This window comes from Paenibacillus sp. J22FR5 (assembly GCF_059691975.1).
The window spans coordinates 1-57293 of the sequence record NZ_JCAUAN010000027.1; the positions used below are offsets into that span (position 1 = coordinate 1).

Below are 57293 nucleotides of genomic sequence, written 5' to 3' on the forward strand. Positions count from 1 at the left end.
CAAATTTAGCGCACATCTAACCGATAGAAGCGGTTGACCACCTCTATTTGGCCCAAAGGTAGCTAATTCATCCAACTAAGAGTGGTCAACCACTCTTAACTGTCAGTGGGAGGCGCAAATTTAGCGCACATCTAACCGATAGAAGCGGTTGACCACCTCTATTTGGCCCAAAGGTAGCTAATTCATCCAACTAAGAGTGGTCAACCACTCTTAACTGTCAGTGGGAAGCGCAAATTTAGCGCACATCTAACCGATAGAAGCGGTTGACCACCTCTATTTGGCCCAAAGGTAGCTAATTCATCCAACTAAGAGTGGTCAACCACTCTTAACCCCACATAAAAAGGGAGTCCCTAAAGTAGAAGTTGGTACTTTGGGGACTTCCTCTTGCATACCACGCTTAAGAAACAAGCTTGCGGCCATTCGGGCGAAGTGCCCATGAGGCCATGACAAGTGCTAGAAACACCAGTGCTTGTGCAGCGACAGCCAGGCTATCGCCGTTCAAAATGTGCGAAGCCGCAGCTCCCGTGAGCTCGAAGAAAAAGCCGGCGTATGCCCATTCTTTCAATCGCGGAAAGCGTGGGATCAGGATTGCGATGACCGCCATCAGCTTCCAGAAGCCTAGAATCGTTAAGACATACTCCGGGTAGCCAAGCCCATTCAAGGTGTCAATCTGCTGCTCACCATGGGTGATGAAGAAGAATCCGCCAATCACGAAGCTTGCAGGTCCTAGGATGGTGGTTACCCAGTAGGCGATTAGTTTATTGCGTTCTTTACGATAAGACATTATTCAGCGTCCCCTCAAATCAGAATAGTGGTCAAATAATCCTTATTCTACCATAAGTATCACCAAAAAGAGAACACCAGTACGTAAAATTCGGAGACTATGTTACCCTACCATTTTCAGCCAATGCTCAGATAGCTCTCATCGAACCTTCAGTTTACACTCAGATGGGTTTCAGGTAAGGGGTCTATACTTGGTTTTGTAAGGAACACACAAATCCAAAGATGAGGTGGAATAACAATTATGAAAAAAATCAGCAAAAAAATTCTAGCAGGTTCTCTAGTAGCATCTTTTGTCATCGGAGTTGGCTTAGTTGGAGCCCTACATAATGAAGCATTCGCAGATACAGCAACAGGCACGTCCACAACCACAACAGCCCCTAAAGCAGATAAGGCAGGTAAAGGCTTCGGCGATCGTGGCCGTGGTCAAATGGGGGATCGTGGTGGCTTCCGAGGCGGTAATGTCATTAAAGAAACAGCAACGATTCTAGGTGTTGAAGAAAGTGCTGTACAGGATGCGCTCAAGGCTGATAAAACATTAGCAGCTTTTGCAGTTGAAAAAGGCTTAACGAAGGAAGATTATTTGCAAAAGTTAATCGCAGCAGAGACAGCTTCCGTAACCGCTGATGTTACTTCAGGTAAACTAACGCAAGAGAAGGCGGATGAAATCATTAAAGGTCTGAGCGACCAATTAACGAAGCAAATTGACGGAACAGGCTTCAAGGGCGGTTTCCCAGGCGGAGGTAAAGGCGGTCCTGGAGGCTTCGGTGGCGGGCATTTCGGCAATCCAGAGGTACTTACTACCATTCTGGGGATCACACAAGATGAGCTGAGAACAGAACTAGAGTCTGGCAAATCCATCGTGGATATCGCGACAGCGAAAGGCATCAGTGAAGATGATCTGATCAGCAAAATCAAAGACGGCATGACCGATTCCATCAAGAAGTCCGTAGAGGAAAAAGGCACGGCTCATCTGCGTCCTGAAGGTGCGCAAGGTCGTCCGGATCGCAACGCAGCCAAAGATTCAGCAACAGCAACACCAGCCCCGACAGCTACAAACTAATGGGATGTTATGAAGAGCTGCTCGCTATGCGAGCGGCTTTTTGTGCTTGAGGTGGAAGGTTCAATGAAAAGTGGCTCGTCCAAATTTTCAGCAAACACTCAGCTTTCGTTCAACCTATTTTCAGCGCACACTCAGACAGGTTTCAGTCGCCACGAGTAGACTACATCTTGTGAAGATTGTACGACCTAGGCATGGAATGACTAGGATACCGGGAGAGGGGTTATGACGGATGAAAGAAGGCAGGAAGAAGAGGTGGCTCATAGTAGCCTTGGCGGCCATCCTTTGTGGGGCGGGTACATACTACTATGTACATAATAATGCGAAGCCAGCTGCAGCGGCAACACAACAAACGACGATGAAAGTGACTAAGGGAGCCATATCCTCAACGGTATCGGGTACCTCTCAATTGGACGCTAAGGATAAGCAAAATATTGTGATTCCAATGGATGGAATCATCAAAACAATGAATTTAACCCAGAATCAAGCGGTCAAAAAAGGCGATGTGCTCGTCGAGCTTTCTGTTCCGTCAACCGAAACGAATCTGAAAGAAGCGCAAGTGAGCTTGGGGCAGCTGGAGAGTGATCTAGCGGAGCTGCAGGCTGAACAAGGAAATATGAGCGTATCCTCTCCAATGTCGGGCAAAATTTCTTTGAATGCTAATTTTGACGTCGGCAGTCAAGTGAATAAAACGACGAAGATCGGTACGATTTCAGATACAACGCAGTTTAAGGTGAAGCTGCCATTTTCACTGCAAGAAGCTGTGCAATTGAAAAAAGGTGATCCCGTGGAGCTGAGCGTGGATGGTTACTTGCTATCGAAGGTTGGAGCTGTGGATACGATCGGTCACGAAATTAGCGCGGACGCGAATGGAAATAAAGTGGTATTGGTCGATGTACTCGTCGATAATGACGGCACGCTTTCGGCAGGTTTGAAGGTCAAAGGCAGCATCGGCAGCGGAAATACCAAGGTGGAGTCTTCTGAACAGGCTGCGCTTGCCTATGTGCGTACGGCTTCTATTTTCTCCGAAGCTAGCGGTACGGTGAAAACGCTGAAATTCAAAGATGGCGATACGATTAAACAAGGCGATCTGATTGTCACTCTTTTTAATGACGATACGCAAAAGAATATCATCTCGAAACAATCCGCGATTGAAAGTCAAAAGATTCGCGTAAGCGATGCGCAGCAGAAGGTGGATCAATTGACGATCAAAGCACCTTTTGATGGCGTGTTCTCGGCGGATTTTGCCAATAGTAAAAGCAATGTATTACGGAATTACCCAGTTGGCGCGCAAATCAATGCGAACACAACACTTGGTGCGGTTGCAAGCTTAAGCACGATGCAGCTCGCGATTGCGGTGGATGAGCTCGATTTGACAAGTGTGAAGGTGGGGCAAAAGGTTAACGTGAAGGTAGATGCGATTGCGCGCAAAACCTTCACAGGTGAGGTGACCTCCGTATCCAATGTTGGGACAACGACAAATGGGGTTACGACCTATGATGCGGTTGTAGCGATTCCGAATACAGATCAGAATGATTTGAAATATGCCATGACGGCCACGGCTGAAATCCTCATACAAGATAAGAAGGATATTCTCGTTCTTCCGATTCAAGTGGTGACCACAACAAGAGGTAAGTCGACAGTTACGGTGAAGAAAGCCGATGGCACGACGGAAGAGCGTGAACTGCAGGTAGGTATCCGTAGCAAAACGCAAATTGAAGTGCTTGACGGGGTAAAAGAAGGCGATGAGGTTGTGATGCCGGTGCGTAAAGCGACAACCACGACGAATCAACAACAGCAAGGCTTCCCTGGTGGAGCTGGAGGATTCCCAGGTGGTACTGGAGGATTTGGCGGCAATACAGGTGGTACAGGCGGAGCTGGCGGCTTTACGGGTGGAGGAAATGCTAACGGCGGCGGAACGCGTCAAAACTAAGCTAGCCTCTCGGAAAGGAGCTAATGGGATGAATATCATTGAGCTAAATGCGATCACGAAGAGCTATACCCGTGGTGCTGAAGAATTGCAAATTTTGCGCGGCATTACCTTGCATATTGCAGAAGGCGATTTTGTCGCCATTATTGGTCCCAGTGGATCGGGCAAATCGACGTTAATGAATACAATTGGGCTGCTCGACAGCCCTACGACAGGTACGTATACACTGGACGGCGTGGCTACTGAGAAAATGTCAGACAACGGACTTGCTCAGCTGCGCAATCGGAAGATCGGTTTTATTTTTCAACAGTTTAACCTCTTGCCAAGGCTGACAGCGACTGAAAACGTCGAGCTCCCGATGATTTATGCAGGTATTCCAGCCAAACAGCGGAGAGAACAAGCTAAGCGCATGCTGGAGAAGCTGGGTATGGGTGAGCGTGGACATCACAAGCCGAGTGAGCTTTCGGGTGGGCAGCAGCAGCGGGTTGCGATTGCGCGAGCGTTGGCCATTTCACCGTCGCTGATTCTAGCGGATGAACCGACGGGTGCGCTGGATTCGAAGACGGGCATCGAAGTGCTCGAGTTGATCAAAGAGTTAAATCAGCAGGGCAATACGATCGTTCTGATCACGCATGATCATCACATTGCCGATAATGCGAAGCGTGTCGTTGCGCTGCGCGACGGTGAAATCGTCAGCGACACTCGCAACGATTCATGGTCGGTTGAAGTGCCTAAGCTAGAGGAGGCGCATTCATGAGAATTTGGGAGCTTTTCCAAATGGCGATGAGCACCATTCGTTCCAATCCGCTTCGAACCGTGCTGACCATGCTGGGCGTAATTATTGGTGTTGCCTCCGTCATCACGCTTGTGTCGATTGGTCAAGGAACGTCCAAAGCCATCGAAAAGCAATATGAAGGGCTAGGGACGAATCTCCTGACCGTCAATTTGCAGGGGAACGGACGCGCCACGCAGTTGAATTACGATGAGTTAATGACGCTTGAGGGGACGGCGGGCATCTCCACGATTGCGCCAACGATGACCCAGAACAGCTCCATTAAATTCGATCGTACAACCGAAAGCTACAATGTGATTGGAACGAATGACCGTTATTTGGATTTGCAAAAAGGGAAGATGGCTAGCGGGCGTTTCCTCGCTCAGGCGGATCTGGATTTCCGCAATCACGTTGCGGTCATCGGTAGTGATGTCGCTACCAAGTTTTTCGGTAAGGATGATCCGATCGACGAAGAAATTAACGTGAAGGGCTACATGTACACGATTATCGGTGTTCTTCAAACGAAGGGCTCCAATACGAGCGGAACCTCGTTGGACAGCTCGGTGTTCGTACCGTTGCCAACGATGAGCAGGGATTTCAAACTAGGTAACATTCGGACCGCCTATGTGGAAGCATCTTCTGGTGATCTCGTCAGTCGTGCACAATTAGCCTTGGAAGCTTACTTATATCAGAAGTTTAAAAGTACGACTGGCTACAATATTTTGAACTCATCCGAACTCATTAGCGCAAGACAAACGGCTTCCAGCACGCTGACCAATCAATTGGTTGCTGTTGCAGCAATTTCCCTGCTCGTAGGCGGGATCGGGATTATGAATATCATGCTCGTGACCGTAAGTGAGCGAACGAGGGAGATCGGGATTCGGAAGTCGATTGGGGCGAAGCGAAGAAATATTTTGCTGCAATTCCTAGTCGAAGCTACCTTGATTAGCGGGATGGGCGGTTTGATCGGTTTACTTGTAGGGGTCGGCTTATCACTCGCATGGCCATACATTAATCCGAGTCAACAGACGAGCCTATCTCTCAATATTGGACTTTATGCTTTTCTTTTCTCAGCACTCGTTGGCGTTATTTTCGGCCTATACCCGGCTAATAAAGCATCGAAATTAAAACCTATCGACGCGCTGCGTTTCGATTAGGCAACAGGAGGTTTGTACTATGATTCGTAAACTAACATCGATCCCGCTTAAACAGACAAGTCTAGCTGTACTGCTGACAGGAAGCTTGATGGCTGCCTCATGGGCAGCTCCGGCTCCCGCCGCACATGCCGCATCAGAGGGCGTTTTTATCTCGAAGGATTCTTATTTTATGCTTAATAAAGCAGCATTGTCGTCTTCTTCCCTGCAGTTCTCCGTATTATTCCATAATGGGGAAAATCAGACGCTTGATTTTAACAAGTATGGCGTACGCGTGACGGATGGTGCTGGACACAGCTACACGGCCAATTTAAGTGAGAAAAAGAGCGGCATCGTAAATGGCGGGGAAGAGCAAAGCTTCCGCTTCTATGCAAACCTGCCGGCTGGTGAATCCGCTGCTGATCTCAAAGTGGATGTATTCCGTTGGGATTACAATAAATCGGATTTCATGAATCATCTAGGTGAGCTGCCGATTGCCTCGGTGATCCAAGAAGGGCAGCTTGAAGCGCCAGAAGAGATCATTAACTTGCGCACGCTAGACAGCACACTCGCGAACGATGCTTCTCTTGCTTTTCAATTAGGTCAGAGCGTACGTGTTACGGAGAATGGCAAATGGTACATGTACACGCAAGTTGCTGCTAAGAACTTAGGTTCAAGCAGCGTGAAGGTACCTGCAGGACTGCTCGTTAGACTTGTGGATGCAAATGGTTTGAAATACACCTCGACGGTTGCGAGTGGGGCGGATACGTCTATTTTGCCTAACCAATCCGATACGTTGACGCTCAAAACACTTATTTCTAAAGGCATGCCAACAAGCGGGCTGTCGCTGGAATATTATTACTTAAACCAAAGTGAGGATGTTTCACTGGGGACCTTGAATATGAACTCGTCGCTGAGTACGGTAGCTTTGGGCGTGAAACAGAGCTATGCTGGCCAGCAGGATGGCGAGAAGGTAACGGTGAAGGCTAGTTCGTCTACGTATGCGATACAAGCGGATGGTGTCCATGTTCAAACCGTGGTTACATTGAGCAATGATGGCGACGTGGTCGCTCCTGTTCCTTCCTTGTTGGCATCCTACCAATTCGGCGACTCAGGCTCATCGGTATCGTCGACAGATAACAGCACGCGAAGCGGCTTTCTAGCTCCGAAGGAAACAGCGACGTATTACTTTAACGCGACATTGCCAACGGGGATTGATCCGAATGCGGCACAGCTGGTGCTGTGGCAGAAAGCAGCGGCTAGTACGGGCAGCACAGCGGGAAGCGGGACGTCCGCTGGTACAGGGAGCAGCACGGCAACGACAACGACAGGGCAACAGCCTGTGGCTGTGTTCCTGTTGAAAGGTGCAAGCGAAGCGAAAAACGGTTTCACCACAGCGGTGAACTATGAGATGGGCAGCAAGCTCGTATTCAGCAATAGTTCTGTCGTTAATGCGAATCTCGATGTATCGCTTGTTGAGTTACATGCGCATGAGAACGATGATCTTGGCTACAAAACCGCGATTGCGAAATACAAAATCACGAACAACGGCACGAGCACACTCGCGCTGCCTGAACTGCAGAACGAGCTCATCGATGGTAAAGGCAACGCCTATACAGGCTCTCGTCAAAGCGCGGCTGCGACACAAATCACACCAGGCAGCTCCTACGTTGTAAGCTATTCCTACTTGCTGCCGAACAAAGAAGTGACAGATGATGATTCCTTCGCACTGAATGTGTACGATGATAAATCCGTTTCCGAAGGTAACGTATCCATCGGGACGTTCAAAGTAGCCTTGCAGAAAGAAGATGAAGGAGATACCATTTCCATCTATCCATTCTCCCTCAAAATCAATGACAGCACGGTTAGCTGGAGTTATAGCGGCGGGACTTACTCGTATATCCTCCGTTTGGATATGGATATTTCACACGAGGATCAAGTCATTATCGATTCTAATTTCTCCAAAATTCAATTCGAACTGGTCGATTCTTTCGGCCGCATCGTTGGGACCCAAGATGCTGCATTGACGGGTACTGGCAAATTAACGAGCGGTAGCCAAAAAATCAGCATCTCCGGCTTGAAAAACGAACAAATTGACTCCGGCATGGTCGTCAATATGTACGAGGTTATTAACACACCGAATGGAACGGCGAAGCGCCTTTTGAAGCAATTTAAATAAAATAGTGTCTGCCCAAACCTGGCTTGTGGCCTGAGTTTGGGCAGTTTTTTGTCATTAGGGGCGGGAAGTAGGGCAAAGGGCCCCCACACTTTCAACATACCCATGGTTAAACTTATAAAGACCGTCCCGCAATCGCCCTAGATCAGAAGACGAGATTCAAGCCTTAAATTATATTGCACGGTCCACGTTCAGAAACGCTAAATGAAGCGATAGAAGAGAAATCCCGTATCACAATTCTTGATCAAGATAAGATAAGAGGCACCGATCTAAACTAGGGTCTGTGCCTCTTTTTTATGAGGTGAGGGAGTTGCTTACTTCACATCATACCCCTTAGCGATGGATGGCTCGATCCATCGCTTTTCTGTATGCTCGCGGCGCAGTATGACGACGCGCTCTGGGTAGACGTCGACGATCAGACTTTGGCTGAGCGATTGGGTTTCGGGCTCATTTTTGGCGCTCCATACCTGACGGATGGAGGCGCTTGAAGCGGCAAGAAACTTCAGCTGCTTCACTTGGTTGGTCGTTTCAATGTTCCAGTGGGTGTGCCCACTGAACAGGATGACGTTCGGGTGCGCGTCGAGCAGCGCACGCAGTTCCTGGTGCTGGACGACGCCCAGCTCCAGATCGGTGCCATCCAGCGTCCCTGGCAGCGGCTGGTGGAGGAACACAAACACGGGCTTGCTGGCATCCGCCGAGCCCGCGGCCGTGAGCCGCTCGCGCAGCCAGCTGAGCTGCGCGGGAGAGAGGAACGCATCCTCATTGATGGATGCGTCAACGTCTCGGTACGCTTCCCCGCTAAGGAAGAGGAAGCGGTAACCCTCTACGACAAGCTCGTGATACGGCTTGTCATAACCCCACACGCGGTCGAATAATGCGACCGCTTTGCTACTTGACCAGGATGGATTCATCTTCGTGTAATCCATCACGCCATCCGGCTTGCGCCACACGCCGTAGTAGTCATGGTTGCCCATGGTCGCCTGCACAGGGGCATGGGGTTGTCGGCTGAGCAGCGCCATCAAGCTGCGATAATCGCCCTCACTGCCATCCGTGAGGTCACCGTTCAAGACAAGCAGCTTACTTTCGGGGCGCAGCTCATGGTGATCCGCTAGTGCTTGTCGCAGAAGCAGCAGGGAGGCCGAGTCCGACGAGACGATATGAAGGTCGCTCATGACCGAGAAGGAAAACAGCGGCGCGGCTGTTTGCGACTCCGTACTTACAGCAGCAAGCTGTGAGGTGCGATTTTTCTTTATTTTTTCTCCTTGCTCTAGTCCCAGTCCTTGCCCTTTTCCTTCTCCTTGCCCTAGTTCCAGCCCCTGCTCTTGCCCGTCCTTCCCAAAAGCAAGATCCCCAACAGGGCTAACCACCGCCAACCCCAACAAAACCACTAAACTACTCCGTATGAGAAATAGAAACATAGTGAACCTACCTTCCTATAAAGTGCTCTTGATGCCTGTAGTCTAATTAGTTACACACGCAACGTCCTTCCTCTACTGGTATTCCCCTCTAAAAAGGCAATTATTTAACTGCCCAATTATTGTAATTCACTTGACATTGAAGTTATTTGGTTATATGGTTAATTACATTAGTAACTAACCAATGTAGTGACGAAAGCGGTGGTGATAATTGTGGGATTTATGATGGACGATAGCCGCCCGATTTTTGTGCAAATCGCAGAGCAGATTGAAGATGACATTATCGAATCACGCATGCCGGAAGAATCGCAGGTTCCTTCTACGAATCAATTTGCAGCTTTTTATGGGATCAATCCGGCAACAGCGGCGAAGGGTGTTAATCTGCTGGTGGACCAAGGGATTTTATACAAGAAGCGTGGAATTGGCATGTTTGTAGCGGAGGGAGCGAGGATTAAGCTGATGGAGAAGCGTAAAGAACTCTTTTATGAGCAATATGTCGTGACGATGGTGAGAGAAGCTGAGAAGCTGGGCATAACGGTAGAACAACTGACTGAAATGGTGCGGAGAGGGGAGAAAGCCTAATGACGAACATTGTGGAAGTGAAGGGACTTACGAAGTCCTATGGCAAAGTGACAGCCGTGAATCATGTAAGCTTTAAGATAGAAGCGAACAAAATTTATGGCTTACTTGGCAGAAACGGGGCAGGCAAAACGACCATCATGCATATGATCTCCGCACAGCAGTTCGCAACTAGTGGTGAGTTGAAAGTGTTTGGCGAGGAGCCATTTGAGAATAGTCGCGTGCTGAATCAGATTTGTTTTATCAAAGAGAGTCAGAAATATCCGGATACCTTTCGAATTATCGATGTGCTAGAGGTTGCAAAAACCTTGTATCCGACCTGGGATGATGCGTTTGCCTATGCATTAATTGAAGATTTCCGGCTTCCGATCAAAAGAAAACTTAAAAAGCTATCCAGAGGCATGCTGTCCTCGGTGGGCATTGTTGTAGGGCTCGCTAGCCGCGCGCCATTGACGATTTTCGATGAGCCGTATCTCGGTTTGGACGCGGTAGCGCGAGTACTTTTCTACGATCGACTCCTAGAGGATTACGCGGAGCACCCGCGAACAGTCATCCTTTCCACCCATCTGATCGATGAAGTGAGCCGCTTGCTGGAGCACGTGCTTGTGATCGACAATGGTAAATTGCTATTAAATGAAGATGCGGATGCGCTTCGCGGCCGTGCATGTACCGTTTCTGGTCTGAAATCAGCTGTGGATGCCTTCACGCGGGGTAAAGTAGTGTTGGATCGAACAGCCATTGGATCTGCTGCCACTGCAACAATCATCGGCGAGCTGGGCGTACAAGAACGGAAATATGCCGAAGAATTAGGACTCGAATTCGCTCCCGTATCCATTCAGCAGCTCATCGTTCATCTGACACGCACACAAGTGGCGGGAAAGGGGTCTGAATCTGTATGAACCGAGTCAACCAAGTGGTGAAGCTTCAACTCATTAATAAAAAGCTATGGTTTACGATTCCATGGGTCATTCTTGGTGTTAATTTTTTGATAAACTATGTGATTGCGCTATCGCTTAACACGGAAGAGTCCATGAATACTGGCTCCATTACATCCATTTACATCTACACCTTTGTTGCAGGAACGTTGACGCTTAAAGAAACATTCCCATTCGCCATAGGACTAAGCATTCGGAGGAAAGACTATTTCATTGGCACTGCGCTTACCGTTCTCTTTGTTAATATCATTTCTTCTCTAGGTTTGGGTCTGCTATCTGCGATTGAGGAAGCGTCGAATGGGTGGGGGGTGAGCCTGCATCTCTTTAAAATCGGGATTTTTAGCGATGTGTCGTTCTTGGGGATGCTGGGTATCCATTTTAGTATCTTAATTCACCTTTACTTCCTAGGCTTTGCGATTTCGAGCTTATATCGTCGTTGGGGCAGTATTGCGATGTATACCTTCTTTACCGTGTCTTTGGTGATGGGGACTGTCGCTTCGTATGCCATGACTCATTTTGGGAAATGGACCGATCTCGGCAATTGGCTTGCTGATCATTATTTAGAGTTGTTCTGGTGGATGATTCCATTAGTCGTGATTTATTCGATCATCTCGTACGGATTGCTGCGCAGAGCGGCTGTATAAGTTAACAAAAACGAGCCCCAGAAGATAATTTCTGAGGGCTCGTTTTTTCTATCTTTCATTGAATTAAGCCGTGATTTTCGCCAAGTATTCATCCAATTGGTTGAACGTTCCGCCGAAGCCTTGTTCCATGGAACCTTTCATCGATGCGAAGAAATTCAATTCTTCTTCTGTGGCGTTGATAGGACCACCACGCATAGTAAGAATCGTCTTCCCATCTTCTTCTGTAAACGTTAGGTTATTCATAATTTCCATTGGGAAGATGGGGCTAAATGGTGCGCGAATGACGTTAGCCTCTGCATCCGAGAAGGAGTTTACGAATACCAGCTTCTCAGGTGAAATTACTTCGTGGTAAACGAATTTGCCCCACATTTCAAAGCCTTCTGGAGATTTCATCGCGTAGTGGAAGACACCGCCTGGGCGAACATCCAAGGATACAACCGTCAGCTCCATGCCTGTTGGTCCCCACCATGCTGCTAAGTGTTCAGGTGCCGTCCATGCTTGGAAAACAAGCTCACGCGGGGCGTTAAAGATGCGTGTAATCACCAATTCGGTACCCTCTGTATTCGTGCCAATTTGATTTATTGTGTTTTCTTGTGTCATAGCTATTTCCTCCATCAGTTTAAAATAGTGTACATAAACTTATCTACCAGTTGGTTTGTCTTTGTTGTCTTTCGCTTGCATCGACTCCAGATAAGCCTCCAACCGATCAAATCGGGTTTCCCACAGGCGCCTGAAGGAACCCAGCCAAGTGTCAATAGCTTGAAGGGACTGCGGCCGCAGCTTGTAAACCCTTCGGTTGGCTATCGGTTGTACCTCTACGAGTCCTGCCTCGCTAAGTACACGCAGATGCTTGGAAACTTGCGGTTGGCTGAGGCCAAGCTGTTCAACGATTTCCCCTACGGTCAGGGGACCGTTTCGCAAGAGCTCAACCATGTGTAAGCGGTGTGGCTCGGCAAGAGCACTGAATATCGTATTCATGTACACAATATACCTCGAACGGAATATTCCTGTCAAGGAATATTCAAATGGAAAAAATAACATGGATCAGACCATGTTGGACAGTTTCTATTTGCTTTTGATTCCATCCATAGGTTATGTATCCTAGACAGAATGAGACGGAAATATGCAGGCTAAACTGCTCTTAATTCTCTCGTATTTGCCTACTTCTCTACCATTATTTTGATAGGCAATGTATAGAAATACAATTTTATGCCGAGTCTAGTAGCTATAACTCTATTAATTTTTCGAGGAGGAACTATAGCTATGATGTTTCGTAAAATATGTATTTCGACCTTATCCCTTACCCTGTTGCTTGGATTGTGGTTCATGCAAACGAAGGCATATTCCTATCCGACGAGTGATGAAGATGGGGACATGTCACCTGTCTATGTGGCTTCTACGAATGGAAGCACGGATAAACCAACAGAAGATACGCTTCCCGCTGAAGTGGAGAAGGCCACGACAGCATACCAAGTAAGCAGCGGAGATACCCTTTTCAAAATAGCAAGAAGCTTCGATATCGCTGTTGATGACCTTATATCTGCTAATCATATTTCAAATCCGAATCAATTGACGATCGGACAAAATCTGACCATCCCCATCGTAGCGACTGGAGCTTCATCCTCGGAGGGGCAGCCGAAAATTATCAAAAAAGTAATCAACACAACGCTAACTGCGTATACCGCAGGCTTCGAGTCAACAGGGAAAAAAGCCTCTCACCCCACATACGGCATTACTTATAGCGGCATCAAAGCCAAAGAAGGACGTACGATCGCGGTAGATCCAGCGGTCATTCCATTAGGATCAACGGTGTTTATCGAGGGTATTGGCATTCGGAAAGCGGAAGATATCGGATCAGCGATTCGCGGTTCTCGAATTGATGTCTTCATGAATGATTTGGGCCAAGCACAGGAGTTTGGTGTGAAAAAGAATGTGAAGGTGTATCTGCTAGATAAAGAAAATGCGTGAAAACTACGATAATCGCAAGAAAGACCGACGTCATTGACGTCGGTCTTTCTTGTAGTTTACCGCATAGCCCTTTCACACAAAGGAACCATCAAGTCTTTTCAGGCGTAAGCGTATGCTGATCCAACCAGCCTACTAAATCAGCTAGGAAACGCTCTCGCCCTAGGTCATCAAATGGACGATGACGCATCGTCTCATAAACGTGGCTTTTTTTATCTTGTGAACCGACTACGTGTAGAAATTGTTGCAGCTTTTCCGGGGGAGTCATGTTATCTTCTAGGCCATATTGCAGGAGGAGCGGGAGTTGTAAAGCGTGTGCTCGATTCATGATTCGCGGAACGGCTTGACTTAACCCAAGTCCTAAGCCTGGCGTTACCGTACTATGACGCAACGGATCTGAATTCAATTTCGCAATCATGTCAGGATCTTGTGTTAATCCATCGGTGCTGCCTGATTTTTGAATGGTGAGCTGTGGTCTCAGTTTCCCCATTAGCTTAATGAGCCATTTTTCAAAGGTTGTCATTTCATACGAAATAGCAGGGGCAACCAAAACGAGGCCGTGAATCCCAGAGCCCTGACTGAGTACGTAGTCCGCACTAATCACGCCACCAAGACTGTGGCCGAGGATAAAGATAGGCAACTGAGGAGTCTCAGATCTGACGAGCTCTGTAAACGCATGCAAATCTCCTATGTACTCATCCCATGTACGAATGAACCCGCGAATACCTGGGCTTCTTCCATGACCGCGCGAATCAGCGGAATAAACAATATAACCGCCATGTACCAGTGCTTCACACAAATTAACTAATCCACCACTATGGTCTCCATGGCCATGGACAGCAATAATAGCGCCTTTGGCTGGTTCTTCTGACGGAGTAGCTCTTCTATAGAAAAGTTCAACCCCGCCAACCCCGTGAAATGTTCCCTCAATAACATTCATAAGAGAAGCCTCCTTATTAAGCTATTCTTCATTTTACCATAATACGTAAATCACAATCTCGAAAATTTCAGCCAAATTAGCAATGAGAAGCCTATCTATCATAGGTCGTAGACCCACCCCGACTAAGGTCTAGGAGCAAATACCGTCCACGGTCCGTTTTGGAAAGCTGTGATTTTACCTAGAATAAAGACATGAACAAGACAACAGCAAAACAAAGAAAGGCGGTGACGAAACGATGAAAAGAAATACTGGGTTTGCCGCTCTGCTAATCGCATTCGGCGCACTGATTTTATTCAATAAGCTAGGCTTTCACTTGGGTCACTTTGTAGGCTCGGTGATGGGATACGTAATTCCTCTGATTATGGTTGGACTGGGTTACGTGGGCATTAAGAACGGTAACAAATTAGGATGGATCATTGCGGGAATCGGGATCATCATTCTAGTAAGTAAGCTAGCAGGTTGGATCATTATCTTACTTGCGATCGGATTGATTGGATATGGTGTTTCGATGTTGAAAGGAAGAACGGCGTAACATAACGGCAGTAATCGAATACAGAGTGTGAAAAAAGGTGGAGTGAAGATGAGCCTATTTAGGCGGATGAGAGATATAACCGTGGCAACTTTGAATGAGCATTTAGAGAAGTCAGAAGATCCGGTACGCTTGATTGACCAATACTTAGCGGCTGGGCGTGAGCAGCTGCAGCAGTCCGAAAGGCTGTATCAGCAATGCATCAGTCACGCAGCATCACTTCGGCAGCAATATTTAACGGCACTTGAAACGAAAGAGAAGCGCGAGCATCAAGCGCTGCTAGCCTTGAAGGCCGGCGAAGAGCACATGGCAAGAATCGTGCTGCAAGAGAAGCTGCAGGCGGAAGAGAAAAGCGTGCAATATCATGAGCTTTATGAGCAAGCGAAGCAGTCCATCCTTGAGCTGGATGAGGAGCTGCAGCAGCTGAAAGCCGATTACAAAGAAGTCGCAGACAAACGCAGCTACTACTTGGCTCGAATGGAGTCCGCACGCTTGCAGCAGCGTATGCACGCTCGCAGCAGTGTCACACAAGATGGGGCACCGCGGATGTTTGGTCGATTGGAAGAGCGCGTATCCGATATGGAGCTGCATGCCAGAACACTTCGCGATGTCCGCCGAATGGGCCGCGAAAGCTACTACAGCGGGGGCAACCCAGCCGTAGATGCGGAAATGGAAGCACTTCGCAATAGACTGAAACAGGAGGGAACACAGGATCATGAACAAACTATATCGCTCACGAAGAGATAAGAAACTAACGGGCCTATGCGGGGGACTAGCAGAAGCCATGAATGTAGATGTCACACTATTACGTTTACTAGTCGTGATCACCACGTTTTTCACCGGAGGGACCGTCATTTTCATCTACTTTGTAGCGGCGATTGTTATTCCGAAGGAACCTGGGTTTGATCAGCCCCCATTTGATCCCTATGCAAGCTCATATGGTCCTCAAAACTATTCAGGGGGAGCATGGAATCATCATAAATCCCATAACCACCGCCAGGCTCCACAGCCGACTAGCAAGTATGCCTCATATGAAGCTAGCCAACCAACGAACAACATCGATGAGATGATGAAAGACATTGAGAAGAAAGCATTGCAAAGAGAAGTAGATGAACTAAGAGCCAAAGTCGCTCGCTTCGAAAAACAAACATTGGATAGTAAAAAAGGAGACGTGTAAACCATGGGTGTATTTACAAGAATGAAGGATATGACGAAAGCATCAATTCACGAGGTATTAGATAAAATTGAGGATCCGATCGTGATGTTGAATCAATATCTGCGCGATATGGAGCAAGAGATTGCCCAAGCAGAAGTAACGGTTGCACGCCAAATCGCAAGTGAGCGGAAGATGAAGCAGCGCTTAGAGGAATCCGTTCGTCTAGTAGCTGATCGTGAAGCCAAAGCTTCCGCAGCAATCAAAAACGGTCAAGAAGCGATTGCTCGTGGGGCTGTTGAAGAAAAGCTGTACCATGAAGATAAAATTGTGGAGTACACAGATCTGCACGCTGCAGCGAAAGCACATGCCGATGAATTGACGGTGCAATTGCACGAAATGAAAGACGAATTCTACAAAATGCGCAACAAACGCAACGAGCTTGTGTCCCGCGCTCAATTGGCCAAAGCTAAGAAACAAATGGCACAAGTGTCCTACAACGGTGTGATCGAAAGCGGCAACGCGTCCCGTGGCTTCCAACGGATGGAAGAGAAGATCATCCAACTCGAAGTTGAAGCGGAAATCGCTCGCAAACCTTACGTACCCGCAGGTTCTGTAGGGAGCTACGCGCCGATCGACACAGCGAAGCAAGCCAAAGTGGATGAGCAATTGAACCTGCTCAAAGAGAAATTGAACGGCCAAGCTGCTGAATAGCAGCTGGAAGATGTGCGGAGCCCCTCGTTGTGAGGGGCTTTTTGGTGTTGTTGGGGGTTGGGGAGGGTAAGGCAAGGGGAGTTCACGGAGAGGGCGCCAAGGCTTATCGGCTACTCCCGGGCTCAATCGAACCCTAGCCCAACCCCACTTGTACCTGCATCCGTACCACCAACCCCAGCCCAAGCCCAAGCCCAAGCCCAAGCCCAACCCTGTCCCCTCAATCCCTTGTCCATTGGATAAATCCAATGGAATGCTCTTAAAACTAGCCAAGTTTTGAATTTGATTGGAATCCAGTCAAATCGAGATTTTTGGGCCTTTTTGGGCCGATTGAGGTCCCACAACTGGATAAATCCAATCTAGAAGCGATTTTTTCACAAAATTAGTTAAAAACACTGTATTTATCCAATATGCGCGTGCAGAGATGACCTATTCGAACCTAACATGACCAAGAAACGAACCTTTCCTGTATCTGTAAGCGTGTTTTACATCACTATAGAGCAAGGTTTGCGCTTTCACTCATCTGTAGTGATGATTTTCATCCTTACAGCAATGTATCCGCAGACACGAGTTTTTTCCGCACCTCTCCCCAAATCAGAAGATTTTCAACGTTTTTGAAGAGATTTATCGACTCTCAATTCAGCTTCTGGCAGGTAGAATGAACTCATGAAGCGAGGGACATGACGAACTGGGGTACGAGGTGAGATAGATGATGAATGAAGAAGTTTTGCTACGGATGGAAGGGATTGAAAAGCATTTTCCCGGCGTGCACGCTCTGCATCAGTGCCGGTTGGCGTTAGCCGCTGGTGAGGTTCATGCGCTAGTCGGTGAGAATGGGGCGGGCAAATCGACGTTGATGAAAATTGCCACGGGTGTGTACCAGAAAGATGAGGGACGCATCCTGGTGAAGGGCAAGGAAGTGAGCATCTCCAATACGCGGACAGCGCAGCTTCTCGGCATCTCGATGATTCACCAAGAGTTGAATCTGATGCCGGATTTGACGATTGCTCAAAATATTTTCATCGGCCGCGAGCCGAGACACAGTATCAAGCTTTTCGTCGATGATCGCAAGCTGAATGAGCAAGCGCAGCACCTCTTGGATCAAATGAACCTACAGTTAGATCCGCGAACGAAAGTAGCGGACCTGACGGTTGCCAAGCAGCAGATGGTGGAGATCGCGAAGGCGCTATCCTTTCAATCTGAGGTGTTGATCATGGATGAACCGACAGCTGCCCTCACGCACGCCGAGATCGAAGAGCTGTTCCGGATCATCACGCAGCTCCGCAGCCGAGGTGTAGGGATTGTCTACATCTCACACCGGATGGAGGAACTGAAGCGCATTAGTGACCGCATCACGGTGATGCGTGATGGCCGCTATATCGATACGGTGCAGACGCAGACGACATCCATCGATCAGATCATCGCCATGATGGTAGGACGTGAGCTTTACGTCAGCCCAAATCAACAAACGACGACCACCTCGCAGACCAAGGTGCTGGAGGTTTCCAAACTAAACCGCGGCTCAGCGGTGAAGGACGTTTCCTTCCATCTGGCCAAAGGAGAAATCCTCGGCTTCGCTGGTCTCATGGGAGCGGGGCGCACGGAGGTGGCGCGGGCGATTTTCGGCGCAGACGCGATCGACTCAGGCGACATCCGCATCCACGGACGGCAAGTTCAGATCAACGCCCCGCATGACGCAGTGAAGCATGGCATCGGATATTTATCCGAGGATCGCAAGCGCTACGGGCTCATGGTGGAGATGGATGTGAAAATGAACATCGCCCTGGCCTCTTATAAGAAGGCGCGGAAGCTTGGTTGGATGCAAGATGGCGTTATAGGCCAGACAGCGCAGCATTATGTGGAAGCGCTTCAAATCAAGACGCCAACGATCCATCAGCAGGTGAAATTCCTGTCCGGCGGTAACCAACAGAAAGTCGTTATCGGCAAATGGCTGCTGCGAGACTGCGATATTCTCATTTTCGATGAACCGACAAGAGGCATCGATGTGGGAGCCAAAACCGAGATTTACAAGCTGCTCGATGATCTCGCGGCGCAAGGGAAATCGATCATTATGATCTCCTCGGAGCTGCCAGAAATATTACGTATGAGCCATCGCATCATGGTCATGTGCGAGGGACGCATAACAGGTGAACTCACACAACAAGAAGCTACACAGGAAGCTATTATGAAATTCGCCACAATGCGGATTAGTTAGGAGGAGCCCCATGTCAATATGGCTTGCACAGAAGAAAATCGTACCCACCTTGTCTAAACAAAGCGGGGCTGCACAGAAGCTGCTGGCATTCGCCAGCTTAATTATGCTCGTTCTCATTTTTTCCATCTCGTCTAGTAACTTTTTTCAATTCGATAATCTCATTGCCATTATGCTCTCGACCGCTGTTATCGGAGTTCTAGCCTTGGGCTCGACCTTCGTCATCATTACCTCTGGGATTGACTTGGCCGTTGGAACGGTCATGACCTTCTCCTCCGTGATGGCTGGTGTGATCATTACCACGTGGCAGCTACCGATGCCGCTCGGCATTGTCGGAGGCATTCTTACCGGAGCTGTCTGTGGACTCATCAGTGGATTGCTCGTAGCCAAAATGAAAATCCCGCCTTTCATCGCAACGCTCGCCATGATGATGGTGACGAAGGGCTTATCGCTTGTGATATCTGGAACGAAGCCGATTTATTTTAATGACACACCCGCATTCGCCCAGATTTCGATGGGTTCACTGATCAGCGATATCCTGCCAGGCGTTGAGATCCCGAACGCAATTCTTGTCTTCTTCGGGGCGGCGATTATCGCCAGTATCATCCTCACCAAAACGATTATCGGTCGTTATAACTTTGCCCTTGGCAGCAATGAAGAGTCCACGAGGCTTTCCGGTGTTAACGTCGACTATTGGAAAATCGTCATTTATACACTGACAGGTGTGTTTAGTGGGATTGCCGGCATCATGATGGCCTCTCGACTCAACTCGGCACAACCTGCGCTTGGATCTGGATATGAGCTGGAAGCCATCGCGGCCGTGGTCATTGGGGGGACGTCCCTCAGCGGGGGTAAGGGTTCCATCCTTGGAACCGTCATTGGTGCCTTGATCATGAGTGTATTGACGAATGGACTTCGTATTTTATCCGTGAAGCAAGAGTGGCAGACGGTCATTGTCGGGATTGTGATTGTGTTAGCGGTTTACGCAGATATGATGCGCCGCAGCAAGAAATAACCTTGGTATTCACTCCATCAGGAGTCCTATACAACCAAATTGAGAAGCAAGGGGCGAGGTACAGTGCATAAACGGACTAAGAAATTTGCTGTAGCATCATCTTTGGTATTACTTTCAGCCATTTTATTGAGCGCTTGCGGTTCCACGACGAAAACAGCTACACCAACAGCGGGATCAACCACAGCAGTAAAGTCAGATAAAATTTATATTCCGGTCATCTCCAAGGGCTTCCAACATCAGTTCTGGCAAGCTGTGAAACAAGGTGCTGAGAAAGCCGCTAAGGAGTTTAACGTCGAAATAACGTTCGAAGGTCCTGAGACGGAAACACAGGTTGATAAGCAAATTGAGATGCTGCAAGCGGCACTGGGCAAAAAGCCGCAGGCCATCGCATTCGCTGCCCTTGACAGTAAAGCGGCGACGCCGCTGCTTGAGAAGGCCAAAGCAAGCAAAATCCCTGTCATCGGCTTCGACTCCGGTGTAGATAGCGACATTCCGGTGACAACAGCTGCCACCGATAATAAAGCAGCCGCTGCGCTCGCCGCTGACAAGATGGCTGCACTCATCGGTAACGAAGGCGAAATCGCCCTCGTCGTGCATGACCAAACGAGCCGCACAGGGATCGACCGTCGAGATGGTTTCACCAATCAGATCAAAGCAAAATATCCGAATATCAAAATCGTTGACACGCAATACGGCGGTGGCGATCAGCTCAAATCAACAGATTTAGCCAAAGCGATCATACAAGCGCACCCGAATATCAAAGGCTTCTTCGGCGCTAACGAAGGTTCAGCTATCGGTGTTCTGAATGCCGTGACAGAGCTTAAGAAAGATAAAATCGTTGTCATCGGCTACGATTCCGGTAAGCAACAAATGGAAGCGATCCGCAGCGGCAAAATGGCTGGCGCGATTACGCAAGATCCAATCGGCATCGGCTACTGGTCCGTGAAAGCGGCTGTGCAAGCGATTAAAGGCGAAACTGTTGCCAAAAATATCGATACAGGCTTCCACTGGTACGACAAAACGAACATTGATGCAGCGGATATTAAACCACTCCTATACGAATGATATTGAAGAGGCTGCGCCCCCCACGGGCAGCCTCTATTGTCAGTTTCTGGGCCTGCTTGTACAATACACATAGAGCCTAATAGAGCCTAATTCGATTTCGCCAGAGGTGAACGCACATGTACACAATCATCATGATTGATGACGAGGATGAAGTCAGAGAAGGCATTAAGAGGAAGACGAACTGGGAAGCATGCGGCTTCCAGCTTGTAGGCGATTACGATAATGGCCGAGACGCATATGAGGCGGTTGAACGGCTGCAGCCGGATGTCGTCATCACCGACATTAACATGCCGTTCATGGACGGACTTCAGCTCACAGAGCGGATTGTCGCCAAGTATCGCACCATCAAAGTCGTCATTGTAACCGGTTACGAGGATTTTGAGTACGCGAAGCAAGCGATCAAGCTGAAGGTAAAAGACTATTTGCTGAAGCCGATCAATAGCGCAGAATTCACCGAATTCCTGCAGAAGCTATGCTCCGAGCTGGATGAGGAACGTAAGCAACGGGAGGATATCACGTTCCTCCGCCGCCAGTTCCAAGAGAGCATGCCGCTGCTGCGAGAACGATTTCTGGAGCGTTTGGTCACGTCGGGTATGAGAAAAGACGAGATCGAGCGGAAGCTGCCGATGTTTGGTCTGCATTTGAACGGATCTGGTTCCGGGCATACCGTACTAGCACTAGATATTGACGATTTTCAAAGGGAACTGTACAGCGATCAAGTGGCGGAAGAAGAGCTGCTGCGATTTGCGGCTTATAATATTTTGCATGAAATTGTGGAGAAGGAACATGGCGGTACGGTCTTTCGAACCCGGGATGATAAGCTTGTCGGACTCGTTTCGGGAGACCAGGATCAGGTGGAAGTCATCTGCCAAACGCTGGCCGAACAAGCGAGATATAGCATTGAGAAATATTTAGGCATGACGGTCACGGTAGGCATTAGCCGCATGTGCGCGGGACTGCAGGAGCTGCCGAAGGCTTTTCAAGAAGCCGTAACGGCGCTGGATTATCGCTTTCTGCTTGGCAATAACCGCATCATCGCTATCGGGGATATGGAGTTTGGAAGCAGCTTGGACAATAGCAGCTATGTACGGATGGAGAAGAGACTGATCTCAGCGATCAAAACAGGGGACAAGGCCGTCATTTCCCAAACCCTGCACGATTGGATTGACGATTTGAAGAAATCGGCGTGTCCGATGGAGACCTGCTATGGCAAGCTGAGCAAATTGCTCGTCGCCCTGATGAATGTTGGGGTGGAGACGGGGCTGGATGAAGGAGACGTGCTGGGCGACCATTCGTTCATGGAACTCTACACACGCAAAACATTAGATGATGTACGGCATTGGCTAGAGACAATTTGTTTAGCCTTCGTAGATCGGCTGGCAGAGAAACGTACACATGTGTCGCAAGCGCAGCTGGAGTCGGCTGTTGCCTATATCCACGAACATTATGCCGATGAGCAGCTTTCGCTGCAACAGGTGTGCAATCATATTTATATGAGCATGAGTTACTTCAGCGCTTTATTCAAGCCGCATACGGGAGAGACCTTCATTGAGTATGTGACCCGTTACCGCTTGGATAAAGCCAAAGAGATGCTAGCTACCACACAGCTCAAAACATATGAGCTCGCTGCCAAGGTAGGTTACGGTGATCCGCAATATTTTAGTGTTATTTTCAAAAGACATACAGGGATGACGCCGAAGGAGTTCAGAGCCGCCAACAAGGCTGGGCTGAGCCTATGAGAAGTCTACTCCATGCCTTCCAATTCAAAAGCATTCATACAAAGTTCGCGCTAGCTTTTTCCTGTCTAATTTTATGTACAACAGTCATTCTCAGCTACAGCGCATATCGACTCTCGACGGTTGCTGTAACGGATGCCTCGCTGACCTATACGAATCAGTTGATCGAGCAAGTGAATAAGAATATCCAAACCTATATCGGCAATATGGAGAGTATTTCTACCCTTTCATTGAGTAACACAGATCTGAAGCAATATCTCTCTTTGAAAAATCCGCAGGAAGCCGAAGCGCAGCAGTTGGAGCACCAGATCAGCAGCTATTTCAGCACAATTGTTGCATCGCGAAATGATATCGCTTCCATTGTGTTCATTGGCTCGAATGGCGCTGTTGTATCGGATCGGGTATCGCCCCAATTCAAACCGTATGCCGAGCTTATTTCCCAAGAATGGTACACGAAAGCGAGCAGGAGCAAGGGGGATATCGTGATTTCCTCCTCGCATGTGCAGCACCTGTATAAAGATGAATATAAATGGGTCGTTTCCATATCGAAACAGATGCCGAACCCACAACCTGGCGCGGCAAGCGGTGTGCTGCTCGTGGACCTGAACTTTAACCTCATTAATGATTTATGCAATCAAATTCAGTTGGGGCAGCGTGGGTACGTGTTCATACTCGATCAAAGTGGCGATCTCATTTATCATCCACAGCAGCAGCTGCTGTATTCCGGCTTGAAATCCGAGGATATCCGCGCATTGATGCAAGCCAAAGACAGCACTTTCGAGACGGTGGCGACGGATGAAAATAAGATCTACACCGTGCGTACCACGAATTTTGGGTGGAAAATTATTGGCGTGACTTACGCTGGTGACCTCAGCGGGAACAAAAAAGACATGCAGCTGACCTCCGCCATGTGGGGAGGTATTGCGCTTATCATTGCGCTGGCCATTTCAATTTGGCTGTCGATTACGTTGACCAAACCGATCAAGCAGCTGGAAGTGCATATGAAGCAGGTGGAGAAGGGGAACTTCGATATCCGTGTCGATGTGGAAGGTGCGAACGAGATTAGTAAGCTGTCACGGACGTTTAATCTGATGATTAGCAAAATCAAAGAGCTCATGAACCAGACGGTGCTGGATCAGGAGGTCAAACGGATTAGTGAACTCAAAGCGCTGCAGGCGCAAATTCAGCCTCATTTTTTATATAACACGTTGGATTCAATTATCTGGATGGCCGAGATGGGGAAAGTCGACGATGTCGTGACGATGACCTCTGCCTTGTCCAAACTGCTGCGTTCGAGTATTAGCAAAGGGGAGGAGCTCATTCCCATCTCCGTGGAATTGGCTCATATCGAAAACTATTTAACGATCCAAAACATCCGTTATCGCAATAAATTTACGTACGACATCGAGGTGGAAGCGGATCTATTGGAGGATCGTATTTTGAAAATCGTCCTGCAGCCGCTGGTCGAAAATGCGATTTATCATGGCATGAAGCATTTGCCAGAAAGCGGGCATATCCGCATAACGGGGCGGAAGCGGGACGGTGTTATCGAGCTGAAGGTGATAGATAACGGTGTTGGGATGAGCGAGGAGCAGCTGAAGGCTTTGAAGCTGAAGACCCATCAGCCGCAATCAGGCAAAGGCTTCGGTTTGCATAATGTGAATCATCGCATTCAGCTGTATTTTGGAGAATTGTATGGCTTGCATTTCGAAAGTGAGCTGGAAGAAGGTACAACCGTCAGCATTACGATTCCCGAATTGCCGCCTATTCCGGATCATAGTGAAGACTAGAATCGAGGTGTTCTTTTGAAAATTAGAGTGGGTGCTGTTGTGATTACGCTTGCTGTCGCCGTTATTCTGACCTCGGGATATCTAATCGTCGCTAAGAATTTTGGCGCGAAGAACGAATCGATCATTTTGATTCCCAAAACGATTGATCCGCATGTGGAATTTTGGCAGGTACTGAATCAAGGCGTACTTACAGCGGCGAAAGAGTATAATGCAGATATTAAGATCATGGGAACGGGATCTGAATCGCAAATCGATGGGCAGATTAAGCTTGTGGAACAAGCGATAGCTGAGAAGCCGAAGGCGATCATTCTGGCGGCAACGGACTACAACAGGCTCGTTCCTGTTTCTAGACATGTCATCGATGCGGGCATCACGCTGATCACGGTTGATTCCGGTTTAGAAGGCGGCGTTTCAACCAGCTTAATTGCGACAGATAACTACGCGGCTGGGCGCAAAGCGGTGGAAACGATGAGAGGTTATGTGCAAGGGCCAGCAACCTACGCAATCGTGAGCTTTGTGAAAACCTCGACCACCCAGCTGGATCGCGAAAACGGGGTGCGGGATAGTTTAAAGAGTGATGCTTCCGTTAAGCTGCTAGATTCGTTGTATAGTAACGGATCTGAGGATAAGGCGTATGAGCAAACGAAGGAGCTACTAAGGGAGCATTCGGACATCAAGGGGATTTTTGGGCTGAATGAGGTATCTACAATTGGTGCCGCTAGAGCGCTGAAGGAGCTGGATCCCGACCGAACTATTAAACTTGTGGGGTTTGACAGCTCGATGAATGAAATCTCCTTCCTGGAGGCGGGGATTTTGCAAGGGACAGTCGTGCAGAAGCCTTTTAACATGGGTTATCTAGCCGTCAAAACAGCCCTTCAAGCTCACCGCGGCGAAGCGGTCAAACGTATGATGGATACGGGTTCAGAGGTGATCACCAAAGAGAATATGTATACGAACGAGAATCAGAAGCTGCTGTTTCCTTTTGTCGGGAAGTAGAACGCGGATTTTGTTATAATTTCGAGATATTTAGACAAACATCCCTGCACTTCTGCAAAATTTCCCAGGGAATAGTAAGCGTATTGTCGAAAGTTAAACGCATTAATGATACATGGTAAGGGAAACGGAGGTTACCTATGCCTGATGTGGTACAAATCGGACCGCTGCAATTGCAGGGGCATGGTGTGGCGTTCTTATTGGCGTGTGTGCTTGGATTCTGGCTGATCCGGCGAGCGATTCATCGATTGAATCACGACGATCAAGTGGAGCCAACAACCAACCGTGCTGTAAAAGGAATGGATGATCTGATTCTTAATAGTGCCCTAATCGCGTTTTTCACTTGGCGTTTGGGCAGTCTCCTGACACAGCCTTCGCTGTTGTGGCAGAGCCCGATGAAGCTGCTCCTGACTGCAGGCTCCAATATGGAGATCGTGTTAGGAATCGTATTGGCTTACATCTACCTCTCCTACCAAGTACGTAAGCATGGCATCGCATGGCGGCTACTACTTGATATTTTCACCATCGGCGCAGCAACGGCTGTGTTCTTGTATGCGGCCCTGACGCCTACCTTCGGACTACCAACCACATTGCCATGGGGCATTGGTGTAGAAGGAACGGTGTCGCGGTTTCATCCGGATCACGCGTATCTAGCGATTCTTCTTGTACCTTTACTGGCGTGGCAGCAAGGGGGGACAGCTCGTTCAACAATAGTTCTAGGATCAGGTAAGCTGCTGAAATATACCTTGATCTATGGCGGCGCAGCCGGGATGGTAGCCAGCTTTTTTGCTTTGGCTGAGCCAACCGCGGTGTACCTCAGTCCTGGACAGTTACTGAATCTACTCCTGATGATTACTGGAATGATCCTTCCTATTTTGTCACATACTACGGGCAGAAGGGAGCTGATGGATATGAGTCAGAACGATTCCAAAACGCAAATCCAGCAAGAACAGCAAAACGAAGAACGCGCCAAAACACCCGCCGGTAAAGAGGGCTATGTCGATAAGAAACTGGACGGTCCCAACCGCCCATCCACATGAGTCAGGATCATAAGAAGTCGACCAAGTCAGCCCAGGATCAGAGCGAGCTTGATCCTTATGAAATTGATTTTCTGCCACAGTTTGAGGAGGGACGAGGTCCGCGAGCTCCATTTGTGAATGAGTATGGGGTCACGATCGGCGATCATGATTATGAATCCGACAACTCGCCTCTGGAGCAATGGACGTCAGATACCAACCCCGAGGTCATGGCGGGTGATCAGTGGGTTCATCCCTTTAAGGATGTTGGATTCCAAAGTGCTGAGAATCGAGAGCTATTTGAAGAGGGCATAGTACCGCAAAGCAGCATCTTTACCCATCCTGATAAAAATGTTGCCTATGAGCCGGGAGAAGCTACGACCAGCAAAAAGGACGATGAAGCGGAAGCCTAACAGCTTTCGCTTTATTTCTATGTCATGCGGTGGCACATTGGACTTTGCTTTCACTACCAACGGATGTATAATATAAGTTGTAGTCATTACGTTTTAAGAGTAACTATCAAATCCTAAGGGGTGGCACATATGGCAATGTCTTTTGATTCATACATGAAAGATATGGTTAAACCGATGAGAGAAGATTTGACTCGTCTGGGTATCACGGAGCTTCTGACTCCAGAGCAAGTTGAGGAAGCGATCGAAAAATCCAAGGATGGCACGATGCTGCTTGTCGTGAACTCCGTTTGTGGCTGTGCTGCTGGTCAATGTCGTCCAGGTGTAGCGAAAGCCCTACAGAACGAAACCGTTCCAACTTACACGTACACGGTGTTTGCTGGTCAAGAGAAGGATGCTACGGCTAAAGCGCGTGAATTCCTAGCGCCATACCCGCCATCATCCCCATCCATCGCGTTGTTCAAGAATGGTGAGCTAGCTCACTTCATTCAACGTCACCAAATCGAAGATCGTTCCGCAGACATGATCGCTGGCGATTTGATTGGTGCTTTTGAACAATATTGCAAATAATATAAGTTAGGAACCATAGAGGAGCCCTACTTGCCGATGAGCAGGTGGGCTTTTTCTTTTGGCGCCGCTAACGAAAGTTACACTTTGAAATTTGCAGGCTGAAAGTCTATACTAAATCTTAAAGAAGGCATCATTCCAAAATTTAGATAAAAGGTGGAGAGTTGCATGAGTTTGCAAACAGAAATCATCGCGAAACTTGGCGTAAAACCCGAAATTGATATTGATGAAGAGATCCGGACGCGTGTGGATTTTCTGAAAAATTACGTGCTCGGCGCACACGCAAACGGCCTGCTGATCGCAATCAGCGGCGGTATTGACAGCGCGGTGGCGGCAGGACTTTGTAAGCAAGCAACGGACGAACTGACAGTGGAAAAGGGCAAAGAATACAAAACCGTTGGCGTATTTCAGCCTTATGGTCAGCAAGTTGACATCGAGGATAGCTATGCTGTGGCCAAGGCCTTCGATTTGAAATATCAAATCGAGAACAACATCGAAGAGTCCGTCGATGAGATTGCCATCGAAGTCGAGTACGGCCTCAAGCATATCGGCGTTCACCAGCATGTGAGCCGCGGCGGCAAAGGCAACATCAAGGCACGTACACGCATGGTCATGCAGTATGCTTTGGCTTTTGAACTGGGCTTGATCGTCGTAGGTACGGATCATGCGTCCGAAGCGATCACCGGCTTCTTCACGAAGTACGGCGACGGTGCGGTTGACATTACGCCGCTGAGCACGCTGAACAAGCGTCAAGTGCGTTCGCTTGCGGCGAAGATCGGCGTTCCGCAAAGCGTGCTGGATAAAGCCCCAACAGCCGGTCTTTGGGACGGCCAAACCGACGAGAACGAGCTTGGCATCACGTACGGTGACAACAGCGACTATCTCGAAGGCAAGCAAATCGATCCAGCTGTCCAAGAGAAGCTGGAGAAGCAGTACTTGAAGACCGAGCATAAACGGATTCCGATTCCGGGCGTTTAGGAGGTTTATTAGTCGCAAAACGTCAAACGCAGCCATTTGGCCTGCTTTACGTGCGAATAAGAGCGGTCAAGCGCTCTTATTTTGGCCCAAACGGGAGGAAAGCCCGAAATAGAGGTGGTCAACCACTTCTATTTACGTCAAACCAAGCCGTTCGGCCTGCTTTATGTGCGAATAAGAGCGGTCAAGCGCTCTTATTTTGGCCCAAATAGGAGGAAAGCCCGAAATAGAGGTGGTCAACCACTTCTATTTACGTCAAACGCAGCCGTTTGGCCTGCTTTACGTGCGAATAAGAGCGGTCAAGCGCTCTTATATCGGCCCCATTTCATTGAAAATAAAGTTTTAGACTGGGGTTGCTGAATAAAATTGGTATATTTTCTGATTTCACTAGCCGCAATTCTTGTAATTTACGCATTAGGGGCTTTTCTGATCAAGACGTTTGTAAAGGACGAAAATAAGAGAAAAAAGTGGTTAAAGGCTTGGAACGTATTTGGATGGATCATAGCTCTATTAAGTTAAATTTGAATTCGCAATACTGCATGTAAGCGTAATGGGTGCATCGTCAGTCCAATACTATTTTTCCTTCTTTCACCCTCTCACTTCACATACAAAAAAGACCTGAGGCAATCGCCTCAGGTCTTTCCTGCATCATGCTGCTATGGCATACGCGCTCCGCGGGAGCTTTCCAGAAGAGCGTACCATTCTTCGCGGGTCATGCTGCCCGAGATGCGAACCGCGTCTTCACAAGCGACGATACGCTGGGTGGAGGAAGTTCCGATGACCGGCTGGATACGGGCCGGATGCTTCATGAGCCAGCCCAATACGATGGCTTCTGGCGTTGTTTCTTTCTCCGTGGCTAGCTTCTGAACAAGAGAAGCCGTTTTCTTGATGGTGTCAGGTGCATCCTCAATATCGCTGCCTGAGAACTTACCTTTGGCCAGTGGACCCCATGCCTGAATTTGAATGTCGTTCATTTGGCAATGCTCGAGGATACCGTCGGCAAAATTGACACTTGTTCCGGCTTTTTGATTCACCAGAATGCCTTGCTCAACCCAATCCAAGCGTGCCAAGCTCATCTCCAATTGGTTCACGACAAGTGGCTCTGGAAGTGAGTTTTGAATGAAACGCATTTGCGCGGAGGTCATGTTGGATACGCCGAAATGGCGCACCTTACCAGCAGATCGCAGTGTATTGAAAGCTTCCGCGATTTCTTCAGGCTCCATGAGCGGATCCGGACGATGCAGCAGCAAAATGTCGATGTGCTCAACTCCAAGACGACCGAGAATACCATCGACGGAGCTTAGGATGTGACTTTTGCTAAAATCAAAACGCTGCGGATTCAGATCATCTTGAAAGCGAATCCCACATTTCGATTGCAAAATGATTTGGTCGCGCAAATCAGGTCTATTCTTGAGGACCTGCCCGAAAACGGTCTCGGAATTGCCTCTTTTATAAATATCAGCATGATCGAACATCGTAATTCCAATCGATAATGCGGCTTCTACAGCTTTTTCAGCGGTGATGTAATCTTCTTTTGTTAATGGATTTCCGGCCCAATCTCCGCCTAATCCCATACATCCGAAGACAATTCGGCTGTTCGAAATACCGCGTCTTTCCAGTGGCATGATTTTCACTATGTTGGCCTCCTAGCTATAATTTCTATGCCTAGTATAACTCCTGTGAAGGATTGACATAAGAGCTGAAAATAGTGTTACTTACTTACCTAGACGTAAGCTGTGGACCTTATGTACGTCCTTTCCCTTGACCTTGGCCGAGGAATCGGTTAAATTGTACGCAAAGCGTTATCGATAGCAGAAATGAGGTCAGTTTAGCTATGATCATTGGGGTCGGAACGGATTTAATAGAGATTGCGCGTATAGGCAAAATGCTAGAGGGATCTTCAGGCGATCGGTTTCTGGAGCGGATTTTGACACCGGAGGAGCGGGAGTTGGCCCAAAAGCGCCGTGGACGGCTCGCTGAGTTTGTTTCTGGCCGTTTTGCTGCGAAAGAAGCGATCGTGAAAGCGATTGGCTGCGGCATTGGCAAACAAATCGGTTTTCAAGATGTAGAGGTGTTGCCGGATGCGCTAGGCAAGCCGATTTGCCGTGTAAAAGAGGAGGCCCTGCTGCGAGCAGGACTTCAAGGCAGTCACCGCATCCATATCAGCATTACGCATACGGAATCAATGGCTGCGGCTTATGCCATTGTGGAGCAGTTGTGAGTATGAGTTGTATCATAAAGAAAAGGTGCCTTGTGAGGGGCACCTTTATTTCTAGTTAAATGAGCTCACGTACTTGAGTGTGATCTGTGGGAAGTTGTATGTTGTACAGCATTTTGAGCGCAAAATTTCAATTTTTAGGGTGCATGTTGCACTATGTACAACAAAATGCATCGCAGTTACCCTTAAAAGTGCATTTCTGGGCTTTAATGTTGTACGTTCTGCAACATAGACACCCAAAGAGCAGGAAAACAGGCTAAAATGTTGCACAAGCTGCAACTTAGCTCCGTGGGCGGGAAACGGGAGGCCTACCTCCCCCAAACCCGCAGCATATACCCACTCACGAGCAAGCTGATGCCGCCCATTCCCTCGAGGATCACACCTGAATACCCCAAATACCACACGCCCATAACCGCGGTCAACGCGAAAAGCCACAGCCCCAAATAAATTAGGGATCTGCCAAGCAACAGTCCGACCTGAACGAATCCGATGGCGAGCAGAAATGCCCGCAAAATAGGTGTAAACAGCGGATTCACCGCACCAATCGCCTCTAATAAAGCAACTGCTGCAATGAGCAACGCCCCTGGCAGCACAAGAAACATAGGATGCCCCCAGCCACTGCGTACGGAAACATCATTTGCCCTCGTATCCCCAGGGCTAAATAACTTCCGCATCCCCCAAATCTGGATCAAACTTGCGATCACCGCAGTGACGAAAGCCGCTTGCTTCAACCAGTCCAAATCACGCCAGTAGACGGCAAAATCAATGACAGCGCTGAACACCCATTCGGCGCCCCAAATGAAAAGCAACGCAATGAATCCTTGAGCTTCTCGCAGCCAAGCTTTTCTTTTATTTTCTAATTGTTGTTGTTTGTCCTGAGTCAAATCTGCTTGCTTCGACGTTTGCATACATTCACCTCTAGTTTTATGTTCCATACTTCTCGTATAATGGTACCATATCCATTCATCCATTATAACTTGAACGTGCCCCATAGAGAAGGAGAGCTCATGTACAGCGAAGAACAAAAGGTTTATTTTTCCAAGAATCTCTTGGATTGGTACCAGACACATAAACGTGATTTACCATGGCGAAGAAGTAAAAACCCTTATTATATATGGATTTCCGAAGTGATGCTGCAGCAAACACGCGTGGATACGGTGATTCCGTATTTTCATCGATTCGTTGATCAATTTCCAACTGTGGAGGCATTAGCAACGGCACCGGAAGAAAATGTGCTCAAAGCGTGGGAAGGACTTGGCTACTACTCTCGTGCGAGGAATCTGCAATCAGCCGTCAGAGAAGTTCACGAACGTTACGACGGCATTGTCCCGCAAAATAAAGAGGAAATCTCCGCGCTCAAAGGCGTCGGTCCCTACACATCAGGGGCGATTCTGAGTATCGCCTACAACAAGCCAGAGCCGGCGGTCGACGGCAATGTGATGCGCGTGCTTTCGCGCTATTTTCTCATTGAAGAAGATATTATGAAGCCGTCGACACGGACAATCATGGAGAAGCTGGCTCGCGAGCTCATTTTGGAAGGAACGGCAAGTGATTTTAACCAAGCGCTCATGGAGCTGGGAGCCATGGTGTGTACGCCAAGGTCACCGCACTGCTTAACGTGTCCCGTGATGGCACACTGTTCCGCACGTAAAGCTGGCATGGAAGAAGCCCTGCCGATCAAAAAGAAAGCCAAACCGCCCCGTCCAGAGCTGCGGGCAGTGGCTTTCATCGAAGGTACTGGTGAGCATGCGGGCAAATGGTTGATCAGACAGCGTCCGCAGGAAGGCTTGCTCGCCCGAATGTGGGAATTACCACATGTCGTGTGGACCAAAGATGGCTGGCAGTCCGATGAGGAGAACCAGACAGAGCTTCGCCATGCGCTTGCTGAACAGGAACAAATCGGGATTCAACCCGATGCGTGGTTTATGGATACGGAGCATATTTTTAGCCATATTGTGTGGAAAATGAAGGTGTATCGCGCGAAACTTGGTGATGCGAACCGACCGAGTACAGGGGAAGAATGGATTCCGTTTCATTATCGTTGGGTAGGACCGGAGGATCTCCAGAACTACGCGTTCCCTAATGTTTTCGTACGGATCATGAAAGAATGGCAGGAAACCAACGAAGTCTAATGACGACCAGCGGGCATGCTAAATTCCGTCATTTTCCCCCATCTCAACTTCTTACGCTGCGATGTTACCGAAGTTCAGCTTGAATAGCCTCGATATTTCTTATTGTGATTAACTTTTTATCAATCTGAATGAGTTCATCATCTAGTAGTTCCTGCAACACCTTCGTAACGGACTCCCGTACCGTGCCCACTAAATTGGCAAGTTGCTGGTGAGTTAACTTAACATCAATCAGAAGGCCGTCTGACGTAGAGATACCGTGCTGCTCAGACAAGCGGATGATTGTTTTGATAATACGTGAGCGGACCCCTAAGAACGTCAAATCATAGATTTGATCATTGGCATGGCGCAAACGTTGCATCGTCGTTTCCAGGAGCTTTAGGCATAGCCTAGGGCTCTTTTCCATGAACGATGCGAATGCGGTTCGACTAAGCACATAAAGGGTGCAGGCAGCCATTGTTTCAGCCGTTGCCGAACGGGTCATCCCGCTGCTGATCAGTGACATCTCGCCGAAGAAATCCCCATCCCGGAACAAGGCCAGTGTGACCTCTTTTACCTCGTCCAGACGATATATTTTCACAACACCAGATTGGATTAAGAATAATTCCTCGCCAACTTCGCCTTCCTCAAAAAGTATGGTTCCCTTCTTTACTTTCTTCTCCGTAAATAAAGGGGCAATCCCGATGAGATCTTCTTCCGAAAGCTCTTGAAATAGGGGGATATTTTGAAGTAAAGGAATAATGGTTTTCAAGGGATCGTCACCTCATTTCAGCTTTGGGTTTATACCATAATCGTACAACTTCGTTTTATTGGCGTAAAGAGAAAAGCGAAAGAAGCATTTTTCCGAGGATAAGGGTGACAAAACTTTGTAAAAAATTTGTGAATTCTTTGTGAAATATCAATTTCCGACAGCAAATTTCGACAGTTTTCTACAGTGCCATTCCCATACAATGTTATTGCAATTAACAAAATATCGCAGGCATAGCTACGAATCGGCTCTTGATGCATGAGATTCTTCAAACCTGAATATCAATGGGGAGAAGAAAGCAGTGAGTAGCATATTCATGGATGTTGTTCGTTGATCACAATTAAAGGAGTCGTTGCCCAATGGAATGGTATTTAAAGGTGTTATCCAATTATGTAGGGTTTTCTGGAAGAGCTAGACGTAAGGAATATTGGATGTTTGTGTTGTTCAATATTATCATTTCGATTGGGCTTGGAATTGTCGAAAGAATAATAGGATTAGATCAGGTCTTGACGGGTATTTATTCATTAGCAGTCCTATTACCTTCTCTAGCCGTAGCCTTTCGTAGATTGCATGACACGGGGAGAAGTGCTTGGTGGTTGTTGATTGGATTAATTCCCTTGATTGGATCCATAATTTTACTTATATTTTTCTGTCAGGATAGCCATGACAACGATAATAAATATGGATCAAATCCGAAGAGATAAAGAGACCTCCGAGGAAAAGCAGCAACAAAAAAAGCGACCCTCAGGGGTCGCTTTTTCAATGCCAATTACTTCGCTGCGTCGTAACGTTTGCCAACTTCGTTCCAGTTAACAACGTTCCAGAAAGCTGCGATGTAGTCAGGGCGTTTGTTTTGGTAGTTCAGGTAGTAAGCATGCTCCCAAACATCAAGACCAAGAACCGGCGTTTCGCCTTCCATGATCGGGCTGTCTTGGTTCGGCAAGCTGTATACTTTCAACTTACCAGCTTTGTCTACAGCTAGGAAAGCCCAGCCAGAGCCAAAACGTGTAGTTGCAGCAGCAGCGAAGTCTGCTTTGAATTTATCAAAGCCGCCTAGCTCGCTGTCAATCGCAGCTGCTAGTGCGCCTGTAGGTGCGCCGCCAGCTTCTGGTCCGATTGTTTCCCAGAATAGGGAGTGGTTAGCGTGTCCGCCACCGTTGTTACGAACAGCAGTGCGGATATCTTCAGGAAGGCTGTTAAGGTCAGCGATCAGGTCATTAAGGGATTTGTCATGAAGAGCTGGATGTTTGTCAAGAGCTGCATTCAGGTTTGTTACATAAGCGTTATGGTGACGATCGTGATGAATTTCCATTGTTTTTGCATCGATGTGCGGCTCAAGAGCTGCGTTTGCGTACGGAAGTGCGGGTAGTTGATGTGCCATTGAATAAATACCTCCCAAAAATTATGTAGTTTCAATTTCATTATGAAGGAACGCAGCTAATAAAGCAACATATGTGTTTACTAAGTCGGCAGTCCCTCAAATACCGCGGCGCTCCATTTCCCGTGTGATTTGATTATGCATGGCTGTATCTTGTTCATGAAGCCAAGGAGATAAGTCGCTCATGGTCCGATGGAGCTGAAGCAGCTCAATTTCGGTCCATTCTTCGGGCTTTTTGGTGCTTAAAAATTGAAAATCCGGAATTTGACGTGGATACTCATGCGCAGTAAGTTCATGATCTAATTCTTGATCTGACATTGATGTCACCTCTTTCTTCATGGAATGTCTCCTATAAGATGGGGTTTTTGCATGCATCTCATACATGATTTATATGGTTTCACCCATATTCTTGATCTTTGTATGAATATGAATATTCACCTCGGCTTTTGAGAAGGCGTGTCCCCAATCATCCAGCACGGTTTCCCAAGCCTTAAATTGATAGCCCCTCGCATATAGGCCTAGACCGATGGGATCAATTTCATGCTCTTGCATTTTTTTTGATGGAATTTTTATCTACAAGTCCTTCGAGATAAGCCAGAGCTGCCTGAGTTCCGGATTGTTTATAAATGAACGTTCGAATGATCAATTCGGGTGTGTCGCTGAAAATTGTATGAAGCTGAGCTATATTGTCCGATAGGTTGGTCGTAATAGCAGCTGTTTCTTCCTGTTGGTGTTCCGAGTTCTCTTCGATCATCCGAGAAGCTACTTTAAATAAACGGCGAATCAATTCCATGTTCAACCATCCCATAAATTCTCAATTTCACGATACTGTCTTTCATTGTTCCTTGGCACGCGACATTTTATGCGTCTTAAAGGCTAGGGCTTCCTACAGCAAAAGAGAGGTAAAAGGAACTAGAATTATCAGCCTTATTCCAATTCTTTGTGTTGAAAACGCTTGCAATTAAGCGCTTTCACGAGAAATATCGAAAAAAACAAAGTTTTTTGTGAATTTCACCACAATTTCAGCAGGATTTCGGGTTTTTTTGTCGTATTTACTTCTTTACCAGAAAATTAATCTCTACAAATTAATATGGAATTGGGAGAGAACCGTATGCATGTTCGTTCATTTCAACTTGGTGATACCTCTTCGGTTAAGGAACTTCTAGAAGACGTTCTGTCGGAAACCTGCTATGAGGAGACGATTGAAGCCTTCGCACGTCAGCTATCGTGGGACACGGAACTTGTTTTAATCGCTCAAGAAGAAGAGCAAGTCGTAGGCATGATTATCGGCACGATTGATAATAACAATGGCTACTTCTATAGGATCGCAGTCGCAACAGCATATCAACGTAAGGGTATTGGCAAAGCATTGATCGAGGCAATGAAGCAGCGGTTTCTCGGGCGGAACGTGAAGAAAATTATGGTGACGGTAGATGTTCATAATGAAATGGTGCTGCCTGTGTATGAGTCCGCTGGTTACAGCACAGTCGACTTCTCCAGAGCTGCGCACCGGCTCAGCATTGTGAAGAAAGTAAGCGTCTAGTCACTGGCTTGGCACAAACTACGTTCATATTGGCGATAAAACCATATATAGGGATCTTTGGGCGGAGACCAAAGTCTCTCCTCTTCAAACGCGGTCGCACATCATTGAATAGCATCGATAGAGGTTTTCTCATATTTGGAAATAAATAGGTTTGGCTTATAGGAAGCATATCTGTGCCGCCATTGCATTTGGGGGTCAGATATGCTTTTCTATATAATAAGGTAACGATTCGGCAGCAATTAACAGAGGAGCTTTGAACATGGATAATTTCACGCCGTATGTGATAAAAAGCTTCAAACACGACGGGCATCTACATCGCATGTGGTTGACCAATTGGCGGGTTCCTAGTCATATGCTCAATGAGGAGCATCAAAAGCAGGGAATGATGGTGTTCATCAATAGTCAGACCAAGATTCAAGAAGCGGATGGCAAGGAGTGGGTCAGCCGTATTCCAGGGGTTTCTTTTTTCATTCCGAAAATGTGGTTTAATATTGTTGCTCTGATGGAGGAATCAGGGGTGCGTTATTACTGTAATGTAGCCTCACCTATGTATGTCAATCAGCACGTTTTAACGTATATTGATTATGATTTGGATGTCATTCGGTTGCCGGATCGTACTGTACATATTGTGGATCAAGATGAATACGAGCGTCATAAACTAGGGTACCACTATTCAGCGCTTGTCGAAACGAAGGTGAAAGAAGGGCTTGCAGCGTTGTTGGCATTAGTTAATGAGGACAAGCCTCCTTTCCAGGATGATATGGTTATTTATTATTACGAGCAATGGGAAAAGTATAAGAATGGGGGCGTTTAAGTGAGCTTCCTAGCAGGGCGAGAAGATTCAAAAAAGATGATTTCTGCGCCGAGACATACACATGATTCGAAAAGCTTCACGCATGAGCTATGGGATTGGACAAAATCCATTCTCGTAGCTCTTCTTGTCGTTATTATTGTTCACCAATTCGGTTTCAACCTCTCGACCGTTCGCGGTCACTCGATGGACCCGACACTCCAGGAGGGTGAGTGGCTGTTCGTGAACAAAGCCACTACGTATCTGAAAGCACCGGGGCGTGGCGAAATTGTCATTCTCAAGGAGCCTGAGAAGCTTGCCTTACCCCAGCACCCCTTATTGGTCAAAAGGGTCATCGCCATCGCGGGCGATGAAGTGCAGAGCCGTGCTGGGGCTCTATATGTGAACGGCGATAAGGTTACGGAGCCGTATGCAGATGTGCCCATCGAGGATGGGGACTTCGGACCGACAGCGGTCGGACAAGGACAAATTTTCGTGATGGGCGATAATCGGCATCGAGCGGCGAGTGCAGACAGCCGCATGTTCGGGGTTATACCTACCAGTCTCGTCCAAGGGCGGGCTGAGTTCGTACTGTGGCCATTAGACATGGCCGGCAAGCTGTAAGTCCAAGACAGAAGATAGAAGAGAGTGAGGTGAGCGGGATGGCGGTTTCTGGCGATTCAAGCATTGATGAAGCAAGTACAGATTGGCGCAAGCTGCAGCAAGAAATCGTAGAAGCCGCGCCTTCTCTCGGTATTGATAAGATCGGCTTCACCTCCGCGGAGCCGTTCCACGAATTGAAAGACATCCTTCTCCGCCATAGGGAGAAGGGCTTCGAATCCGGCTTCGAGGAGCCGGATATCGAGAAGCGGGTGCACCCCGAGCTGAGCTTCGAAGCGCCGCGGTCGATCATTTCGATCGCAGTCGCGTACCCTTCGAAGCTGCCGAACCCGCCCCGATCGGAGCCTGGGGCGTATCGGGGCATGATCTCTCGCTCCTCGTGGGGGAGCGACTACCACGACGTGCTTCGCGATCGGCTCGCGAAGCTGGAGGCGTTTATCTCCCAGCGCGTGCCTGGGGCGAGGCTGCAGAGCATGGTTGACACCGGTGCCTTGGTCGACCGAGCCGTCGCCGAACGTGCCGGTATCGGCTGGAGCGGCAAAAACTGCGCCGTCATCACCCCCGAATGGGGGTCGTGGGTGTATTTGGGCGAAATGATCACGAACATCCCATTCGTTTCCGATATATCTATCATGGACCAATGCGGAGACTGCACGATATGCATCGATGCCTGTCCGACAGGGGCGCTAGTCGGCCCAGGGCAGCTCAATTCGAGCAGCTGCATCTCTTTTATCACACAGACCAAAGGGTATGTGGATGACGAGTATAAACGCAAAATCGGCAACCGACTCTACGGCTGTGATACATGCCAAGTCGTCTGCCCGAAGAACAAGGGGATGAACTGGACGCATCATCCCGAGCTTACGCCTGACCCCGAGAAGGTCAAGCCATTGCTTATTCCCTTGCTCACGATGTCGAACAAGGATTTCAAAGAGCAGTACGGGCGCATCGCGGCATCCTGGCGAGGCAAAAAGCCGATCCAGCGCAATGCGATTATCGCACTCGGCAATTTCAAGGACCGCACAGCAGTGCCGGTTCTTCGAGACCTGCTGCTGAGCGATCCTCGCCCGGAGATCCGGGCTACCGCAGCGTGGGCACTAGGTCGAATAGGCGGCGAGGAAGCTTTTGCGGCGTTAGACAAAGCTGCTTCTGCAGAGCAAGAGCCGCAGGTGCAGGCAGATATCCAGAAGGCACTAGCATTGCAGGCTAACTCAGCGGTCACACAGGAGGATTAAGATGAAACAACCTCAGGAGGCAGTCCTGCTTACTTATACAGAGATTGACTCACCTATCGGGCCCCTTGTTCTTGTGGCATCCCCAAAAGGACTGTGCAGAGTAGAGTTCGGTACGTTTGAGAAGAACCGAGAGCAACGTGAGCAGTGGGCTCGTCGTTGGTACGGTGAGTATGAGATGAGCAAGAAATCAGAGCAGCTTGAACCTATCGCTGAGCAATTAACGCAATATTTTAAAGGTGAACGAGAGAACTTCGAAGGGGTCATGGATCTGCAAGGTACAGATTTTCAGAAGCGTGTCTGGCTAGCCCTCCAAACGATCCCTTATGGCGAGACAGCGTCCTATAAGCACATTGCAGAAGCGATTGGCTCTCCGAAAGCCGTGAGAGCGGTAGGGGGCGCGAATAATCAAAACCCTATCCCAGTCATCGTCCCGTGTCATCGCATCATTGGAGCAAGCGGCGATCTTGTGGGATATGGCGGAGGACTTCCGACCAAAGTGCATTTATTGGAATTGGAACAACGAACAATGCTAACGTAGAACGTTCAACAACTACAACATGTGGAGTGAATCCTATGAAATACGTGCATTTGGATTCTGTGGAGCCTGGTCAATATCTGGGACGTACGATATACGCCAGTAATGGGGCTATTTTGCTTTCGGAGAATGTGCAGCTTACCGTATTTATGATTAATACCCTTAACCGAATCGGCGTGACGATGATTTATATTAAAGATCCGAACCTGCAGGATGTGGAAATCCCGGAAATCCTTTCGGATGAAACAAAGCGACTCGTCATGACTCAAATGGGCCAGACGTTCGCAGCCATTCAGTCGGGGAAAGAGTTTAATACACGAAACGTCAGCATGACGATCAATACGTTGCTCGATGAGATTATGAAAAATCGCGATGTTCTTGTCCAACTGAATGATATTCGGACGCAGGATAATCAGATGTATATCCATGCGATGAACGTGTGTATGATGTCCGTGCTGATCGGGATGAATATGGGGATGAATCCGACCCAATTGAAAGAACTGGCCATAGGGGCACTCCTGCACGATATAGGGAAAGTAGAGCTGTTAACGGACGATGATTCTGGCGATATGCGCAGACATCACACATGGCGCGGGTTTGAGCTGTTGAAGAGTAAGCGTGAGTTCAGCCTGCTAATTGCGCATGTAGCGTTCCAACACCATGAAGAGTTGAACGGGGCAGGCGTCCCGCGTGGGCTAATGAGTGAGGATATTCATGTCTATGCCAAAATTACGGCTGTCGCCAACATGTACGACAATTTGCTGTTTGATAGGCCTATTGGTCAACGTAAGCTGCCGCATGAGGCGTGTGAGTACATGATGGCGCTGGCGGAAACGAAGCTGGATCGCGATGTGTTAATTCAATTTCTGAAAATTGTCTCCATCTATCCAACAGGTGTTTCCGTTCGGCTAACGAATCGGGAGTCCGGCGTCGTAGTGGGTCAGCATAGGGGACTTCCGACGCGACCTATTATTCGGATAGTGAAGCAGGATGCAACAGACAAAGTGCTTGAGATCAAAGAGATCGATCTCGCCAAAGAAACGACCGTTTTCATCGAACAGGTTCTTTGATTTGTAAACCGTTGAACAGTAATGATATGATAGAACAAGCATTCTATTCTAATAATGTACAAGCAGGGGGCAAAGGTTATGTGGAGTTATATAATTCCCATTCTCACATTGATTGTTGGCTTGGTTGGCGGATTCTTTATTGGTGTATTCTATTTGAGGAGACAGCTGGAATCCATGCAGAACAATCCTGAAATGCTGGCCAAAATGGCGAAGCAAATGGGCTACAACATGAATAAACAACAATTGAATAAAGCACAACAAATGATGAAAAATCAAAACTTTAACCAAAAACGGAAATAAGAATTAGGGTGGAGTGGTAGAGAAGATGGCATCCATCGACTATAAGAATGCAAGAGTCGCGGAGAATCGCGAGCAGATCGAAAGTCATGTCCGCGAGATTTTACGACTGATTGGTGAAGATGTAGATCGGGAAGGTCTACTGGACACACCAGCTCGTGTAACACGTATGTATGAAGAGATTTTCGCAGGCTACGCAGCGGATCCTCGTGAAGTACTAGGAGTTACCTTCGATGAACAGCATGAAGAGCTGGTTATCATCAAAGATATCGTGTATTACAGCCAGTGTGAGCACCATATGGCACCTTTCTTTGGTAAAGTCCATGTTGGCTACTTACCAAGCGGCAAAGTAGCAGGTCTCAGCAAATTTGCTCGTCTGGTCGATGTCGTTACACGAAAGCTTCAGGTACAAGAACGAATTACTTCTGAAATTGCTGACATTTTGGCTGAAGTGCTTCAGCCGCATGGCGTCATGGTTGTCGTTGAAGGCGAGCATATGTGCATGTGCGCGAGAGGCGTTAAGAAATACGGCAGTCAAACCGTAACATCCGCTGTACGCGGCTCCTTCCGTAAAGATGCAACACTTCGTTCGGAATTCCTATCATTATTAAAATAATGTGAGCGCTAGGGAATGTGCATGAAGACAATGGTCTTGTGCATCATTCCCTTTTTTCACGTTTGCAGCTGGTTAAGCTTGTTGAGGAATGAGGAATATAGTATCCTTTTTAAAATATAAGAATGTATATGTTTCACATAATAAGTCGGCTATATTTCTCCATAAACGCACTCGTTCTAAGAGGACGGCGTAGTCGTTTATTTTGGTTAATAATCCTTCCTACATCGGACAGTTCAAAGAGTGACTATCGTACATGCTCTCGCATAAGCTGATAGAAGAAAGAAGGATGGTTCGAGCAGCAGGATCCGGATGAGATCGGCGCCCTACAGCGCTAGAGGGCTAGAGGGGCTAGAGGAGGCAAACATATGAATAACATACGTAAATATCGGCCTGGTGAGGCAGCTTCCTCGAAATGGAGTGAAGAACGGGATGAATTTGAACGGGACTATGCAAGGTTGATTCAATCACCGACTTTTCGGCGTCTGCAAGGGAAGTCCCAGGTGTTCGGAGCGGGCTCGGGAGATTACTATCGGACGCGGTTGACACACTCCTTAGAGGTTGCACAGATTGCGCGAGAGGTAGCGAAGCGTTTAGAGCGGACGAATCCCTTTTTGAGCAAAAGAGAGCATCCAGGCCTGATCATTGATCCGACCGTGGTCGAGTGCGCATCCATTGCGCATGACTTCGGTCATCCGCCTTTTGGACATAAAGGTGAAGAAGTGCTTAATCACATCCTGATGAAGGATCACGGCTTGAAATACGAGGGCAATGCGCAAAACTTTCGAATTCTCATGTTTTTGGAAAAACGAGCAGGCAGCGAGAGCGGTCTAGATTTGACAGCAGCAGTGCTTCTCGGCATTAATAAGTATCCATTCCTCATCGAAGAAGAGGGGCGTCTTAAGGGTGTATACAGGGCGGAGTGGGACATCATTCGTGAGCTGCGTGACGCCTGGAAGATGCCGGTAGGCTGCTCCACTTTGGAAGCACAATTGATGGATCTATGCGATGATATTGCGTATTCCACACACGATATCGAGGATGGGATTCGCGCAGGTAAAATTCAAATGAACGCCACCTTCTTCGAGGATCAACGCTTAAGACGGCATCTCGTGATGGAGATTTTGAATGACCCGAATCAGCATAAATTCGGCTGGGAGCAAGTCGATATTGAGCAAATGGTGAGACGCGTGCTGTCTAATTATTTGGAGCAGTGGGAGCTTATATTTGCTGAGTGCAACCGCGAGGAATCCCGGACGCGCAGAGAGATGAAAGCTCGCTGGGTCAGCTCATTCGCTAGTCGCCTCGACATTATCGACGATACGGAACGCGGTTGGAAGAAGGTAGCCCTCGTCAAAGACGGGGCAGAGGATATGGACCTGCTGCGGACGATGGAAATCCTCAAGAAGCTGGCGTGGGTCACGCTGATCAAGGATTTCCGCGTCCTGCGCTTGCAAAAGCGCAGCGAGATCATCGTCGAGCGGCTCTGGGACAGCTTCATCGATCAGGAGAAGGGGCAGTGGATCATTCCACCCGACTGGATCGATAGCTATGAGCGGCGGAACAGCAATTGGAGCTGGCCGCGCTTCGTGGCAGACTATATCTCTGGCATGACCGACGCGTATGCGGAGAAGGTGTATGCGGAGCTGTTTGCGAGTAAATCAGGCTCGATTTATGAAATGGATTGAGTTGTGTGGAAGCCTTTCTACATCTAATTTAGCTTGATTCTCACGAGGATGACATGCAGAGAAGTTAAACTGGGGTAAGCGATGCTTACCTCTTTTTCGTCGTTGTAGCATGACAAACCACAAAAAAATACCGACCTCATAGGAGGTCGATTTTATAGGGAGGAGGGAATACCAGCGTTAACGTGCACGGATGCGGCGGATGGCTCGATACCGTTAAGGAAGTTCATCGTCCGGCTCACATACGTTTTAGGCTCAGCACGGTACAGAAGCTCATGCTGTGCATTAGGTAAAATCCATAGCTGAGAGGCGTTGTTGTGCTGCTGCTTGAACATTGCTTCGACCAAGACGTGGGGAGCTTTGTTGTCATTGGTGCCATGGATCATGAAGATTGGCATCTCGTAAGACGTTGTGGTGACTTTGGTAAAAGGAACCTCGTGTAAGCTCACCCCATTAAGCAAGGGGAAGAATAAGCGGACAAGCGGCAGAGAAGGGTACCTTGGTACGTGTACGACTTGATTCATATTTTGATAAAGGGTGTCCGAGTTCAGCAGAAATGTACTGTCTAGGATCATCCCTGAAATATCCCCGTTTTGTTGCAGAGCAGTTTGCAAAGCAGTGCCTGCCCCCATGGAAAAGCCCCAAATAAAGATCGAACCGCCATTTGTCCCTTTGATATAATCGATAGCGCCGAGCAACTCTTGGGATTCTTGAATACCGCCCGTCATGAGGCGATTACTGTTAGGGTTGACGTAGCCATAATCAAACATGAGCACATTGTATTGCTGTTTATGGAGCTCGCGGGCTAAGGTGTATAACGGAACCCATAGTTCTTCGCGATTGCCACCATAACCGTGGGAGAAAATGACTGTCTTACTCGACCCAGCAGCTGGGATGAACCAGCCGTCCAAGTTCGATTTGCCATTTTGACTCGGGAAGGATACGTTCGTATAAGGAAGATGTACGGCCTTCATCGGATTGGAATGAAGAGGCTCAATATGCGGCCTAGCCAAGGTCCAAGCAATGTAAGCATGGAAGATGAGAAGGATCGATGTGCCTAGAATTAATAAGGCTAAAAGTGTCGTGGTGATTAGCTTTTTCCTGTGTAAGAAAGGTTGCGTGATCACCTGACCAAGTGTGGGTTGAAGTGATCCAGTTACAGGATTTAGTGTTGTAGAAGACATCGATGTAGCCTCCCTCCGTGAAGTTGTGTATGTGAAATGCTGCTAGTTAGAGGTGTGAATCGTGAAGGGAGAGACAATTATTTAAATATTCTGATAAGTTTTTCCTTAATTCAATAGTATTCTGTATGCGCTTTCAAGTCAATGGAGATGCGCCATTTGTAAGCCTATTGTAACTGATCTGTAATAATGGGAAAAAGAGGTGTTTGACCTTTACGGGGTCGGGGAGTTTCGTTATACTGAACATAACAAGGTTTCATATAGTGAAACAGTTTGGCTCATGAAAGTGGTGTTCATCGAATGGAAGATGGCAAGCTGACCGTGCGTGCTGTTGAGCGCGCTTTAGATATTATGCTTTGTTTTACGGGGGCGTCCGAGTTGACGCTAACCGAAATTGCTTCTCGTGTTCAGCTTCACAAAAGCACGGTGCATCGCCTTCTAGCTTCCCTAGAAGGCAAGGGCTTCATCATGCGTGATGAAGCGACAGATAAGTACAGACTGGGTTACCGGCTATGGGAGCTCTCGGCTAACTTGTCCAAAGAAGGCGACCCAGGCATCATTCTGCTGCCTGAAATGGAACGACTGCGCGACCAGCTCGGCGAAACGATCTCGCTGTACGTGCAGGACGGCCTGGTGCGTGTACGCATCCAAGCCGTGCAGAGCAACCATGCCATTCGCCGAGTTGCCCCTGTCGGGGCGCGAATGCCGCTTTACGTCGGCGCCTCGAGCAAGGTGCTCGTCGCCTTCGCTGAGCAAGGGCTGCTGGAACGGCTTCTAGCTTCGGTCGATTGGCCGACAGGGCTAGACACGCAGGCGTACCTGCAGCAGCTCAACGACACCCGACGTGCGGGCTTCGCCACGAGCGTCGAAGAGCGCGAGCCAGGCGCGGCGGCTGTGTCCGCGCCGATTCTCGACCGCGGAGGTCGACTAGTCGCCGCCCTCGCGGTCTCGGGTCCAGCGAACAGGCTTACGCTGGAGCTGATGCAAGAGCAGGCGCCGACGATTATGGAGGCGGCGCGGCGCATGGGGACGATGCTGCGCTAGCGGCATTCGTCATTAACCCATCCGTCAACTATCTCGCTCCTCTCTTAAACGCGTATGCAACTTCCCACAACCTACCCACTCTCCCAAATCAGACGGATGCTTTGCCTCCAAAAGGCCATACTACATGTCGGAAGGGGAGTGGGCAAGTCATGAAGAAAACAGCCTCGATGCTGGCGATATGGATTAGCCTAGCCAGTAACATCGTGCTGACCGCGATCAAAATCATCGTCGGCCTCGTGTTCAACAGTCAAGTACTGATCGCCGACGGCATCCATAATGCAGGAGATGTTATAGCGACGGCAACCGCCTACAGTTCCATGCGCGTTTCCTCGAAACCAGCGGATGTGGATCATCCTTATGGGCACGGAAAGGCCGAGGTACTGGGCGCTTTTATTGTTGCCATCATTTTGGGCGGAGCCGCAATCTATATGGGCTATCACTCTATTCATGCCCTGTTCGAGCCGGCGGGCGAGGCGCATGTCATTGCTCTTTGTGCAGCGGTGATTTCGCTGATCTGGAAGCAAATCCTGCATGTCTATACGATGCGAATTGGGCGAAAACTCAATAGTAAAGGGCTGATTGCTACAGCCTACGACCATTTGGCGGACGTGTATGCCTCTATAGCGGCTTCTGTGGGGATCGGTTTAGCGTTGATCGGGGATCACTACAACATCAGCTACTTGGCGTATGGAGATCCGGTAGCGGGGATTATCGTCTCGTTCCTCGTATTGAAGCTCGCCTACGAAATGGGGAGCGAATCTTTCGATATTTTGATGGAGCGTAGTGTCAGTCCGGCTTATATCGAGCAATATGCCACGCTGATCCGTACTGTACCAGAGGTCAAACGGGTCGATCGTCTCCGTGCAAGGGAGCATGGCCATTACATATTAGTTGATGCTAGACTTGGCGTTTCGGGCAAACTGACGATTCAAGAAGGTCACGACATCATCCGAACGATTAAGCATAAAATTAAAGAAGCCCATAGCGATGTGGATGAGGTGTTGGTGCACTTAAATCCGTGGTATGAAGAACAAGCTGACGCATGAGTTGTGCGTTAGCTTTTTTTCTTTGGTATCTTATCATTTCCATACACGAATTCTGGCTATTATTTACAATTCATTCTAGAAGACAACGGGGACGGAACCACGACACTCATCGGCACGAGCTGGTATGACTTGAAAGTGAAGCCATCTCTCTATTTCGATATGTGGACACAAAGCATTATTCGCAACGTTCATCTCGAGGTTATGGCGCACATGAAAGAGTTAGAGGAACAAGCGTAACAGCCAGTCTTCCTGTGAACAAAAAACACCTCTACTCGAGATCGCAGCATTAGCGACTTCGGTTAGAGGTGTTTTCCTTCTTCCTTCTTATAACATGTTCTTCAAGCTTCACAGTTTACTTCGCAAAAATGTGGTTCCCAATCTGTACGGTCTGCTGACGTGTCCAGATCCATGAGCTTGTCGCTGTTTTCGGGTTGAAATAATACAGCGCACCACCAGTTGGATCCCAACCACGCACAGCTTCTAAGGCCGCTTTGTAGGCCTCGCTATCTGGCGTTAGCTTGTATTGGCCATCACTGACTGCTGTAAAAGCACCAACCTCGAACACGATGCCTTCAATGGTATTCTCGAACTGGCTTGATTTCAAACGGTTCATAACGACAGCTCCAACTGCGACTTGACCTACATAAGATTCACCGCGGGCTTCACTGTAAATGACCTTTGCCAGCATATCGAGCTCGGCTTGATTCACCGTGAATTTACGTAAATATTCCCACGTATTCGCTCCGACGATCCCATCCACGCTCAGTCCATAATTCGTTTGAAAATTACGAACCGCCGCGGCTGTAATTGGACCATATTTTCCATCTATAGAAGGCTCATATAAGCCTAATGTTTTTAGTCGGAATTGAGCGTCCCAAACATCGCCATTTTGTGTACCTTGTTTTAAAGTAGTAGCTCCTGCTGCGGATACCTTCGGGCTCCACGTTCCTGCATTCATCCCTAAACCAAAGGAAGCTACAAGTGCGACTACGATAAGTTTTTTAATCAACCTCATCTTCATCTCCCCTTTCGCTCCTCTCAGTATAGGTGCCTAGATAGGTCATCTCAACACGCAGTTTTTGGAAATGTAAGTCAATCCCTTGGGGCAGTAAGGGCCAAGCAGGGTGCATTTTTGTTCAAAATGACCGAAATCACGCTCTAATTTTCCCATAAATATGTAAAAAGCCCGAGACTGCCATGAAGGCAATCCCGAGCTTTTTTTGGGTTATTCTGGTATGAAGATCTTAGTTGTGTGTGTGTTTTGCTAGTTGTTCTAAAATTTAGTTTTTGTTCTCAGCAAGAATGGAACGAAGAACGGTTTGCAGGATACCACCATTACGGTAGTAGTCTACATCTACCAAGCTATCCAAACGCACAAGAGCTGTGAATTCGAAGCTTGTGCCATCTTCGCGAGTTGCTGTTACTTTTACGGAAGAACCTGGTTGAACATCGTTGCTCAAACCAGTGATGTCGAATGTTTCACGACCCGTAATACCTAGCGTTTTCCAGCTTTCGCCGTTAACGAATTGAAGTGGAAGAACACCCATTCCAACAAGGTTACTGCGGTGAATACGCTCGAAGCTTTCAGCGATTACGGCTTTAACGCCTAGCAAGAATGTACCTTTTGCTGCCCAGTCACGGGAGCTTCCAGTTCCGTACTCTTTACCTGCAATAACGACAAGGTTTTGGCCTTCAGCTTGGTACTTCATGGAAGCATCGTAGATGGACTCCACTTCGCCAGTTGGCAAGTAAGTTGTAACGCCGCCTTCTGTACCTGGAGCCACTTGGTTACGAATACGAATGTTCGCGAACGTACCGCGCATCATCACTTCGTGGTTACCACGACGGGAACCGTAGGAGTTGAAGTCTTCTCTTTTAACACCATGGTTGATCAAGTATTGGCCTCCAGGGCTGTCAACTTTGATGTTACCAGCAGGGGAGATGTGATCCGTTGTTACGGAATCGCCCATAAGTGCTAGTGTTTTTGCGCTGCGAATATCTGCGATATCATCAAGAACTGTGCCCAGGTCTGTGAAGAACGGAGGCTCTTGGATGTATGTGGAGTTCGTGTCGAACTCATACAGATCGCCTTCTGGAATTTGAATTTGGTTGAAACGCTCATTCGCACGGAATACATTGCTGTATTTGTCGCGGAACATGTCAGGGCTCATGGCTACGTTAAGAGCATCTTGAATCTCTTGGTTTGTAGGCCAGATGTCTTTCAAGTAGACAGGTTGATCATTTTGGTCGTAACCGATTGGATCTTTCGCCAAGTCGATGTTTACAGTACCTGCAAGAGCATAAGCAACAACGAGCGGAGGTGATCCCAGGTAGTTTGCTTTTACTTGCGCATGTACGCGGCCTTCAAAGTTACGGTTACCGGAGATAACTGCAGCAACAGTCATATCGTTGTCGATAATCGCTTTGCTTACTTCGTCTGGAAGCGGACCAGAGTTACCGATACAAGTCGCACAGCCGTAACCCGCAACGTGGAAGCCAAGAGCTTCTAGGGACTCAAGCAAGCCTGCTTTAATCAAGTACTCAGTAACAACAAGGGAACCTGGTGTCAAAGAGCTTTTTACGAACGCTGGTTTTTTCAAACCAAGTGCTACCGCTTTTTTCGCTACAAGTCCAGCACCGATCATAACGCTTGGGTTGGATGTGTTTGTACAGGAGGTAATAGCCGCGATAACAACTGCGCCAGTACCCATTTTGACGGTTTCGCCACCTGGATAAACAACATCAACAACTTCAGCCACTTTCTCTTCAGTCAAGCCGTAGCCGCCTTTTTCGATCGGTGTACGGATGATAGCGTTGAAAGATTCTTTCATGTTTGTAAGCTCAACGCGATCTTGCGGACGTTTAGGACCAGCTAAGCTAGGAACTACCGTGCTAAGATCAAGCTCAAGAACGTCTGTGAACACTGGATCTGGCGTGCTGTCTGTGCGGAACATGCCTTGTGCTTTGTAGTAAGCCTCAACAAGCGCAATTTGATCTTCCTCACGGCCAGTAGCTCTCAAGTAGTTCAAAGTTTCGTTATCAACAGGGAAGAAACCGATTGTTGCGCCGTACTCAGGAGCCATGTTTGCAACCGTTGCACGGTCAGCCAAGGAGATGTTGCTTAGACCAGGACCGAAGAACTCAACGAATTTACCAACAACGCCTTTTTTACGCAAAATTTGTGTAACTGTCAATGCCAAGTCAGTCGCTGTAGCGCCTTCTGCCAATTGACCAGTCAATTTGAAACCAACTACGTCTGGAGCTACGAAGTATAGAGGTTGACCAAGCATACCAGCTTCTGCTTCGATACCGCCAACGCCCCAACCTACAACACCAAGACCATTGATCATTGTTGTATGGGAGTCTGTACCTACCAGGGAATCTGGGTACACAACAGTTTCGCCGTCGATTGTTTTCGTTGCAGCAACAGATGCCAAGTACTCCAAGTTAACTTGGTGAACGATACCTGTTGAAGGTGGCACTGCACGGAAGTTATCGAATGCTGTTTGTGCCCAACGCAAGAAACGGTAACGCTCTTCGTTTCTTTCGAATTCTAAGTTAATGTTCATGTCGAGTGCATCCGGGGATCCGAAAGCATCAACCATGACAGAGTGGTCAATTACAAGATCTACAGGAACAAGCGGGTTGATACGTTTAGGATCTCCGCCTTCACGAGCCATTGTCGCACGCATTGCCGCAAGGTCAACGACGACAGGGACACCCGTGAAATCTTGAAGAACGATACGAGCTGGAATGAAAGGAATTTCTTTGTTCTCATCGCGGCCTTGAGCCCAACCAGCGATTTGTTTTACGTGCTCACTTGTAATTGCGCGACCGTCGAATTGACGAATCGCAGCTTCAAGCAAAACGCGGATGGAAACAGGAAGATTGTTAATTGTACCATGACCTTGGCTTTCAAAGTCAGGAAGGCTGTAATACTGGAACGATTTCGTGCCGACAGTTAACTGCTTACGCACAGAAAAAGAGTCCTTATTGGACATAGGTAGTTCCTCCTCAAATAATATAATATCTAACCATGCCATCAAATTTCATCTAGTGAAACTCGATTTCATAATTCCCTCTACCTCAAGTATAGCGCTTCGCCCCGTGTGAGTAAAGATTAATTTCAATCATTTTTACCGTCAAAATGTCATATATTGAATCAATTCAAAGCAATTCGGGCTTGTCCTGCCTAAACCTATAAATACCTTAATAAAAGCTAAGGAGGTATACCAAGATGTCCTGGAAAACAGCGCTCTACAATTACGTTCATGCGAAAAATCAGGCTGAGCTTGAAGGCTCGTCTGCACCCTTGGAAGCATTTGTCTTGGACAGCGCTTATGTACGGAAACAGGATGTCAAGGTACGAAGGCTCCTGAACAATTACCGAGATCGCGATGCTAAGCTGCTGCGGGGAGAGACGAAGCTTCGTCTTTTAGGTGTTAAGGAATTGCCATATGGCATTATTGCCGATATACAGCTGCATCGATTTTTATACTATCAAATTGGTTCCATAGAACATCAGGAGGAGCGCATAGAGTCAGAACGTGTAATTATCGAGAATGGAGCTTCAAGCTGGAAGGTCCAGAGTGCGGAGCTTTTACAAGGCGAAAAGACCCATCCCAGCCGGGGGCGCAGCTTCCATTTGTCAGAGAATGAAACGTTTATAGACACCAAGCGCAGCTCACCTTCTCTTCCTTATATCAATCCTAGTATACGCAATACGAGTGGTCTGGAATCCGTTCATCGCAAAATCATTTATAATCGCCCCAAAGCCGTCCAATATGCGGAAACTTGGTGGCAAAAACCGAATCCAAGATATGAGTATTTCGAAGTAGATTGTACGAATTATGTCTCGCAATGCCTCTTTGCAGGCGGGGCTCCAATGGACTATACTGGGAAAAGGGATTCAGGCTGGTGGTATTCTGGTAAAAAAGGACATCAGGAGCTCTGGAGCTATAGTTGGGCTGTGGCCAACAGCTTACATCATTATTTAGCACGTCCCCATATGCATGGTTTGACAGGCACGGAAGTTGGAGATCCACGGGAGCTTCAACCAGGAGATACCATTAGTTACGATTGGGATGGCGATGGCCGCTTCCAGCACAACACGATTGTTATAGGTAAAGATGCCAATGGGATGCCGCTCGTTAATGCGCATACCTTTAATAGCCGCAATCGTTATTGGGCATATAAGGATTCACCTGCTTGGTCGGAAAGGACGAAGTACGTGTTTATTCATGTTGCTGATGAAATGTAAGTAGCATAGAAATTGTAAATACTAGACGGAGGTACGTAATGAGCCGCAAAATACGAATTGGATTAATTTATGGAGGGAAATCCGGTGAGCATGACGTGTCTTTGCAAACAGCATTGGCAGTTATGAAGGCCGTGGATTTCACGAAATACGAGATTACACCTTTTTACATATCCAAAAAAGGAGAGTGGAGAAGTGGCGCGCCTCTTCTAGGTCCTGCCCAATCCAAGGAAGTGCTGACCTTCAGTACAGGGGACGCTGGAGCGCCAGCTTCGAACGCATTGGCGCCGATTTTTGGCGCTATTCAAACGAAGGGCGATGTGGCTGTTTCAACAGTAAATGGAGCTGAAGACGTTGGCTTAGACGTTGTGTTCCCCCTTTTACACGGAACTTTCGGGGAAGATGGTACGATTCAAGGGCTTTTGGAAATGGCTAATATCCCTTATGTGGGTGCTGGCGTACTGGCATCTGCAGTAGGCATGGATAAAGTCATGATGAAAAAGGTGTTCGCACAGGAAGGGCTTCCTCAGTGCATTTTCCGTCATTTTACACGCACGGAGTGGGATAAGAACCGTGAATATCATCTCGTTGAGCTGGAAACAGTGATCGGCTACCCATGTTTCGTAAAGCCGGCTAACTTAGGCTCAAGCGTAGGGATTTCCAAAGCGAGAAATCAAGAGGAGCTTATCGCCGCGGTAGCTTTTGCCTTCCAATATGATCGCAAAGTTATTATTGAAGAGAATATCGATGCCCGCGAAATCGAGGTTGCCGTTCTGGGGAACGATGAGCCCATCGCTTCCGTCGTGGGTGAAATCGTATCTTCAAACGAATTCTACGATTACAAAGCTAAGTATCTAGACGGCAAATCAGCGATGATTATCCCGGCAGAAATCTCTGAAGAGATATCGAATGAAGTTAGACAGCTGGCGACCCGTGCGTTCTTAGCAGTAGACGGCAGCGGCTTGTCGCGTGTGGACTTCTTCCTAGGTAAAACCGATCAGAAGATCTACATCAATGAAATTAATACGATGCCTGGCTTCACGCCATTCAGTATGTATCCGCTGCTCTGGCAAGAAACAGGTAAACCTTATAAAGAGTTGCTAGATGATCTTATTCGCTTGGCGCTTGAGCGTCATGCAGCTAAGCAAAATATCCAATATTCTTTCGATGCGGAGTAGATGAGCCATGGGTTTTCAAACAGAATTCAATTCAGTTTGTAAGTTTAAGTCCGAACAGGAGCTCTACGAGCTGCTGGAATATGGCCGCGGCAAAATGGTGAAGAGCGGCTTCCGCGTTTTCCCAACGGGTCAGAAGGTCATCGCGTACACGCCTGAGAACCAGGCGATCGCTATCGTACGTATCGTGGCTTCCATCGCAGAAATCAATTTCCAAGGTGAAGAAGTCACACAGGTTGAGATGGAGCTCATCCGTCGATTGACGGAGGAAGAGTCTCGCATTCAAACCTCGCTTGCTTATGAGATGTTTTTCGGAGAGCAAGCTTAAGGTAAATAGAGTAGCACCGTCCATTGGGCGGTGTTTTTTTATGCAGGAAGCTCAAATACAAGTATAACGTTGAAGATTTACCTCGAGATTATTGACTTGTTTTCACTTCTTTCCGCCACGAGATCCATGCAAGAATCCCCATTGAAATAACGGCTCCGGCTAATCCAAGTCCCATGTCTTTTTGAGTGTCGAAGACATCCCCCTGCAGACCGACATAATCTTCGCCAATTTGTCCAGCTACAAGGGCAGCGCACATTTCTATGATTTCGAAAAAGGCGCTAAAACTGAAGACAACTGACACAGGAATGGCATATGACCAAAAATGAGGCTGTGAAATTGCCCGTATCCGTGTTAACAATTCACGGACGGGATACGCCCAGAAAAAACCGAACGCGAAATGAACGACCCGATCGTAGTAGCTTCTCTTGGTATGATACGAAGCTTTCAGCCACATGTCGAAAGGTGTACCTTGATAGGTATAATGAGCCCCGTAGGTATGTGAGCAAAGAAAAATAAACATGAGCAAATAGGAAAAGTTGGAGAATCGGAATTTTTTATACGTAAAAGCAAGGAAAAGCACTACACCAATGGGAAGTAAGTTTTCCAAAAGCCATTGAATCCTGTTTGTCGGTGAGATAGACATGAATCCCCAATACACAGAGAATACGAAGATCATCAAGTGCAGAGGCCAATTGCGGGAAAACGGTATGTCCGGACTGGTCAACATGTTTGTCCTTTCCTGAGAAATAGAATATTAAACACTTTGTTACATCTACATAGTGTTCTCACTTTGATCCTAAACATGAATAAACGAATAAGTGAACGCAGGCTTGCCGCACACATGAGTGGGAATCGGAACTCTGTATGTGCACCTACCCACTAGGGTAACCTATTCCTAATATCGTCCAAAAAAACCTAAAGGAGAACCTTGCCCATGCTCATTCGCCTCGGATACGTGGCCATGTCAACTGTGGTTAAAAATGCATCCCCGTCCAAGACGATGACGGCTACGAACTTCAGCAAGCTGCTCGATCGCGAGGCAGCCATCCGTAAGCTGCAGCGGATTGGCGCTGAGAACTTACATAACACACTTCGCCTACTCAAGCATAATCGTGCCCATGACATCATGGTTTTTCGATTCTCCTCGCGATTTATCCCGCTTGTTGGTCATGAGATGCTGGGCGAGTGGGATCCGATTCCTGCGCTATCGGCTGAATTTGAGGAGCTTGGCAGCTATGCCAAGCAAAATGGCATGCGCGTCAGCTTTCATCCGGATCACTTCACCGTTCTCAGCACGTCGAGGAAGGATATGCTGCAGAAATCCGTCGAAGATTTGGAGCGTCACACCGCCATGCTGAACGCCATGGGCCTCGGGATGGAGGCTATGTGCAACATCCATGTCGGCGGCTCCTACGGAGATAAAATAAAGTCCGCGGAACGATTTATACAGAACTTCAAAGCGCTGCGCCTCCCGATCCAGCAACGGATCACACTCGAAAATGACGACAAAACCTTCAACGCTTTAGAAACGCTTGAGATTGCTGAGGAAGTCGATGTCCCGATGGTGCTTGACGTTCATCACCATGCCGTCAATAACAATGGGGAGGACGCTACGGAGCTATGGCCTCGTATTCAGGAGACGTGGCTAACACGCGCTCGCTTGCATTTGGATGAGGCATCAGCCTCGCTGCCCCCGAAGATTCACGTTTCCAGCCCCAAAAGCGAAACGGAACCAAGAAGTCACGCCGACTATGTCGAGGTGGGGCCCTTATTTGCGTTTCTCAAGGCGATAGCCCCAATCACACCGAAGCTGGATATTATGATCGAAGCGAAGATGAAGGATGGTGCACTATTTAAGCTTATGGAGGACCTTAAGGAGCAAGAAGGCGTAACTGCCCTCGATCAAGCGTCCATACAGCTCTAATCCCATATTTTGCTTGAAATGTTGGACAAAATGGGGTAGTTTGGAGAGTGGGAATGAACGACTAACCATGCCATTGTGAGAGGGGCTTCTACTAACCATGAGTCAATTGTTAAACGGAAAAAATATACTTGTAATGGGTGTTGCCAATGACCGTAGTATCGCTTGGGCCATTGCACAATCTTTAGCCGCACAAGGCGCAAACTTGGTGTTCACGTTCGAAAATGAGCGCGTAGAGGAACGCGTACGCAAGCTGGCTGACACGATTCCAGGCTCAACTTTGATGCCTTGTAACGTAACTGTAGATGCGGAGATTGATACGCTGGCATCCGCACTTAAAGAGAAATTCGGTGTGGTGCACGGTCTTGTACATAGTATTGCTTTTGCTAAAACAGAAGAGCTGGACGGGCTGTTCGTTGATACATCACGTGATGGCTTCGCGCTTGCGCATGACATCAGCGCATACTCTCTAGTCGCAGTATCCAAGCGCATTTATCCGCTTATGACAGAAGGCGGAAGCATCATGACAATGACATATCTGGGCGCAGAACGCGCTATGAAGAACTACAATGTCATGGGCGTTGCCAAAGCTGCGCTTGAAGCCAGCGTTCGCTACTTGGCAGCAGATCTTGGCCAATATGGCATTCGCGTAAACGGCATTTCCGCAGGTCCAATTCGTACCTTAGCGGCCAAAGGGATCAAGGATTTCAACTCCATCCTGCGTCAAGTCGAAGAGAAGGCTCCACTCCGTAAAACAACGGATACAGCAGAAGTTGGCGACACAGCGATGTTCTTGATGAGTAACCTGTCCCGCGGTATCACGGGCGAAGTTATTTATGTAGACGGCGGGTACCACATCGTTGGTATTTAAGTGAAAAGGTCTTATTTTCATAGATCAAAGAAGAAAGAAATCCGTACGGCCTTGGTGCTGTTACGGTTTTTTTTCGCATATTTCCAAATATGAGGATTTATATGTTACACACGATAAGTTGGCTATATTTCTAGATAAACGCTCCGTCCAATAGGACGGTGTAGCCGTTTATTTTGGCGCCAATGTGAAAATGTACGAATAATTTAGGATGAAACGCACTAGTATTAGAAACGTATAATTTACTATACTTAACGTATTATCTAAATTAATGAAAAGAAAGAGTTGATATATATGGTACATGGTGAGACGGAAACCTTCGTTGTAGGGAGCAAAAGTTTTACAGCTGTAGCCATTAATACGGCAGCGAAAGCAGGGCAATGGATCAAGACCAAGCTCGGAGACATTAATCATGTGGGGACGAAGTACTCCACGCAAGACCTCGTGACAGAGGTTGATAAAGGTTCAGAAAAGCTGATACGCAATCTGATTATGACGCATTTCCCTGACCATTCCATCCTTGGAGAGGAAGGCGTGGAGCCAGGTCCGGAGGCGTCAGCCAAAGCACTGCAAGAGATGAGCGACGAGGAGTATCTTTGGATCGTGGATCCCATCGATGGGACAACGAACTTCGTGCACGGGTTCCCATTTTACTCGGTATCGATTGCGCTAGCACATAAGGGTGAAGTTATCGTAGGTGTTGTTTACGACCCATCACGCGACGAACTGTTCGTTGCCGAGAAAGGGAAGGGCGCGTACATGCACGGTAAAAAGACAGAGGTCTCCGAAGATGAGACGCTTCTCGGTAGTTTAATTGCAACCGGGTTCCCTGCTGATCGTGATGGGGCTTTACCAATTAATTTGAAGGGTGTTGGGGCGCTGTCGCCAAAAGTTCGTAACATCCGTGTGGCAGGCTCTGCTGCGCTGCATTTGGCTTATGTCGCTGCTGGACGCCTTAGCGGCTTTTGGGAAATCGGCCTCAATGCGTGGGACATTGCTGCCGGTGCCTTGCTCATACAAGAGTCAGGCGGTCGTGTAACGGATACGGAAGGTAAGCCTTATCACTTGGGTGTCCGGAATGTATTGGCGTCGAATGGACGCATTCATGAG

Annotated in this window: 59 protein-coding genes (1 of these 59 running past the window's edge); 43 read left to right on the plus strand and 16 right to left on the minus strand. The window is 48.0% G+C overall.

The window, feature by feature from the left end:
• Nucleotides 1–397 precede the first annotated feature (397 nt).
• A complete protein-coding gene (locus AC58P7_RS25625) occupies nt 398–784 on the minus strand; it encodes a DoxX family protein (protein WP_497348014.1) in 387 nt (128 codons plus the stop codon).
• A 240-nt stretch (nt 785–1024) separates the two neighbouring features.
• Between AC58P7_RS25625 and AC58P7_RS25630 the strand changes: the two genes are divergently transcribed.
• The 5 genes from AC58P7_RS25630 (at nt 1025) to AC58P7_RS25650 (ending at nt 7854) form a co-directional block, all read left to right on the plus strand.
• Nucleotides 1025–1843 (plus strand): hypothetical protein, encoded by an 819-nt coding sequence (locus tag AC58P7_RS25630; RefSeq protein ID WP_497348016.1) that lies wholly within the window; start codon nt 1025–1027, stop codon nt 1841–1843.
• A 229-nt stretch (nt 1844–2072) separates the two neighbouring features.
• On the plus strand, nt 2073–3773 hold the full coding sequence (locus tag AC58P7_RS25635) for a permuted SH3 domain-containing protein (RefSeq protein WP_497348018.1): 1701 nt from the start codon (nt 2073–2075) through the stop codon (nt 3771–3773).
• Between the two features lie 28 nt (nt 3774–3801).
• Nucleotides 3802–4527: an ABC transporter ATP-binding protein gene (locus AC58P7_RS25640; RefSeq protein WP_497348177.1), complete on the plus strand. Its 726-nt coding sequence runs from the start codon at nt 3802–3804 to the stop codon at nt 4525–4527.
• Nucleotides 4524–5699, plus strand: coding sequence for an ABC transporter permease (locus AC58P7_RS25645; RefSeq protein WP_497348020.1), 1176 nt, complete (start codon nt 4524–4526; stop codon nt 5697–5699). Before AC58P7_RS25640 ends, AC58P7_RS25645 begins: the two co-directional genes overlap by 4 nt.
• Before the next feature lie 19 nt (nt 5700–5718).
• Complete coding sequence (locus AC58P7_RS25650; RefSeq protein ID WP_497348022.1) at nt 5719–7854, plus strand: hypothetical protein; 2136 nt, start codon at nt 5719–5721, stop codon at nt 7852–7854.
• Between the two features lie 311 nt (nt 7855–8165).
• Here the strand turns inward: AC58P7_RS25650 and AC58P7_RS25655 are convergent, their stop codons facing one another.
• The gene (locus AC58P7_RS25655) at nt 8166–9269 is read right to left on the minus strand and encodes a metallophosphoesterase family protein (protein ID WP_497348024.1); all 1104 of its coding nucleotides are present in this window, start codon (nt 9267–9269) and stop codon (nt 8166–8168) included.
• A gap of 210 nt (nt 9270–9479) precedes the next feature.
• Between AC58P7_RS25655 and AC58P7_RS25660 the strand changes: the two genes are divergently transcribed.
• From AC58P7_RS25660 to AC58P7_RS25670, 3 genes are read left to right on the plus strand one after another with little or no spacing between them, the layout of a single operon-like run.
• Complete coding sequence (locus tag AC58P7_RS25660) at nt 9480–9848, plus strand: GntR family transcriptional regulator (protein WP_497348026.1); 369 nt, start codon at nt 9480–9482, stop codon at nt 9846–9848.
• Complete coding sequence (locus AC58P7_RS25665) at nt 9848–10744, plus strand: ABC transporter ATP-binding protein (protein ID WP_497348027.1); 897 nt, start codon at nt 9848–9850, stop codon at nt 10742–10744. Before AC58P7_RS25660 ends, AC58P7_RS25665 begins: the two co-directional genes overlap by 1 nt.
• Complete coding sequence (locus tag AC58P7_RS25670) at nt 10741–11424, plus strand: hypothetical protein (protein WP_497348029.1); 684 nt, start codon at nt 10741–10743, stop codon at nt 11422–11424. Before AC58P7_RS25665 ends, AC58P7_RS25670 begins: the two co-directional genes overlap by 4 nt.
• Before the next feature lie 63 nt (nt 11425–11487).
• Here AC58P7_RS25670 and AC58P7_RS25675 read toward each other — a convergent pair whose 3' ends face one another.
• Both AC58P7_RS25675 and AC58P7_RS25680 read right to left on the minus strand, forming a co-directional pair.
• Nucleotides 11488–12024 (minus strand): SRPBCC family protein, encoded by a 537-nt coding sequence (locus tag AC58P7_RS25675; RefSeq protein WP_497348031.1) that lies wholly within the window; start codon nt 12022–12024, stop codon nt 11488–11490.
• Nucleotides 12025–12063: 39 nt separating this feature from the next.
• Nucleotides 12064–12402 (minus strand): ArsR/SmtB family transcription factor, encoded by a 339-nt coding sequence (locus tag AC58P7_RS25680; RefSeq protein ID WP_497348033.1) that lies wholly within the window; start codon nt 12400–12402, stop codon nt 12064–12066.
• Between the two features lie 285 nt (nt 12403–12687).
• Here AC58P7_RS25680 and AC58P7_RS25685 point away from each other — a divergent pair, with 285 nt between their 5' ends.
• Complete coding sequence (locus AC58P7_RS25685; protein WP_497348035.1) at nt 12688–13392, plus strand: 3D domain-containing protein; 705 nt, start codon at nt 12688–12690, stop codon at nt 13390–13392.
• Nucleotides 13393–13480: 88 nt separating this feature from the next.
• Here AC58P7_RS25685 and AC58P7_RS25690 read toward each other — a convergent pair whose 3' ends face one another.
• Nucleotides 13481–14329: an alpha/beta hydrolase gene (locus tag AC58P7_RS25690; protein ID WP_497348037.1), complete on the minus strand. Its 849-nt coding sequence runs from the start codon at nt 14327–14329 to the stop codon at nt 13481–13483.
• A 235-nt stretch (nt 14330–14564) separates the two neighbouring features.
• On the opposite strand from AC58P7_RS25690, the gene AC58P7_RS25695 reads away from it, so the two are divergent.
• The 14 genes from AC58P7_RS25695 (at nt 14565) to nadE (ending at nt 28504) form a co-directional block, all read left to right on the plus strand.
• Nucleotides 14565–14861 carry a LiaF transmembrane domain-containing protein gene (locus AC58P7_RS25695; RefSeq protein WP_497348039.1) on the plus strand — a complete coding sequence of 99 codons (297 nt, stop codon included), beginning with the start codon at nt 14565–14567 and terminating at the stop codon, nt 14859–14861.
• Between the two features lie 48 nt (nt 14862–14909).
• Complete coding sequence (locus AC58P7_RS25700) at nt 14910–15605, plus strand: PspA/IM30 family protein (RefSeq protein WP_497348041.1); 696 nt, start codon at nt 14910–14912, stop codon at nt 15603–15605.
• Nucleotides 15574–16035 carry a PspC domain-containing protein gene (locus tag AC58P7_RS25705; RefSeq protein ID WP_497348043.1) on the plus strand — a complete coding sequence of 154 codons (462 nt, stop codon included), beginning with the start codon at nt 15574–15576 and terminating at the stop codon, nt 16033–16035. Before AC58P7_RS25700 ends, AC58P7_RS25705 begins: the two co-directional genes overlap by 32 nt.
• Before the next feature lie 3 nt (nt 16036–16038).
• A complete protein-coding gene (locus AC58P7_RS25710; RefSeq protein ID WP_497348045.1) occupies nt 16039–16725 on the plus strand; it encodes a PspA/IM30 family protein in 687 nt (228 codons plus the stop codon).
• A 709-nt stretch (nt 16726–17434) separates the two neighbouring features.
• Nucleotides 17435–18937, plus strand: coding sequence for a sugar ABC transporter ATP-binding protein (locus AC58P7_RS25715; protein ID WP_497348047.1), 1503 nt, complete (start codon nt 17435–17437; stop codon nt 18935–18937).
• Between the two features lie 10 nt (nt 18938–18947).
• Entirely contained in the window at nt 18948–19949 is a 1002-nt protein-coding gene (locus tag AC58P7_RS25720) for an ABC transporter permease (protein WP_497348049.1), read from the plus strand.
• A gap of 63 nt (nt 19950–20012) precedes the next feature.
• Nucleotides 20013–21014, plus strand: coding sequence for an ABC transporter substrate-binding protein (locus AC58P7_RS25725; protein ID WP_497348051.1), 1002 nt, complete (start codon nt 20013–20015; stop codon nt 21012–21014).
• Nucleotides 21015–21130: 116 nt separating this feature from the next.
• A complete protein-coding gene (locus AC58P7_RS25730) occupies nt 21131–22753 on the plus strand; it encodes a response regulator (protein ID WP_497348053.1) in 1623 nt (540 codons plus the stop codon).
• Complete coding sequence (locus AC58P7_RS25735; protein ID WP_497348055.1) at nt 22750–24540, plus strand: cache domain-containing sensor histidine kinase; 1791 nt, start codon at nt 22750–22752, stop codon at nt 24538–24540. The genes AC58P7_RS25730 and AC58P7_RS25735 overlap by 4 nt, the downstream gene beginning before the upstream one ends.
• Before the next feature lie 15 nt (nt 24541–24555).
• Nucleotides 24556–25536: a substrate-binding domain-containing protein gene (locus AC58P7_RS25740; RefSeq protein WP_497348057.1), complete on the plus strand. Its 981-nt coding sequence runs from the start codon at nt 24556–24558 to the stop codon at nt 25534–25536.
• Between the two features lie 137 nt (nt 25537–25673).
• A complete protein-coding gene (locus AC58P7_RS25745) occupies nt 25674–26573 on the plus strand; it encodes a prolipoprotein diacylglyceryl transferase family protein (protein ID WP_497348059.1) in 900 nt (299 codons plus the stop codon).
• On the plus strand, nt 26570–26962 hold the full coding sequence (locus AC58P7_RS25750; RefSeq protein WP_497348061.1) for a DUF3905 domain-containing protein: 393 nt from the start codon (nt 26570–26572) through the stop codon (nt 26960–26962). The genes AC58P7_RS25745 and AC58P7_RS25750 overlap by 4 nt, the downstream gene beginning before the upstream one ends.
• 129 nt (nt 26963–27091) lie before the next feature.
• The gene (locus tag AC58P7_RS25755) at nt 27092–27529 is read left to right on the plus strand and encodes a BrxA/BrxB family bacilliredoxin (protein WP_068665909.1); all 438 of its coding nucleotides are present in this window, start codon (nt 27092–27094) and stop codon (nt 27527–27529) included.
• A gap of 165 nt (nt 27530–27694) precedes the next feature.
• Nucleotides 27695–28504, plus strand: a complete 810-nt coding sequence (gene nadE / locus AC58P7_RS25760) for an NAD(+) synthase (RefSeq protein WP_497348063.1) — start codon at nt 27695–27697, stop codon at nt 28502–28504.
• A 653-nt stretch (nt 28505–29157) separates the two neighbouring features.
• Here the strand turns inward: nadE and AC58P7_RS25765 are convergent.
• On the minus strand, nt 29158–30135 hold the full coding sequence (locus AC58P7_RS25765) for an aldo/keto reductase (protein WP_497348065.1): 978 nt from the start codon (nt 30133–30135) through the stop codon (nt 29158–29160).
• A 200-nt stretch (nt 30136–30335) separates the two neighbouring features.
• Here AC58P7_RS25765 and acpS point away from each other — a divergent pair, with 200 nt between their 5' ends.
• Entirely contained in the window at nt 30336–30722 is a 387-nt protein-coding gene (gene acpS, locus AC58P7_RS25770) for a holo-ACP synthase (RefSeq protein ID WP_497348067.1), read from the plus strand.
• A gap of 305 nt (nt 30723–31027) precedes the next feature.
• On the opposite strand, the gene AC58P7_RS25775 is transcribed toward acpS, so the two are convergent.
• Complete coding sequence (locus AC58P7_RS25775) at nt 31028–31654, minus strand: hypothetical protein (RefSeq protein WP_497348069.1); 627 nt, start codon at nt 31652–31654, stop codon at nt 31028–31030.
• A 72-nt stretch (nt 31655–31726) separates the two neighbouring features.
• On the opposite strand from AC58P7_RS25775, the gene mutY reads away from it, so the two are divergent.
• Nucleotides 31727–32851, plus strand: a complete 1125-nt coding sequence (mutY, locus tag AC58P7_RS25780; protein WP_497348071.1) for an A/G-specific adenine glycosylase — start codon at nt 31727–31729, stop codon at nt 32849–32851.
• 64 nt (nt 32852–32915) lie between these two features.
• Here the strand turns inward: mutY and AC58P7_RS25785 are convergent, their stop codons facing one another.
• Nucleotides 32916–33599, minus strand: a complete 684-nt coding sequence (locus tag AC58P7_RS25785; RefSeq protein WP_497348073.1) for a Crp/Fnr family transcriptional regulator — start codon at nt 33597–33599, stop codon at nt 32916–32918.
• Between the two features lie 356 nt (nt 33600–33955).
• Here AC58P7_RS25785 and AC58P7_RS25790 point away from each other — a divergent pair, with 356 nt between their 5' ends.
• Nucleotides 33956–34300: a DUF805 domain-containing protein gene (locus AC58P7_RS25790; protein WP_497348075.1), complete on the plus strand. Its 345-nt coding sequence runs from the start codon at nt 33956–33958 to the stop codon at nt 34298–34300.
• A 65-nt stretch (nt 34301–34365) separates the two neighbouring features.
• Here the strand turns inward: AC58P7_RS25790 and AC58P7_RS25795 are convergent, their stop codons facing one another.
• The 4 genes from AC58P7_RS25795 to AC58P7_RS25810 form a co-directional block, all read right to left on the minus strand.
• Nucleotides 34366–34977, minus strand: a complete 612-nt coding sequence (locus AC58P7_RS25795; protein WP_497348077.1) for a superoxide dismutase — start codon at nt 34975–34977, stop codon at nt 34366–34368.
• Between the two features lie 96 nt (nt 34978–35073).
• Nucleotides 35074–35313, minus strand: coding sequence for a mother cell protein YfhS (gene yfhS / locus AC58P7_RS25800; protein ID WP_497348079.1), 240 nt, complete (start codon nt 35311–35313; stop codon nt 35074–35076).
• 48 nt (nt 35314–35361) lie between these two features.
• Nucleotides 35362–35526: a Ger(x)C family spore germination C-terminal domain-containing protein gene (locus AC58P7_RS25805; protein WP_497348081.1), complete on the minus strand. Its 165-nt coding sequence runs from the start codon at nt 35524–35526 to the stop codon at nt 35362–35364.
• Nucleotides 35513–35767, minus strand: coding sequence for a hypothetical protein (locus AC58P7_RS25810; RefSeq protein ID WP_497348083.1), 255 nt, complete (start codon nt 35765–35767; stop codon nt 35513–35515). The genes AC58P7_RS25805 and AC58P7_RS25810 overlap by 14 nt, the downstream gene beginning before the upstream one ends.
• 318 nt (nt 35768–36085) lie before the next feature.
• Here AC58P7_RS25810 and AC58P7_RS25815 point away from each other — a divergent pair, with 318 nt between their 5' ends.
• From AC58P7_RS25815 to AC58P7_RS25855, 9 genes are all read left to right on the plus strand, one after another.
• Nucleotides 36086–36517 (plus strand): GNAT family N-acetyltransferase, encoded by a 432-nt coding sequence (locus AC58P7_RS25815; RefSeq protein ID WP_477589203.1) that lies wholly within the window; start codon nt 36086–36088, stop codon nt 36515–36517.
• Nucleotides 36518–36776: 259 nt separating this feature from the next.
• A complete protein-coding gene (locus AC58P7_RS25820) occupies nt 36777–37331 on the plus strand; it encodes a DUF402 domain-containing protein (RefSeq protein ID WP_497348085.1) in 555 nt (184 codons plus the stop codon).
• Entirely contained in the window at nt 37332–37931 is a 600-nt protein-coding gene (lepB, locus tag AC58P7_RS25825; protein ID WP_497348087.1) for a signal peptidase I, read from the plus strand. It abuts the gene before it with no gap.
• A gap of 38 nt (nt 37932–37969) precedes the next feature.
• Entirely contained in the window at nt 37970–39163 is a 1194-nt protein-coding gene (gene queG, locus AC58P7_RS25830; RefSeq protein WP_497348089.1) for a tRNA epoxyqueuosine(34) reductase QueG, read from the plus strand.
• 1 nt (nt 39164) lies between these two features.
• The gene (locus AC58P7_RS25835; RefSeq protein ID WP_497348091.1) at nt 39165–39701 is read left to right on the plus strand and encodes a methylated-DNA--[protein]-cysteine S-methyltransferase; all 537 of its coding nucleotides are present in this window, start codon (nt 39165–39167) and stop codon (nt 39699–39701) included.
• 35 nt (nt 39702–39736) lie between these two features.
• Nucleotides 39737–40768, plus strand: coding sequence for an HD-GYP domain-containing protein (locus AC58P7_RS25840; protein WP_497348093.1), 1032 nt, complete (start codon nt 39737–39739; stop codon nt 40766–40768).
• A 78-nt stretch (nt 40769–40846) separates the two neighbouring features.
• Nucleotides 40847–41068, plus strand: a complete 222-nt coding sequence (locus AC58P7_RS25845; protein ID WP_497348095.1) for a YneF family protein — start codon at nt 40847–40849, stop codon at nt 41066–41068.
• Nucleotides 41069–41093: 25 nt separating this feature from the next.
• Entirely contained in the window at nt 41094–41681 is a 588-nt protein-coding gene (gene folE / locus AC58P7_RS25850; protein ID WP_497348097.1) for a GTP cyclohydrolase I FolE, read from the plus strand.
• Between the two features lie 365 nt (nt 41682–42046).
• Entirely contained in the window at nt 42047–43366 is a 1320-nt protein-coding gene (locus AC58P7_RS25855) for a deoxyguanosinetriphosphate triphosphohydrolase family protein (protein WP_497348099.1), read from the plus strand.
• A gap of 152 nt (nt 43367–43518) precedes the next feature.
• Here AC58P7_RS25855 and AC58P7_RS25860 read toward each other — a convergent pair whose 3' ends face one another.
• Nucleotides 43519–44547 (minus strand): alpha/beta hydrolase, encoded by a 1029-nt coding sequence (locus AC58P7_RS25860; protein ID WP_497348100.1) that lies wholly within the window; start codon nt 44545–44547, stop codon nt 43519–43521.
• Nucleotides 44548–44844: 297 nt separating this feature from the next.
• Here AC58P7_RS25860 and AC58P7_RS25865 point away from each other — a divergent pair, with 297 nt between their 5' ends.
• Together AC58P7_RS25865 and AC58P7_RS25870 are read left to right on the plus strand one after the other, a co-directional pair.
• Complete coding sequence (locus AC58P7_RS25865) at nt 44845–45588, plus strand: IclR family transcriptional regulator (RefSeq protein ID WP_497348102.1); 744 nt, start codon at nt 44845–44847, stop codon at nt 45586–45588.
• Between the two features lie 149 nt (nt 45589–45737).
• Nucleotides 45738–46634, plus strand: coding sequence for a cation diffusion facilitator family transporter (locus tag AC58P7_RS25870; protein ID WP_497348104.1), 897 nt, complete (start codon nt 45738–45740; stop codon nt 46632–46634).
• A 352-nt stretch (nt 46635–46986) separates the two neighbouring features.
• Here AC58P7_RS25870 and sleB read toward each other — a convergent pair whose 3' ends face one another.
• Nucleotides 46987–47649: a spore cortex-lytic enzyme gene (gene sleB, locus AC58P7_RS25875; RefSeq protein WP_497348106.1), complete on the minus strand. Its 663-nt coding sequence runs from the start codon at nt 47647–47649 to the stop codon at nt 46987–46989.
• Between the two features lie 265 nt (nt 47650–47914).
• Complete coding sequence (gene acnA / locus AC58P7_RS25880; RefSeq protein WP_497348108.1) at nt 47915–50635, minus strand: aconitate hydratase AcnA; 2721 nt, start codon at nt 50633–50635, stop codon at nt 47915–47917.
• Between the two features lie 236 nt (nt 50636–50871).
• On the opposite strand from acnA, the gene AC58P7_RS25885 reads away from it, so the two are divergent.
• From AC58P7_RS25885 to AC58P7_RS25895, 3 genes are read left to right on the plus strand one after another with little or no spacing between them, the layout of a single operon-like run.
• On the plus strand, nt 50872–51894 hold the full coding sequence (locus AC58P7_RS25885) for an amidase domain-containing protein (RefSeq protein WP_497348110.1): 1023 nt from the start codon (nt 50872–50874) through the stop codon (nt 51892–51894).
• A 38-nt stretch (nt 51895–51932) separates the two neighbouring features.
• Nucleotides 51933–53069, plus strand: a complete 1137-nt coding sequence (locus AC58P7_RS25890) for a D-alanine--D-alanine ligase (RefSeq protein ID WP_497348112.1) — start codon at nt 51933–51935, stop codon at nt 53067–53069.
• Nucleotides 53070–53076: 7 nt separating this feature from the next.
• Nucleotides 53077–53394, plus strand: coding sequence for a hypothetical protein (locus tag AC58P7_RS25895; RefSeq protein ID WP_497348114.1), 318 nt, complete (start codon nt 53077–53079; stop codon nt 53392–53394).
• An 88-nt stretch (nt 53395–53482) separates the two neighbouring features.
• Here AC58P7_RS25895 and AC58P7_RS25900 read toward each other — a convergent pair whose 3' ends face one another.
• Nucleotides 53483–54121 (minus strand): DUF2238 domain-containing protein, encoded by a 639-nt coding sequence (locus AC58P7_RS25900; RefSeq protein WP_497348116.1) that lies wholly within the window; start codon nt 54119–54121, stop codon nt 53483–53485.
• A 207-nt stretch (nt 54122–54328) separates the two neighbouring features.
• Between AC58P7_RS25900 and uvsE the strand changes: the two genes are divergently transcribed.
• The 3 genes from uvsE to AC58P7_RS25915 form a co-directional block, all read left to right on the plus strand.
• Nucleotides 54329–55318 carry a UV DNA damage repair endonuclease UvsE gene (gene uvsE / locus AC58P7_RS25905; RefSeq protein ID WP_497348118.1) on the plus strand — a complete coding sequence of 330 codons (990 nt, stop codon included), beginning with the start codon at nt 54329–54331 and terminating at the stop codon, nt 55316–55318.
• A gap of 97 nt (nt 55319–55415) precedes the next feature.
• Complete coding sequence (gene fabI, locus AC58P7_RS25910; protein ID WP_497257337.1) at nt 55416–56186, plus strand: enoyl-ACP reductase FabI; 771 nt, start codon at nt 55416–55418, stop codon at nt 56184–56186.
• A gap of 291 nt (nt 56187–56477) precedes the next feature.
• Nucleotides 56478–57293, plus strand: the 5' portion of a protein-coding gene (locus AC58P7_RS25915; RefSeq protein WP_497348120.1) for an inositol monophosphatase family protein. Its footprint extends 45 nt past the window's final position; only the first 816 of its 861 coding nucleotides appear in the window; its start codon is at nt 56478–56480; the stop codon falls past the right edge of the window.

What these genes read in the sequence shown, in the direction of transcription:
- AC58P7_RS25775 (WP_497348069.1), bottom strand. Translation starts at nt 31,654, where the DNA reads ATGGAACATAAAACTAGAGGTGAATGTATGCAAACGTCGAAGCAAGCA.
- AC58P7_RS25685 (WP_497348035.1), top strand. Translation starts at nt 12,688, where the DNA reads ATGATGTTTCGTAAAATATGTATTTCGACCTTATCCCTTACCCTGTTG.
- AC58P7_RS25885 (WP_497348110.1), top strand. Translation starts at nt 50,872, where the DNA reads ATGTCCTGGAAAACAGCGCTCTACAATTACGTTCATGCGAAAAATCAG.
- AC58P7_RS25755 (WP_068665909.1), top strand. Translation starts at nt 27,092, where the DNA reads ATGGCAATGTCTTTTGATTCATACATGAAAGATATGGTTAAACCGATG.
- AC58P7_RS25835 (WP_497348091.1), top strand. Translation starts at nt 39,165, where the DNA reads ATGAAACAACCTCAGGAGGCAGTCCTGCTTACTTATACAGAGATTGAC.
- AC58P7_RS25900 (WP_497348116.1), bottom strand. Translation starts at nt 54,121, where the DNA reads ATGTTGACCAGTCCGGACATACCGTTTTCCCGCAATTGGCCTCTGCAC.
- AC58P7_RS25750 (WP_497348061.1), top strand. Translation starts at nt 26,570, where the DNA reads ATGAGTCAGGATCATAAGAAGTCGACCAAGTCAGCCCAGGATCAGAGC.
- AC58P7_RS25625 (WP_497348014.1), bottom strand. Translation starts at nt 784, where the DNA reads ATGTCTTATCGTAAAGAACGCAATAAACTAATCGCCTACTGGGTAACC.
- AC58P7_RS25695 (WP_497348039.1), top strand. Translation starts at nt 14,565, where the DNA reads ATGAAAAGAAATACTGGGTTTGCCGCTCTGCTAATCGCATTCGGCGCA.
- acpS (WP_497348067.1), top strand. Translation starts at nt 30,336, where the DNA reads ATGATCATTGGGGTCGGAACGGATTTAATAGAGATTGCGCGTATAGGC.
- AC58P7_RS25655 (WP_497348024.1), bottom strand. Translation starts at nt 9,269, where the DNA reads ATGTTTCTATTTCTCATACGGAGTAGTTTAGTGGTTTTGTTGGGGTTG.
- AC58P7_RS25650 (WP_497348022.1), top strand. Translation starts at nt 5,719, where the DNA reads ATGATTCGTAAACTAACATCGATCCCGCTTAAACAGACAAGTCTAGCT.
- AC58P7_RS25795 (WP_497348077.1), bottom strand. Translation starts at nt 34,977, where the DNA reads ATGGCACATCAACTACCCGCACTTCCGTACGCAAACGCAGCTCTTGAG.
- nadE (WP_497348063.1), top strand. Translation starts at nt 27,695, where the DNA reads ATGAGTTTGCAAACAGAAATCATCGCGAAACTTGGCGTAAAACCCGAA.
- AC58P7_RS25675 (WP_497348031.1), bottom strand. Translation starts at nt 12,024, where the DNA reads ATGACACAAGAAAACACAATAAATCAAATTGGCACGAATACAGAGGGT.
- uvsE (WP_497348118.1), top strand. Translation starts at nt 54,329, where the DNA reads ATGCTCATTCGCCTCGGATACGTGGCCATGTCAACTGTGGTTAAAAAT.
- AC58P7_RS25700 (WP_497348041.1), top strand. Translation starts at nt 14,910, where the DNA reads ATGAGCCTATTTAGGCGGATGAGAGATATAACCGTGGCAACTTTGAAT.
- fabI (WP_497257337.1), top strand. Translation starts at nt 55,416, where the DNA reads ATGAGTCAATTGTTAAACGGAAAAAATATACTTGTAATGGGTGTTGCC.
- folE (WP_497348097.1), top strand. Translation starts at nt 41,094, where the DNA reads ATGGCATCCATCGACTATAAGAATGCAAGAGTCGCGGAGAATCGCGAG.
- AC58P7_RS25635 (WP_497348018.1), top strand. Translation starts at nt 2,073, where the DNA reads ATGAAAGAAGGCAGGAAGAAGAGGTGGCTCATAGTAGCCTTGGCGGCC.
- AC58P7_RS25855 (WP_497348099.1), top strand. Translation starts at nt 42,047, where the DNA reads ATGAATAACATACGTAAATATCGGCCTGGTGAGGCAGCTTCCTCGAAA.
- AC58P7_RS25720 (WP_497348049.1), top strand. Translation starts at nt 18,948, where the DNA reads ATGTCAATATGGCTTGCACAGAAGAAAATCGTACCCACCTTGTCTAAA.
- AC58P7_RS25710 (WP_497348045.1), top strand. Translation starts at nt 16,039, where the DNA reads ATGGGTGTATTTACAAGAATGAAGGATATGACGAAAGCATCAATTCAC.
- acnA (WP_497348108.1), bottom strand. Translation starts at nt 50,635, where the DNA reads ATGTCCAATAAGGACTCTTTTTCTGTGCGTAAGCAGTTAACTGTCGGC.
- AC58P7_RS25870 (WP_497348104.1), top strand. Translation starts at nt 45,738, where the DNA reads ATGAAGAAAACAGCCTCGATGCTGGCGATATGGATTAGCCTAGCCAGT.
- sleB (WP_497348106.1), bottom strand. Translation starts at nt 47,649, where the DNA reads ATGAGGTTGATTAAAAAACTTATCGTAGTCGCACTTGTAGCTTCCTTT.
- AC58P7_RS25730 (WP_497348053.1), top strand. Translation starts at nt 21,131, where the DNA reads ATGTACACAATCATCATGATTGATGACGAGGATGAAGTCAGAGAAGGC.
- AC58P7_RS25690 (WP_497348037.1), bottom strand. Translation starts at nt 14,329, where the DNA reads ATGAATGTTATTGAGGGAACATTTCACGGGGTTGGCGGGGTTGAACTT.
- AC58P7_RS25715 (WP_497348047.1), top strand. Translation starts at nt 17,435, where the DNA reads ATGAATGAAGAAGTTTTGCTACGGATGGAAGGGATTGAAAAGCATTTT.
- AC58P7_RS25665 (WP_497348027.1), top strand. Translation starts at nt 9,848, where the DNA reads ATGACGAACATTGTGGAAGTGAAGGGACTTACGAAGTCCTATGGCAAA.
- AC58P7_RS25865 (WP_497348102.1), top strand. Translation starts at nt 44,845, where the DNA reads ATGGAAGATGGCAAGCTGACCGTGCGTGCTGTTGAGCGCGCTTTAGAT.
- AC58P7_RS25820 (WP_497348085.1), top strand. Translation starts at nt 36,777, where the DNA reads ATGGATAATTTCACGCCGTATGTGATAAAAAGCTTCAAACACGACGGG.
- AC58P7_RS25890 (WP_497348112.1), top strand. Translation starts at nt 51,933, where the DNA reads ATGAGCCGCAAAATACGAATTGGATTAATTTATGGAGGGAAATCCGGT.
- AC58P7_RS25815 (WP_477589203.1), top strand. Translation starts at nt 36,086, where the DNA reads ATGCATGTTCGTTCATTTCAACTTGGTGATACCTCTTCGGTTAAGGAA.
- AC58P7_RS25705 (WP_497348043.1), top strand. Translation starts at nt 15,574, where the DNA reads ATGAACAAACTATATCGCTCACGAAGAGATAAGAAACTAACGGGCCTA.
- AC58P7_RS25805 (WP_497348081.1), bottom strand. Translation starts at nt 35,526, where the DNA reads ATGCAAGAGCATGAAATTGATCCCATCGGTCTAGGCCTATATGCGAGG.
- yfhS (WP_497348079.1), bottom strand. Translation starts at nt 35,313, where the DNA reads ATGAAGAAAGAGGTGACATCAATGTCAGATCAAGAATTAGATCATGAA.
- AC58P7_RS25745 (WP_497348059.1), top strand. Translation starts at nt 25,674, where the DNA reads ATGCCTGATGTGGTACAAATCGGACCGCTGCAATTGCAGGGGCATGGT.
- AC58P7_RS25895 (WP_497348114.1), top strand. Translation starts at nt 53,077, where the DNA reads ATGGGTTTTCAAACAGAATTCAATTCAGTTTGTAAGTTTAAGTCCGAA.
- AC58P7_RS25645 (WP_497348020.1), top strand. Translation starts at nt 4,524, where the DNA reads ATGAGAATTTGGGAGCTTTTCCAAATGGCGATGAGCACCATTCGTTCC.
- queG (WP_497348089.1), top strand. Translation starts at nt 37,970, where the DNA reads ATGGCGGTTTCTGGCGATTCAAGCATTGATGAAGCAAGTACAGATTGG.
- AC58P7_RS25670 (WP_497348029.1), top strand. Translation starts at nt 10,741, where the DNA reads ATGAACCGAGTCAACCAAGTGGTGAAGCTTCAACTCATTAATAAAAAG.
- mutY (WP_497348071.1), top strand. Translation starts at nt 31,727, where the DNA reads ATGTACAGCGAAGAACAAAAGGTTTATTTTTCCAAGAATCTCTTGGAT.
- AC58P7_RS25860 (WP_497348100.1), bottom strand. Translation starts at nt 44,547, where the DNA reads ATGTCTTCTACAACACTAAATCCTGTAACTGGATCACTTCAACCCACA.
- AC58P7_RS25840 (WP_497348093.1), top strand. Translation starts at nt 39,737, where the DNA reads ATGAAATACGTGCATTTGGATTCTGTGGAGCCTGGTCAATATCTGGGA.
- AC58P7_RS25630 (WP_497348016.1), top strand. Translation starts at nt 1,025, where the DNA reads ATGAAAAAAATCAGCAAAAAAATTCTAGCAGGTTCTCTAGTAGCATCT.
- AC58P7_RS25845 (WP_497348095.1), top strand. Translation starts at nt 40,847, where the DNA reads ATGTGGAGTTATATAATTCCCATTCTCACATTGATTGTTGGCTTGGTT.
- AC58P7_RS25810 (WP_497348083.1), bottom strand. Translation starts at nt 35,767, where the DNA reads ATGGAATTGATTCGCCGTTTATTTAAAGTAGCTTCTCGGATGATCGAA.
- AC58P7_RS25790 (WP_497348075.1), top strand. Translation starts at nt 33,956, where the DNA reads ATGGAATGGTATTTAAAGGTGTTATCCAATTATGTAGGGTTTTCTGGA.
- AC58P7_RS25735 (WP_497348055.1), top strand. Translation starts at nt 22,750, where the DNA reads ATGAGAAGTCTACTCCATGCCTTCCAATTCAAAAGCATTCATACAAAG.
- AC58P7_RS25640 (WP_497348177.1), top strand. Translation starts at nt 3,802, where the DNA reads ATGAATATCATTGAGCTAAATGCGATCACGAAGAGCTATACCCGTGGT.
- AC58P7_RS25680 (WP_497348033.1), bottom strand. Translation starts at nt 12,402, where the DNA reads ATGAATACGATATTCAGTGCTCTTGCCGAGCCACACCGCTTACACATG.